Source organism: Mycobacterium sp. 155 (genome assembly GCF_000373905.1).
In the GTDB taxonomy this organism is placed as follows: Bacteria; Actinomycetota; Actinomycetes; order Mycobacteriales; family Mycobacteriaceae; genus Mycobacterium.
On sequence record NZ_KB892705.1, the window covers coordinates 806,337 to 862,434 of the forward strand.

The 56,098-nt window shown below is 62.0% G+C and carries 57 protein-coding genes and 3 pseudogenes (2 of these 60 only partly in view); 29 read left to right on the forward strand and 31 right to left on the reverse strand.

What is annotated here, in order from left to right; genetic code table 11:
* Positions 1 to 280, forward strand: the final stretch of a protein-coding gene (locus tag B133_RS24220) for a hypothetical protein (protein WP_157625774.1). 665 nt of this gene lie to the left of the window's left edge; only the last 280 of its 945 coding nucleotides appear in the window; its start codon lies beyond the left edge, outside the window; the stop codon is at positions 278 to 280.
* Between the two features lie 1,975 nt (positions 281 to 2,255).
* Here the strand turns inward: B133_RS24220 and B133_RS23505 are convergent.
* The 4 genes and pseudogenes from B133_RS23505 to B133_RS0103715 all read right to left on the reverse strand — a co-directional run bounded on the left by B133_RS23505 (position 2,256) and on the right by B133_RS0103715 (position 7,096).
* Positions 2,256 to 3,359: pseudogene (locus B133_RS23505) on the reverse strand (IS630 family transposase).
* 328 nt (positions 3,360 to 3,687) lie between these two features.
* A complete protein-coding gene (locus B133_RS0103705) occupies positions 3,688 to 5,892 on the reverse strand; it encodes a sensor histidine kinase (protein ID WP_081618170.1) in 2,205 nt (734 codons plus the stop codon).
* A gap of 24 nt (positions 5,893 to 5,916) precedes the next feature.
* Positions 5,917 to 6,744 (reverse strand): hypothetical protein, encoded by an 828-nt coding sequence (locus B133_RS0103710; protein ID WP_018599366.1) that lies wholly within the window; start codon positions 6,742 to 6,744, stop codon positions 5,917 to 5,919.
* A 1-nt stretch (position 6,745) separates the two neighbouring features.
* Positions 6,746 to 7,096, reverse strand: a complete 351-nt coding sequence (locus B133_RS0103715; RefSeq protein ID WP_018599367.1) for an S-adenosylmethionine decarboxylase — start codon at positions 7,094 to 7,096, stop codon at positions 6,746 to 6,748.
* Positions 7,097 to 7,366: 270 nt separating this feature from the next.
* On the opposite strand from B133_RS0103715, the gene B133_RS0103720 reads away from it, so the two are divergent.
* Positions 7,367 to 7,612 (forward strand): helix-turn-helix domain-containing protein, encoded by a 246-nt coding sequence (locus tag B133_RS0103720; RefSeq protein ID WP_018599368.1) that lies wholly within the window; start codon positions 7,367 to 7,369, stop codon positions 7,610 to 7,612.
* Here B133_RS0103720 and B133_RS24815 read toward each other — a convergent pair.
* Positions 7,598 to 7,840: pseudogene (locus B133_RS24815) on the reverse strand (DNA/RNA non-specific endonuclease); the annotation flags it as partial. The gene B133_RS0103720 and the pseudogene B133_RS24815 sit on opposite strands and share 15 nt — an antisense overlap.
* A gap of 513 nt (positions 7,841 to 8,353) precedes the next feature.
* On the opposite strand from B133_RS24815, the gene B133_RS23515 reads away from it, so the two are divergent.
* A complete protein-coding gene (locus B133_RS23515; protein WP_232423249.1) occupies positions 8,354 to 8,710 on the forward strand; it encodes a hypothetical protein in 357 nt (118 codons plus the stop codon).
* On the forward strand, positions 8,667 to 9,590 hold the full coding sequence (locus tag B133_RS0103730) for a hypothetical protein (RefSeq protein ID WP_018599370.1): 924 nt from the start codon (positions 8,667 to 8,669) through the stop codon (positions 9,588 to 9,590). Before B133_RS23515 ends, B133_RS0103730 begins: the two co-directional genes overlap by 44 nt.
* Positions 9,591 to 9,624: 34 nt before the next feature.
* Here B133_RS0103730 and B133_RS0103735 read toward each other — a convergent pair whose 3' ends face one another.
* Entirely contained in the window at positions 9,625 to 9,972 is a 348-nt protein-coding gene (locus tag B133_RS0103735; protein WP_026255931.1) for a hypothetical protein, read from the reverse strand.
* A gap of 300 nt (positions 9,973 to 10,272) precedes the next feature.
* Here B133_RS0103735 and B133_RS24820 point away from each other — a divergent pair, with 300 nt between their 5' ends.
* Positions 10,273 to 10,443 carry a hypothetical protein gene (locus B133_RS24820; protein ID WP_018599372.1) on the forward strand — a complete coding sequence of 57 codons (171 nt, stop codon included), beginning with the start codon at positions 10,273 to 10,275 and terminating at the stop codon, positions 10,441 to 10,443.
* Between the two features lie 195 nt (positions 10,444 to 10,638).
* Here the strand turns inward: B133_RS24820 and B133_RS23245 are convergent, their stop codons facing one another.
* Both B133_RS23245 and B133_RS23520 read right to left on the reverse strand, forming a co-directional pair.
* Positions 10,639 to 10,839, reverse strand: coding sequence for a hypothetical protein (locus B133_RS23245; RefSeq protein WP_018599373.1), 201 nt, complete (start codon positions 10,837 to 10,839; stop codon positions 10,639 to 10,641).
* A 117-nt stretch (positions 10,840 to 10,956) separates the two neighbouring features.
* The gene (locus tag B133_RS23520; RefSeq protein WP_232423250.1) at positions 10,957 to 11,505 is read right to left on the reverse strand and encodes a uracil-DNA glycosylase family protein; all 549 of its coding nucleotides are present in this window, start codon (positions 11,503 to 11,505) and stop codon (positions 10,957 to 10,959) included.
* A gap of 416 nt (positions 11,506 to 11,921) precedes the next feature.
* Between B133_RS23520 and B133_RS0103750 the strand changes: the two genes are divergently transcribed.
* From B133_RS0103750 to B133_RS25255, 4 genes are all read left to right on the forward strand, one after another.
* On the forward strand, positions 11,922 to 13,100 hold the full coding sequence (locus B133_RS0103750) for a hypothetical protein (protein ID WP_018599374.1): 1,179 nt from the start codon (positions 11,922 to 11,924) through the stop codon (positions 13,098 to 13,100).
* Between the two features lie 159 nt (positions 13,101 to 13,259).
* Complete coding sequence (locus tag B133_RS0103755; RefSeq protein ID WP_018599375.1) at positions 13,260 to 14,708, forward strand: hypothetical protein; 1,449 nt, start codon at positions 13,260 to 13,262, stop codon at positions 14,706 to 14,708.
* A gap of 78 nt (positions 14,709 to 14,786) precedes the next feature.
* Positions 14,787 to 14,918, forward strand: coding sequence for a hypothetical protein (locus B133_RS25250; RefSeq protein WP_369751439.1), 132 nt, complete (start codon positions 14,787 to 14,789; stop codon positions 14,916 to 14,918).
* Positions 14,915 to 15,085: a hypothetical protein gene (locus tag B133_RS25255; RefSeq protein ID WP_018599377.1), complete on the forward strand. Its 171-nt coding sequence runs from the start codon at positions 14,915 to 14,917 to the stop codon at positions 15,083 to 15,085. Before B133_RS25250 ends, B133_RS25255 begins: the two co-directional genes overlap by 4 nt.
* A 12-nt stretch (positions 15,086 to 15,097) precedes the next feature.
* Here the strand turns inward: B133_RS25255 and B133_RS24230 are convergent, their stop codons facing one another.
* Complete coding sequence (locus B133_RS24230) at positions 15,098 to 15,340, reverse strand: hypothetical protein (RefSeq protein ID WP_157625776.1); 243 nt, start codon at positions 15,338 to 15,340, stop codon at positions 15,098 to 15,100.
* Between the two features lie 286 nt (positions 15,341 to 15,626).
* Between B133_RS24230 and B133_RS0103775 the strand changes: the two genes are divergently transcribed.
* The 6 genes from B133_RS0103775 (at position 15,627) to B133_RS23525 (ending at position 26,123) form a co-directional block, all read left to right on the forward strand.
* Entirely contained in the window at positions 15,627 to 15,944 is a 318-nt protein-coding gene (locus B133_RS0103775; RefSeq protein WP_018599379.1) for a hypothetical protein, read from the forward strand.
* Between the two features lie 160 nt (positions 15,945 to 16,104).
* Positions 16,105 to 17,271, forward strand: coding sequence for a DNA cytosine methyltransferase (locus B133_RS22340; protein WP_051088025.1), 1,167 nt, complete (start codon positions 16,105 to 16,107; stop codon positions 17,269 to 17,271).
* Positions 17,268 to 19,142, forward strand: a complete 1,875-nt coding sequence (locus B133_RS22345) for a hypothetical protein (RefSeq protein WP_036418387.1) — start codon at positions 17,268 to 17,270, stop codon at positions 19,140 to 19,142. The genes B133_RS22340 and B133_RS22345 overlap by 4 nt, the downstream gene beginning before the upstream one ends.
* Positions 19,143 to 19,156: 14 nt before the next feature.
* Positions 19,157 to 20,698 carry a hypothetical protein gene (locus B133_RS0103790; protein ID WP_232423251.1) on the forward strand — a complete coding sequence of 514 codons (1,542 nt, stop codon included), beginning with the start codon at positions 19,157 to 19,159 and terminating at the stop codon, positions 20,696 to 20,698.
* A complete protein-coding gene (locus tag B133_RS0103795) occupies positions 20,695 to 25,599 on the forward strand; it encodes an ATP-binding protein (protein ID WP_026255933.1) in 4,905 nt (1,634 codons plus the stop codon). Before B133_RS0103790 ends, B133_RS0103795 begins: the two co-directional genes overlap by 4 nt.
* A gap of 14 nt (positions 25,600 to 25,613) precedes the next feature.
* Positions 25,614 to 26,123, forward strand: coding sequence for a very short patch repair endonuclease (locus B133_RS23525; RefSeq protein WP_081618171.1), 510 nt, complete (start codon positions 25,614 to 25,616; stop codon positions 26,121 to 26,123).
* A 340-nt stretch (positions 26,124 to 26,463) separates the two neighbouring features.
* Here B133_RS23525 and B133_RS23250 read toward each other — a convergent pair whose 3' ends face one another.
* Positions 26,464 to 26,763, reverse strand: a complete 300-nt coding sequence (locus B133_RS23250; RefSeq protein WP_157625777.1) for a hypothetical protein — start codon at positions 26,761 to 26,763, stop codon at positions 26,464 to 26,466.
* Positions 26,764 to 27,047: 284 nt separating this feature from the next.
* Between B133_RS23250 and B133_RS24235 the strand changes: the two genes are divergently transcribed.
* Both B133_RS24235 and B133_RS25135 read left to right on the forward strand, forming a co-directional pair.
* The gene (locus B133_RS24235) at positions 27,048 to 27,206 is read left to right on the forward strand and encodes a hypothetical protein (RefSeq protein WP_018599389.1); all 159 of its coding nucleotides are present in this window, start codon (positions 27,048 to 27,050) and stop codon (positions 27,204 to 27,206) included.
* A 250-nt stretch (positions 27,207 to 27,456) separates the two neighbouring features.
* Positions 27,457 to 27,984 (forward strand): DUF4145 domain-containing protein, encoded by a 528-nt coding sequence (locus B133_RS25135; protein ID WP_081618271.1) that lies wholly within the window; start codon positions 27,457 to 27,459, stop codon positions 27,982 to 27,984.
* Positions 27,985 to 28,108: 124 nt separating this feature from the next.
* On the opposite strand, the gene B133_RS25260 is transcribed toward B133_RS25135, so the two are convergent.
* From B133_RS25260 to B133_RS0103835, 7 genes and pseudogenes are all read right to left on the reverse strand, one after another.
* Positions 28,109 to 28,336 carry an integrase core domain-containing protein gene (locus tag B133_RS25260; protein WP_157625778.1) on the reverse strand — a complete coding sequence of 76 codons (228 nt, stop codon included), beginning with the start codon at positions 28,334 to 28,336 and terminating at the stop codon, positions 28,109 to 28,111.
* 24 nt (positions 28,337 to 28,360) lie between these two features.
* Positions 28,361 to 28,654: a DDE-type integrase/transposase/recombinase gene (locus tag B133_RS24245; RefSeq protein WP_157625779.1), complete on the reverse strand. Its 294-nt coding sequence runs from the start codon at positions 28,652 to 28,654 to the stop codon at positions 28,361 to 28,363.
* Between the two features lie 49 nt (positions 28,655 to 28,703).
* Positions 28,704 to 28,850, reverse strand: a pseudogene (locus B133_RS25265) (IS3 family transposase); the annotation flags it as partial.
* The gene (locus tag B133_RS24250) at positions 28,790 to 28,990 is read right to left on the reverse strand and encodes a hypothetical protein (protein WP_157625780.1); all 201 of its coding nucleotides are present in this window, start codon (positions 28,988 to 28,990) and stop codon (positions 28,790 to 28,792) included. The pseudogene B133_RS25265 and the gene B133_RS24250, both read right to left, overlap by 61 nt.
* 114 nt (positions 28,991 to 29,104) lie before the next feature.
* On the reverse strand, positions 29,105 to 29,305 hold the full coding sequence (locus B133_RS23530) for a transposase (RefSeq protein WP_081618172.1): 201 nt from the start codon (positions 29,303 to 29,305) through the stop codon (positions 29,105 to 29,107).
* 189 nt (positions 29,306 to 29,494) lie between these two features.
* Positions 29,495 to 30,214, reverse strand: coding sequence for a hypothetical protein (locus B133_RS0103830; protein ID WP_018599392.1), 720 nt, complete (start codon positions 30,212 to 30,214; stop codon positions 29,495 to 29,497).
* A gap of 131 nt (positions 30,215 to 30,345) precedes the next feature.
* Positions 30,346 to 31,032, reverse strand: coding sequence for a hypothetical protein (locus B133_RS0103835; RefSeq protein WP_018599393.1), 687 nt, complete (start codon positions 31,030 to 31,032; stop codon positions 30,346 to 30,348).
* Positions 31,033 to 31,793: 761 nt separating this feature from the next.
* On the opposite strand from B133_RS0103835, the gene B133_RS0103840 reads away from it, so the two are divergent.
* Positions 31,794 to 32,426, forward strand: coding sequence for a nucleotidyltransferase domain-containing protein (locus B133_RS0103840; RefSeq protein ID WP_018599394.1), 633 nt, complete (start codon positions 31,794 to 31,796; stop codon positions 32,424 to 32,426).
* 214 nt (positions 32,427 to 32,640) lie between these two features.
* Here B133_RS0103840 and B133_RS22365 read toward each other — a convergent pair whose 3' ends face one another.
* Positions 32,641 to 32,901 (reverse strand): hypothetical protein, encoded by a 261-nt coding sequence (locus tag B133_RS22365; protein ID WP_085974237.1) that lies wholly within the window; start codon positions 32,899 to 32,901, stop codon positions 32,641 to 32,643.
* Positions 32,902 to 33,077: 176 nt separating this feature from the next.
* Between B133_RS22365 and B133_RS25270 the strand changes: the two genes are divergently transcribed.
* Together B133_RS25270 and B133_RS0103855 are read left to right on the forward strand one after the other, a co-directional pair.
* Positions 33,078 to 33,536, forward strand: a complete 459-nt coding sequence (locus tag B133_RS25270; protein WP_157625781.1) for a LysR substrate-binding domain-containing protein — start codon at positions 33,078 to 33,080, stop codon at positions 33,534 to 33,536.
* Positions 33,537 to 33,702: 166 nt separating this feature from the next.
* Entirely contained in the window at positions 33,703 to 34,413 is a 711-nt protein-coding gene (locus B133_RS0103855; RefSeq protein ID WP_018599397.1) for a sensor domain-containing protein, read from the forward strand.
* Positions 34,414 to 34,432: 19 nt separating this feature from the next.
* Here B133_RS0103855 and B133_RS24025 read toward each other — a convergent pair whose 3' ends face one another.
* The 3 genes from B133_RS24025 to B133_RS0103870 all read right to left on the reverse strand — a co-directional run bounded on the left by B133_RS24025 (position 34,433) and on the right by B133_RS0103870 (position 36,176).
* A complete protein-coding gene (locus B133_RS24025; RefSeq protein ID WP_018599398.1) occupies positions 34,433 to 34,588 on the reverse strand; it encodes a hypothetical protein in 156 nt (51 codons plus the stop codon).
* A 147-nt stretch (positions 34,589 to 34,735) separates the two neighbouring features.
* Positions 34,736 to 35,206, reverse strand: coding sequence for a hypothetical protein (locus tag B133_RS0103865; protein ID WP_018599399.1), 471 nt, complete (start codon positions 35,204 to 35,206; stop codon positions 34,736 to 34,738).
* Between the two features lie 97 nt (positions 35,207 to 35,303).
* The gene (locus B133_RS0103870) at positions 35,304 to 36,176 is read right to left on the reverse strand and encodes a cutinase family protein (protein WP_018599400.1); all 873 of its coding nucleotides are present in this window, start codon (positions 36,174 to 36,176) and stop codon (positions 35,304 to 35,306) included.
* A 364-nt stretch (positions 36,177 to 36,540) separates the two neighbouring features.
* Between B133_RS0103870 and B133_RS0103875 the strand changes: the two genes are divergently transcribed.
* From B133_RS0103875 to B133_RS0103885, 3 genes are all read left to right on the forward strand, one after another.
* Entirely contained in the window at positions 36,541 to 37,974 is a 1,434-nt protein-coding gene (locus B133_RS0103875; protein ID WP_232423254.1) for a DUF4185 domain-containing protein, read from the forward strand.
* Positions 37,975 to 38,382: 408 nt separating this feature from the next.
* On the forward strand, positions 38,383 to 38,523 hold the full coding sequence (locus B133_RS24255; RefSeq protein ID WP_157625782.1) for a hypothetical protein: 141 nt from the start codon (positions 38,383 to 38,385) through the stop codon (positions 38,521 to 38,523).
* Between the two features lie 25 nt (positions 38,524 to 38,548).
* Complete coding sequence (locus B133_RS0103885; protein WP_018599403.1) at positions 38,549 to 38,971, forward strand: nitroreductase family deazaflavin-dependent oxidoreductase; 423 nt, start codon at positions 38,549 to 38,551, stop codon at positions 38,969 to 38,971.
* A gap of 82 nt (positions 38,972 to 39,053) precedes the next feature.
* Here B133_RS0103885 and B133_RS23540 read toward each other — a convergent pair whose 3' ends face one another.
* The gene (locus B133_RS23540) at positions 39,054 to 40,043 is read right to left on the reverse strand and encodes a hypothetical protein (protein WP_018599404.1); all 990 of its coding nucleotides are present in this window, start codon (positions 40,041 to 40,043) and stop codon (positions 39,054 to 39,056) included.
* Positions 40,044 to 40,112: 69 nt separating this feature from the next.
* Complete coding sequence (locus tag B133_RS0103895) at positions 40,113 to 42,968, reverse strand: RND family transporter (RefSeq protein WP_018599405.1); 2,856 nt, start codon at positions 42,966 to 42,968, stop codon at positions 40,113 to 40,115.
* A 326-nt stretch (positions 42,969 to 43,294) separates the two neighbouring features.
* Between B133_RS0103895 and B133_RS0103900 the strand changes: the two genes are divergently transcribed.
* Complete coding sequence (locus B133_RS0103900) at positions 43,295 to 44,782, forward strand: serine/threonine-protein kinase (protein ID WP_018599406.1); 1,488 nt, start codon at positions 43,295 to 43,297, stop codon at positions 44,780 to 44,782.
* A gap of 9 nt (positions 44,783 to 44,791) precedes the next feature.
* Here B133_RS0103900 and B133_RS0103905 read toward each other — a convergent pair whose 3' ends face one another.
* Complete coding sequence (locus B133_RS0103905) at positions 44,792 to 46,300, reverse strand: adenylate/guanylate cyclase domain-containing protein (protein ID WP_018599407.1); 1,509 nt, start codon at positions 46,298 to 46,300, stop codon at positions 44,792 to 44,794.
* A 283-nt stretch (positions 46,301 to 46,583) separates the two neighbouring features.
* Here B133_RS0103905 and B133_RS0103910 point away from each other — a divergent pair, with 283 nt between their 5' ends.
* The 3 genes from B133_RS0103910 (at position 46,584) to B133_RS0103920 (ending at position 49,603) form a co-directional block, all read left to right on the forward strand.
* Positions 46,584 to 47,945 carry a PE-PPE domain-containing protein gene (locus tag B133_RS0103910; RefSeq protein ID WP_018599408.1) on the forward strand — a complete coding sequence of 454 codons (1,362 nt, stop codon included), beginning with the start codon at positions 46,584 to 46,586 and terminating at the stop codon, positions 47,943 to 47,945.
* A 75-nt stretch (positions 47,946 to 48,020) separates the two neighbouring features.
* Positions 48,021 to 49,274 carry a sensor histidine kinase gene (locus B133_RS0103915; protein ID WP_018599409.1) on the forward strand — a complete coding sequence of 418 codons (1,254 nt, stop codon included), beginning with the start codon at positions 48,021 to 48,023 and terminating at the stop codon, positions 49,272 to 49,274.
* A 155-nt stretch (positions 49,275 to 49,429) separates the two neighbouring features.
* Positions 49,430 to 49,603, forward strand: coding sequence for a CsbD family protein (locus tag B133_RS0103920; protein ID WP_018599410.1), 174 nt, complete (start codon positions 49,430 to 49,432; stop codon positions 49,601 to 49,603).
* Positions 49,604 to 49,653: 50 nt separating this feature from the next.
* Here the strand turns inward: B133_RS0103920 and B133_RS0103925 are convergent, their stop codons facing one another.
* The 4 genes from B133_RS0103925 to B133_RS24260 form a co-directional block, all read right to left on the reverse strand.
* Positions 49,654 to 50,595 (reverse strand): 1-acyl-sn-glycerol-3-phosphate acyltransferase, encoded by a 942-nt coding sequence (locus B133_RS0103925; RefSeq protein ID WP_018599411.1) that lies wholly within the window; start codon positions 50,593 to 50,595, stop codon positions 49,654 to 49,656.
* Positions 50,592 to 51,419, reverse strand: coding sequence for a patatin-like phospholipase family protein (locus tag B133_RS0103930; protein WP_018599412.1), 828 nt, complete (start codon positions 51,417 to 51,419; stop codon positions 50,592 to 50,594). The genes B133_RS0103925 and B133_RS0103930 overlap by 4 nt, the downstream gene beginning before the upstream one ends.
* Before the next feature lie 55 nt (positions 51,420 to 51,474).
* Positions 51,475 to 51,723 (reverse strand): DUF1918 domain-containing protein, encoded by a 249-nt coding sequence (locus tag B133_RS0103935; RefSeq protein WP_018599413.1) that lies wholly within the window; start codon positions 51,721 to 51,723, stop codon positions 51,475 to 51,477.
* A 70-nt stretch (positions 51,724 to 51,793) separates the two neighbouring features.
* Positions 51,794 to 51,943 carry a hypothetical protein gene (locus B133_RS24260; RefSeq protein ID WP_018599414.1) on the reverse strand — a complete coding sequence of 50 codons (150 nt, stop codon included), beginning with the start codon at positions 51,941 to 51,943 and terminating at the stop codon, positions 51,794 to 51,796.
* Between the two features lie 42 nt (positions 51,944 to 51,985).
* On the opposite strand from B133_RS24260, the gene B133_RS25140 reads away from it, so the two are divergent.
* A complete protein-coding gene (locus tag B133_RS25140; RefSeq protein ID WP_018599415.1) occupies positions 51,986 to 52,120 on the forward strand; it encodes a hypothetical protein in 135 nt (44 codons plus the stop codon).
* A gap of 56 nt (positions 52,121 to 52,176) precedes the next feature.
* A complete protein-coding gene (locus B133_RS0103950) occupies positions 52,177 to 53,238 on the forward strand; it encodes a DUF4185 domain-containing protein (RefSeq protein ID WP_036418938.1) in 1,062 nt (353 codons plus the stop codon).
* Here the strand turns inward: B133_RS0103950 and B133_RS0103955 are convergent.
* The 3 genes from B133_RS0103955 to B133_RS0103965 all read right to left on the reverse strand — a co-directional run.
* Positions 53,235 to 54,311: a hypothetical protein gene (locus B133_RS0103955; RefSeq protein WP_018599417.1), complete on the reverse strand. Its 1,077-nt coding sequence runs from the start codon at positions 54,309 to 54,311 to the stop codon at positions 53,235 to 53,237. The two genes, B133_RS0103950 and B133_RS0103955, sit on opposite strands and share 4 nt — an antisense overlap.
* A gap of 153 nt (positions 54,312 to 54,464) precedes the next feature.
* Positions 54,465 to 55,088 carry an MBL fold metallo-hydrolase gene (locus B133_RS0103960; protein WP_018599418.1) on the reverse strand — a complete coding sequence of 208 codons (624 nt, stop codon included), beginning with the start codon at positions 55,086 to 55,088 and terminating at the stop codon, positions 54,465 to 54,467.
* On the reverse strand, positions 55,085 to 56,098 hold the 3' portion of the coding sequence (locus B133_RS0103965) for an S-(hydroxymethyl)mycothiol dehydrogenase (protein ID WP_026255937.1). Its footprint extends 72 nt past the window's final position; 1,014 of the gene's 1,086 nt are visible here — the last part of the coding sequence; its start codon lies beyond the right edge, outside the window; the stop codon is at positions 55,085 to 55,087. Before B133_RS0103965 ends, B133_RS0103960 begins: the two co-directional genes overlap by 4 nt.

Sequence of the window (56,098 nt, forward strand, 5' to 3'; positions counted from 1 at the left end):
CCTTGTAGCCGAAATACCTGACACTGATTCACTTGACCTCGAGTTCTTGTCCGGTGCGTGGTCGGATCGTGTACGGGTTGAACACACTCTGTCCGAGGGGCTAGGCCAAAGACGCGTGAGTCTAGGTAACTACTTACCGAAAGAAAGCGGATTTATCACAGTTACATGGCGCATCGAGGACGTGCTCTGCGGAGAGACCGTGCCCCTTGATGCGAATATCAGTGGGTCGAAAATTCAGCAGATAACGCGCACGGTTTGGTTATACGGCGAATGCGACTGAAATCCCGGCGAGACAAGCTAGTCTCGGCAGCAGCCGCGCTATCGTTGGCGAGTATGGCGACCGGTGCGCTGGCATATAAGAAATTGGCAGGACGTTCAGTTGAATTTATACCAAGTCCATTTCCGTCCGTATGGACCTCCAGCCGCGTACATGTGTCTCCGAAGGCCGGAATCTGGCTGCCTGTTCTTGGCATACTGATAACTGCGGCTGCGGCTGCGCTGGCGGCCGGTGTGTCAACGTCCATTGACCGAAACGGTACGCACCGGGAATGGGTGAGTAATTGTACGTCGGCAATCCGAAATCTCCGCAGCGATAACAGCATCCTTCAAGAAATTCAGAGAAGGCCGCAAGCGAATACTGAACTACGCGCGAAATGGCATGTCTTAGACACTGACGTGCGTCTGATCGTATCTTCCTGCGGAAAAGTCTTTCAGAATGCTGATCTTGCCGAAGAAATAGAAGATTATATACATATTGTAGGAATACTAGGGCGCCAGCTTCAGGAGAGTATTAGCCCAGAGTACACTTTCTACACTGACTCGAATGACTTTTGTGATCGGCTAAATACTGCGGCCGAGAGTGTCCCAGGCCCACGCGGATTTCTGAAGACTATTCTTTGGCGTTCGTAGCAAGTGGGAGTGCAATATGTGAAGATGGGCGTTCTGGTGATCGAGCCTAGCGGTAACACGGTCGTGGTGGACACCGATAGTAGCTTTAGATACGGGCAATCACCGCACTTGTACGATGAGGTTCTTCTACCAACGGGCGCGAGGCGAGAGATCTGATGACTGTACGGTTCGGCGGCAGGATTGCCGGGATCGTCTGGGGGTTGTGTGGGTTGAGCTGTGGTTTAGCTTCAGCTCAGCCCGCGCAGATCCCAGGTGACGGGGCTTTCCGCGTCGGCGATTACGTCGTACCCGGTACGTATGCGACGGCTGGACCACGAGAAGCCGCTGTTACCTGCATCTGGAGCACTCGCACAGAACTCGGAGGGGGCGAGATGTTGGACGGCGGCAGTTCGCGGGGCCCAACGTACGCGCAAGTAGCGGCAAGCGCAGTTTCCTTCGAAACTTCCGGCTGTTTACCTTGGACCCTTATTTCCTGAACTAGCCTGTTAAATTTGATATTAGTTGACTTAGAGTTTTATGCTCGGTCTGGTCAACATCAATGGGTTGTAAATTACCGCCAATTATGACACACTATTGATGCGCCACTTGGCCGATGGAAGCGTAATGGTTATCCGCCTCCCGGTTGGTTTTGGTTACCTACGGTATTTCGAGTCCTTACCAATTCGCACGATTGCATCGCACATCCTGGCGAGGGCTTGAACAAGGAGTAGGGCCCCTGCTCCCGGAGGGCGAATGAAAGTGGCAAGAACATTACTTAAGATGGCAGTGGTTCGATGGGCCCAGATATGCGTCTTTATCGTCGTACTTAGCCTGCTTTTCGCGACGGTTGGGATGCTCGGCGTCATGATTGTCACACCGTTACTGTGGGCACAATCAGTAAATAGTGTTAGTGGGTACATATGCTTAGGTTTCTGGTATATGTTTATTTGCGGCCTGCTCGTGCTCATTAGAGCGGACGCGACTGAAGGTTAACCGGAGATATGGACCCACGGGAAGCGTTCTGTCAGAGGTGGACACGCTAGACGAAAACGCGATTACGTCTGAGAAGATGATCGTGCTGTCATCGAACTGTGTACGCTATTTGGTTGCCCCGGTCCTTGGATCGGGGCCTTTCTTTTTTTCCTAATTTGTATTCGAGCGCCGAGCAATCGAATCCGTCGATGGGCCAGTGCACCGCCCGCTGAAGATCGCTGTCCGCTGCCGGATCCGTACTGCCCCCCCTCAACGGGTCGCTCCACCTCCTCAACGTCTCGGCCAGCTACGCCGATCTGGAACCCCATATGAACGTACGGCCCGCATCGACGGTAGGTGAAACTCGACGCCACAGTGTCCGTTCGATCGCGCCTTCAGGAATAGTTCCGAGAAGTTTGCCCGGGGCGCCCGTGGGCGTGGCGCGTGTTTGAAGTTGGTTGACGGTTGGCTTTTTTGAGGATTTCGTCGGCGGTTTTGGGCCACGCGAACGGGTGGGCGCGTGTGTTCCAGCCGGTGATGTAGGTGCGGATGGCTTGGATTAGATCGCGGACGCTGCCGAAGGTGCCGCGGTGGATGGCTTGGCGTTCGATGATGCCGAACCAGACCTCGACGAGGTTGAGCCACGATGCCGAGGTCGGGGTGAAATGCACGCGGATGCGCGGGTTTTCGGTCAGCCAGTCGCGGATCTCGACGCGTTTGTGGGCGGCGTAGTTGTCCATCACCAGGTGCAGGTCCTGGTCGGGGTAGGCGCGGGCGACGTGCTTGAGGAACCGCAGGAACTCCTGGTGGCGATGCCGGTCCTGGCACAGGCCGATGACCTGGCCGGTGGCGACCTCCAGGGCGGCGAACAACGTGGTGGTGCCGTGGCGGAGGTAGTCATGGGTGCGGCGCTCGGGCGAGCAGGGTTGCATCGGCAGTATCGGCTGGGTGCGGTCCAGGGCCTGAATCCGGCTCTTCTCATCGACGCACAACACGATCGCGTTCGCGGGCGGATCCAGGTGCAACCCGACGACATCGGTGACCTTGGCGACCAGTTCGGGATCGGTGGAGAACTTGAACGTCTCAGCCCGCTAGGGCTGCACCCCGTATTCCCGCCAGGCCTTGGCCACCGCCGAGAAGCTGATCCCCAGCTGCTTGGCCAACAGCCGCGAACTCCAATGCGTGACACCGAGTTTGGCCGGCGGTGGCAGTAAGGTGGCCGACACGATCTCGCTGTGATCCAGCTCCCGCGGCCGCCCCGACCGGGGCAGATCGACCAGGCCGGCCATTCCCGACTCGTCGTAGCGGGCCCGCCATCCGATCACTGTCGGGCGCGACACCCCCGTGAGCGTGGCGATCTCGGTGTTGGAGACCCCGTCGGCGGCCAACAGCACGATCCTCGCCCGCTGCGCCGCCCCCGCGGTCACCGTCGAGGACCGCGTCAACGACACCAACTTGTCCCGATCACCCTCGCGCAATGCCAGCGGCGCAATTCGCATGCACGATTATCCCAAACCACACCGTAAAACTACTTCAGACACGCGACACTAGTTCCGGCAAACGGCTTGTTGCAGCGGGTATCGGTCTCCGTGTGTTGTCGATTGCCTCGTCATGGTGGCCGTGTCGCTCTCCACGGTGGTCATAGCTTCCAAGATTCGGCCTCAGGGGATACGGACGAGTCTTTTCCGATGTGTTTAACGTGCCGGGCGGGCGTGATCATGAAGTGACTGACACGATCGGTTAGATCACGGCAAGGGGCTGCGGCAAGGGCCACCGGTTTTGGTGTTAGCAGCCCATTCTCCCGTGGAGTGGAAGACGTTGGGCTGACTATTTTTGAACCGGAACTAGTGGTTTGCGGTGCCCCATTGCTCGAACCGGCAGCGTGAAGCCGAAAGTACTTCCCTTACCTTCGATCGAGCTGAAGATCAGCGTTCCATGGTGGCCTGAGATGACCTTCTGTGCCAGAAACAGTCCGACACCTGTACCGTCCGGACGCTGGGTCCGGGCGTTCTTGGCCCGGAAGAACTTTTTGAACAGCTGGGCTTGCTGATCCAGAGGTACACCGATGCCAGTGTCTACGACAGTCAGCGCCACCTCGCTCTTCTCGCTGACCAGGTTGATCGTGATGGTGCTATCGGGGTGTGAGTAATAGATGGCGTTGTCGATGAAGTTCATGATGACCTGGCGCAACTTGGACTGGTCGGCGGTGACGGTGAAGTCGCGTCCTTCGGCCTTGAGCTGCAGCTTCATGTGGTGATCGGCGGCAATCGGCTGCAGGCTGTCGACCTCTTGTTGAGTTACAGCGCGCAGGTCGAACGGCGCCCTCTCGATCACAAATTTGCCTGTCTGGATGCGCGATACGTTCAGGAAGTCGGCGACCAGGCCCACCATGCGGTTACTGGCGGTGAACGCGTCTTGCAATGCCCGGTGCTGCTTTGGCCGCACTGGCCCCAGATCACCGTCGAGCACCATGCTCAGGTTGCCCTTGACGCCGGCCAACGGCGTCCGTAGTTGGTGGCTGGCCATGCTCATGAACTCGTCTTTGACTTCGTCCAGATGCTTGAGCTTGGCATTGGACGCCCGCAGTTCCTTGGTTGCAACGTTAATCCGTTGTTGCAGCGTGTCATTCAGGTCTTTCACTTCGTGGAGCGACAGCGCGTTCCGGATGGCGATGACAAGTTCATTGCTCGTGCCGGTGAGCGTGTCGACATCCCGTTTGGTGTAGCTGCCACTGCGGCGGTCGCCCAGCGCGACGTATCCGAAGACCTCTCCTTGATGCCGCAGTGTCATGACGACGGCGATCCGATGACGTTGCAGCATGCGCCGAACGGCGCTGTGGTTGTCGTCGAGCACCTCGGTCAGGATGACGGTGGGCCGGGCCGTGGTCGCATACTCGTCAAGCAGCTCGACATCGTGGGGTGACAGCGCGGCATGCCTGGTGGTCCCCGCTGACACGGGAGAATCCAATACCCCGTCCAACCGACTGAGCAGGAAGAACGCCTGTTCGACCTTGAAGACCGATGCCAGTTCCTCGGCCGTCCGTTCCAGTAGCAGGTCGAGGTCGCCGGCTGACGTCAGCAGCTCGCCTAGCCTGGCGAAGAGGTCCTCGACCTTGTAGCTGTCGCGATAGAAGATGTCGTCAGTCACCTTGTCGAAGAAGCGTTTGACAGGAAGAAACAAGAACGCCAGCCCGAATGCCAGCATCAGGATGACGTTGACCGGACTGACGTTCAGCGCGCTTGCCAGGTCGGCACCGAGCACCGTGGTCGAAATCAGATAGGCAGCCAAGTAGTAGGCCACCGACAGCGTCACCAGGCTCGCCGCATAGCTGAGCGTTCTGATGGTCGCCAGCCGGATATCGAACAGGGCGCGGCGGACGATCAGATACGTCATCGAGCTGACCAAGATAACCGTGGCGAGCGGACCAAACCGGGTGGTGTGCCAATCGGCAGCGACCAAGGGGAGGATGACGTTCAACGCAAGCCCGATCAGGGCGGAGGCTGCGAATGCGAACAACACGAAATGGGCCTGCCGTCGTCGGGCTGCTCCGCCCGGCCGGGGAGTGAACAGTAAGTTGTGAGTGGCGTACCCGACGACAGTCAGGAAGCCCAGAACATACAGCCACAGGCCGGGCCCTATCGAAAAGTTCAGATTTCCGAACCCGTCGCGCGTGACCTCGCCGCTGATCCATGTCGTCAAAGACAAGCCGGACAGAACGATGCAGGCTGTTGCCAGCCCGATGGCCTCGGCCGTCTGCGGCCGGCGTCTGGAGGGAAAGTAGAACGTAAACAGCAGTCCGGAGAACACCAGGATCATCGCGAACACGAATGCCAAGCGGTTCGCTATATCAGCGGCCACAAGGCTATTACCGAACGGATGATTCGTACAGTAATTGGCGATAATCCACAGGCAGATCGAACCCGTGAGCAGGACAAACGAGCGTTGCATACCCCCGCGGTAATTTTGCGCTATGACAATAGACCCAAGTGCCAGGTTGATAGTGCAGGTTAAACCGAGGATGAATGCATCCATTAAACCAATAGTACGATAATCGAATTAGTTTTTGTAGTCGTTATTGAATATGAGTACGTGATCGGCGGTGCCGTCACGTAGCTGCCGGAGCGCCCGCACGCCGTCCGGGTCGTCTTTGATTTCTTCCAACCGCCGGCTCACCTCGGGCTTGAAACTGGGTATATGGCCGTAAACGGCGCGGCTTTCCGGCGATCCAAGATAGGAAAAGTAGCCGGTACCGCAGAGCGGCACGATGGGAATCGCCAAGTAGCCCGTGGCGGCGAGGAACGGGAGTTTGTCGAAAATGGCGATCAGGTGATCTATTCCCTCTTCCAAGGCAGTGCGGTACAAGCCGCGATAGAGCTGCAGACTGGCGCTCAGGCCGCTGCGGCGGTACTGGCTCAAGATCGCGAACGTACCGACGTCCCAGACGTTGTCGAAGGTGTCGATCTGGTGCTGATGTTGGACTTGGGCCGCGGTGAGCTGCACTGGCGCCTCGGGTCGCGCCAGGTCGTTGAGTGTCTTGAGCCCGGCCGCTGACTGGCGGATGATGCGCAGGACGCCGATCGGCATGTCGGCGTCCCGATCGATCGCGATGAAGAAGAAGCTTGCGTGCTCGTAGGGGCCGTACTCGCGGGTCATGAAAGCGGCGTCGTTGCCGGGAAATGCGTCACGAAACACCTCGTGTTCGACCGCACGTCCGAGGTTGGAAAATTCACTGCGCCCCGACACGCGGAAACACACCACTCGGTCGTCGGTGGCATAGACCGTGGTGGCAAGTAGCTGCTTGGCGAGGATGGTGATGTCGTCGCCGGACAGATCGTAGCGACAGCGGAATGCTTCAGATGCCTCAGTGCTATCTGGATGCTGCATTTCAAAATTCCTTCGCTGCGACGTCGGACGCTTCGAAGAAACGCTGCGTGAACGCAATGGCGGCACTCGCACTGAAAGCCTTGCAGGTGTAGATGTCAACGCTGAAAAAGAGCAGCGGCTGTTCCCACGCGTAGAAATGTGCGCCAGAGGTTTCCCAGTGAATCCAGCCGGCCCAGCCGTAGGTAGCACTGCGGTGCGTGACCGGTTCGATGAGTTTTGTCATTGCGAGTTCATTGGATAGGCGCGACAGAAAGTGCTTGATGTCGTCATCGGTAATCGGTGCGCGCGGATAGCCTTCGATGACCAGGCGCTGCCGGTGAATGCTCGGCGCTAAGTCCCGGTAGTCGGTCATTGGGCGTCGATGAGAGCTGACGTGATGCGAAGTTTGGCCAGGCAGGCGCTTGTCGGCAGCGTCCGGGACGGTTCGCCGAATCTGACGCTGAATCGCGATGATCACTCCTCGGGCACGTGGCGGTCCGTTTGCTGTAGTGGCGAAACGTCGGGGTGGCGCGGTACCACAACCCGCGCGGTCTGCACACCGTACGAGGAAATTTACCAGGATTCAAGGTATTGGGATTCATTGTCTCTGGATTGATAGTCATGCTGCCTATGGGGTTGGGCTATGCCCGCACCCTCACAGTCGCCGATCTCACCGGCGACCCGCGAGTTTGGTCAACGGGTAGCAGCGAGGCGGCACGAACTCGGGTTGAGCCAGGAGAAAGCCGCCGAGATCATCGGCGTGCATTGGACCTACCTCGGTCAGGTAGAGCGCGGACGGCGCAACGTCACGTTGCATAACATCCTCAAGATTGCCGGTGGTCTCGGCATTGATGCGGGGGAACTGTTGAGCGGGTTAGCGATTCCGTGATCGGCCATCGCTCGGTACGGGTTCAAATGGCCGCCTGGCGTCCGCGTAGGTCCGCCATTGCTGCTCGAGGTTGTAGTAGTCCCGCTCACCGACAGCATTCAGGATGTCGCGCATCGCGGTGATATTGATTCCCTCGCCCGGGCCTCCGAACTGCGTGCCGAAGATGTGCCCACCGTGGCCACCGGGAAGTCGGTCGTCACAGCCTGTGATCCGCTGCTGATACGTGTTGCGATCACCGGGTTTCGTGGGCGTGGTCGCAGGTCATCTCGGCGTGGTTCACGCGGCCGCCGTGTCGCTGAACCTGTCGTCCACGGTGGGGTGCATGAGTGGCGCCCGGTGGTTCAGATCCTGATTCCATGCGCCGGGGCCGCATCGATTCGAAGCTGCCATGTACGAGTGCGTATCTCCAGTGGCCGGGTATGGGGCCGGACTGGAGCAGCCGGGAATTGGTGGCCCGGCATCCGGAGATGCCTTGGCCAGGCGCTGCGTTGGGGGATGGGGGCAACCAGCGTTGCATGTCGACGTTTGTGGCAGCTTGACTCAAGGGAATAAGTTAGCTGGCTTCGGGCTTACGATTAGGTAATCTATTTTAGTACGAGGATATTTAGAAGTACGCCTATCGATATAGATGATTGCCACACGGCCTTGTCGGCCGCCTGCATAGGACCGTACGATTGCTGTCTCCGTTGCGGTTCGGGTGTTCATTCGGACGCATGCGGATTCTCTTCCCGGTTTCTGATTATGGAATGGTTGACGATAATGCCTCGACGCACTCCCATCCGCCACGGCGAAATCTTGCTGCTTCCGGTCGTTGAAATACCCTCAGGCGGCCAATCTGAGCGACTCAGGAGTTGCATTGTCGGCCATAGTGAGTCGGGCCATCACCATGTCCTTGAGAGCGATGAAGAGTTCGAGCAGATCATCGCAACGAACGGCGACCTGTTCGTTAACCTCGTGACCGATACGCCGCTCCGTCACCACAAGACGCATCAACAGCACCGTGAGCTTGTGGTGGCTGCCGGCGCTTGGCGCGTGATCCGCAAGACCGAGTTCGATGTTCGTTCTTCTGTTGCGCCGCAGCGTGTCGTCGCAGACTGACGTGGCCTTCAACCGAGCGCGCGTCATCGAGCTGGTCGCGGACTTCTACCGCGCCAACGACGCAAAAGTCGGAACGCGGTTCGTGGTAGCCGATAATCTCGAAAGGGCCCTTTACCGCGCATCGCTTGACGGGTTACATGACGATCGCCTGTCAGCCATTGGTATTCGAGAACTACCCGGCCATCGCGGTATTCACGAAATCATCTTCGACCATGTCCTTGAACACATGCCAGGGGGACCGTCGGCGTGGTTCGGCCGAGTGGCCGTGGTGTCTGCTGGCTCGGCCTCCTCACTGTCGAGCCAGCTCGGTGATGCGAGTCGCCACGGGTTGGGATGGCTGATTGCTGCCCGCGGAGCGGCAATTATCGTTCCGATGCCTGTGGTGCGGCTCGCCGAGGGGCGGTCTGATGTCCTCCACGACGACACGGGCCGCAAGGCGATCATCTGGTCAGATGGCCACGGCTACTACTTTCTCCACGGCAGCGAATTCGATAAACGCCTGTACTACCAAATCATTGACCACCAGCTGTTGATCCAGGACATTGCGGCTCTGGATAACGCCGATCACCGTGCAATCGCCTTGCAGTACTTGACCTTTGAACAACTAGTGGTGGATTCGGACGCCGAACTGATCGACCGCGGAGTGCGAGGGACGGCGCTCTACCGGTTACCCCTACCGTCTCGCCTGGCCCGTGATCGCGTGGCCGGCTATGGCGACTACGACTACTTCATCCACATGCGTGACGCCAGCAACCCCGAACGCCAGTTCATCGAATGGGTCGACCCTTGGATCGGCCAGCAGCGCGATGCCGAACTCTGCCAGGCTTATGCGTTCGGCATCAGTCTCGCGGAATGGCTGTCGATTCAAGAGGAAGGGTGACCAACTGGATCGGCGCGTCTGATCGAGCGTGTTCCTACGCGGCCAGTGTGAGCCCAGAATGATCGGCCAGCTGCTTTATCTGCTGACCATGCTGTTCGTGCAGATTGTCGCTCTCATCGAACCGTTGACCTATAGCGTTGAGGATTTCGTTCTGTGAATCGACGATTTCATCCAGGCGTTCTTCGACCCTACCCATTCTCGAATCGATCTTATCGATTCGAGCCGTGAGCCGTTCTTCTACGTGGTCGACCTTCGCATCCAACTCGTTCACTTTACCGGTGAGCAGTTCCAGCCGCGACCGCATTTCTGTGTTCTGTGCATGAACAGCCTCGAACCCGGATTGCATATACTTGAACATCTCTGCGTATTGTTTATCGTTCATATCTGCCTTGATTATATTGCGATGGTTATATTCGTGCAATAGCGAGCGACGATTTTGATTTGACTGAGCTGAGGAACGGATTATTTCCCGGGGTCGTTAGCGTGCTGGCCAGGGGTCGGACTGCGGGCGGATGGCAGTGGTCTGGCCCGACGGGCACGGCTACTACTTCCTGCACGGAATGGAGTTCGACAAGCGGCTGTACTTCCAGGTAATCGACCACCAATTGCTCATCCAGGACATCGCCGGGCTCAACAACGCCGATCGGGGGGCGATCGCTCTGCAGTACCTGACGAGCAGTTGGTGCTGGATTCGGATGCCGAACTGCTTGACCGTGGTGTGCGGGGGACTGCGCTGTACCGGCTGGCGTTGCCGCTGCGGTTGGCGCGCGACCGCAGACGCGGCCACGGCGGCTACGACTACTTCATCCACATGCGTGATGCCAGCCATCCCGAGCGAGAGTTCATCGAGTGAGTCGATCCCAGAATGGCTGCCAACGCGACGCCGAACTCTGCCAGGCCCACGCGTTCGGCATCAGCCTCGACGAGTGGCTCTCGATCGAGCAGGAAGGCTGAAGCGGTGCACGGAAGCCTGGGCGTGGTCACCGCGTGATCGCGACCTGGTCCAGATCGACGCGCCCTGACGCGACGTGACGGGCGCGCAAGCTGTTCACGACGTCGTGGACCCAATCGGGATTCGGCGATTGCGCGCGAGGACGCGGGTGTTCAAGCCGGCGTAGCGGCCTGGCCCGATGATCGCTTCCGCAGCCTGACTGATGACCGCTGCGAACTCGCCGCCCGCCACCTGATCGTAAAACTCCGGCGGCACCTCCAGCGTGGCCTCGTACTGCCCGCCGTCCCAGTTGTCCACATGATCAGGCCGGTAGACAGACAAGGCGCCGATTGCCGCCGCGTGCGCCTCACCGCGGGCTTGTAGCAGCCGAGCGATTGCGTGACGGTCCGCCTCGAACGGATCGCGATCGGTGGGTCATGCAGACATCCGCAGTTCCTCTTCCCTTGGTGGCCACGCCAGCATGACACCGACGCCCGACAGGTTCTTGTCCGCGACAACGTTGGCGAAGGAGAAATTGAACTCAGCTAGCGGACCTATCGCGGAAGCCCCATCGCAGGGCATTGCCGAGACTCTCAACGTACGCGTCGCGCCCGTCCGCCGGCTGGTACTTGATCCACGACGGGTGAGGGACTGCAAGTAGATCGGGGATCTTCGAGTTTCGGCGTCGACCGCGCGGCGGCGTGAAGGGCATGGCAACTCGCGTGCTTCGGAGAAGATCCCTCGCAGCGCAGCGGACGCATCTTTCCCAAGTCCGATCACGAGGTGTGGCTGAATGATCGCCAACTCGCGCAGCAGGTATGGCCTGCAGTTCTCAATTTCGTGGGGGAGCGACGCTCGATTGCCGGGTGGATGGCAGTGCACGGCGTTCGTCGTGAAGACGTCGCTCTTGGCGAGTCCAGCGCGTTTGAGGCCGAGGTTGAGAAATCGGCCGCTGCCGCCGGTGAACGGGATCTGGGCTCGCATGCAGGGTTTTGCCGCCTAGGCTCTGCCCGACGACTACCACCGGGGACTGCGGTGATCCGTTACCCGGCAATGCCTGTGTTTGGTCGAGGACGTTCATTCCGTCGCATCGACGGCAGCTCCGGATGCGCTCACTGATGATGGCCGTCTGGCGCTCGCGCACGTTGCTCACCGGTTCATGGTCCCTGTTCGTTCGCAGTTCGACGTGGCGTTTGCGGACACGATGACAGGACAAGTCGGATGTTGGCGCCGATCGTTAGAATCCAGCCTGTAGCGCGATTCGTTGATCCAGGTAGAAGCCGTGTCAAGGTCGACGCGCTCGTCGATGCCACGCTCGCTCCGTCGGGAAGGTGGGCGCTCCGCGTTCGCATGCGGAGGACCGCGAGGTTTGTCGGAGGGTGTGCATAAGCTCGCGGATCATGTCAGAGAACACCAGTTCAAAGAAGAAGTGGGAGGAGCCCGACGACCACGGCAGGCTTCTGGATCCACGTCAGTTCCCTGAGCTGAACGCGATGTTCTACAACGCTGACCCTTCTGAGTTCATCAAGATGCGCTTCCGGGTTCTTTCGCTGATGGCGGTGCCCGATCCGTTCCTCGCGCCGGCCTTCGCGGTTGATCGCCAGATCGCTTCCATTCGGTTCGGCGGCGGAGAGGTGCCTCCAGCCGACGTGAGAATGCGGTACCTGAGAACTGAGACGGTAGCCATTGTGCACCATGCGTCAGAGGCGTTGTTGCGCTTATATTTTGCGCATATTGATCATCCTGAGTGCCCATGGCTGGGCATGTCGACTTCGACAGACTTTGTGAAGTTCAAGGTTCGAGTGTACGACGCTCTCAAGGAGGGCTTCGACCATGCGACTATCGCCGAGTTGTTTCTTGGTGGAGCGAGGTCCGAAGATTCGAAGATTGATGTACCGCAGGAGGAGTTCGACGGCACACTGGAGGCTCTCGCATTCCTTCTCCAGGATTGCGCGTGTCGCTTTCTCGGCGATGCTTTTCTCTACAACGCGGTGAAGCATGGACTCACTGCGATCGATCTGGATGACGATTCAGCCAAGATGGTCTTGACAGGCCACGACGGCGAATCCGTTCCAATGCACACTGGACCTGCACACGTTTACCTTCACCAGAAGCTTCATCCGACTGCGAAGACATCGGAGGGGCAGTGGTTCGTCAGCATCGACGATCCCAACCCAGAACGAGATCTCACGGTCACGTACCTCATCACCCTCGCGATTGACTCGCTATGGAACGTTGCACGTCGCCGACACATAGGAAGGCCTGGCACGGTCTGGTGTATCGCAATGGGATCCGTCGAGATGGCGGTCTATGGTCCGGTGCAAAGGGCCGCAAACCTCATGCGCCGTATGTCATCTGAACTCATCAAGACAAAGCCTGACGGTGACGTTGATGGGACCAACCATCACATCTCGATCTATAACATTCCTGACGACTGGAACCCTGCAGACGAAGAACATCAGCCAGCCATGCGGGAGGTCGAGCTACCGCTCCGGCCACAGGATATCCACACGCCGACCACCGGCAGCACGTCGTATTTACCGTTCGTTCCCAAGGGATTTCAGCAGGGTCACGACTAGCGCCGTCTGTGCTATTCGTGACGGCCGCATGAGGTTGATTCCTGCCTGGTCGCCTCACCGAGGCACTGCGGAATCGGTGGAGTCGTTTTGCGCATGGCTACGGGATCTCATGGAATCGGCAGCCCTGCAGGAACCTGCCGATCTTGATCCAATAGTCATGTGGCACTCGACGCTCCGCTCAATGCACGCCAGGTCGACGTTCTCCGCTGGATATACGACGATTGCCCGGACGGCCGCTGGACTGATTTTACCTTCAAGACGACGGCCAACGCACTTGCTTCGCGTCGCCTGGTGACGGTATCCAAGCGCGGCGGCCAGTGGAGCGCGGCGATCCTGCCCGCAGGCGAGCACTACCTCACTAATGACACGTATCCCCACGGTCATTGGGCCAAGCGAAGGCATACGGTTCGAGTCGAACTTGACACGCCGACCTGCCCCGCTGCGATTGCCCATCGACCTGTTGCGGCAAATCCGACCGGTGCAGCTGCGCGCCCCAAGCAACAACCGCCAGCCGATGGCCTGACCCCGACGCGCAAGCTGGTCCAGGACATCGTCGACGCCGGCGGAATCCTGGAGATCAACACCAAGGACGATGACACCAGCTACCGCAGCCTGGTCGGCATCATCAACCGGCGCGGCATGGCCCCGGACGGCCAGGAAGTGCTCATGGTGCGCGGCAAGACCTACCACCATGTCGTGTTCCGGCTGTCGTCTGTGTCTGACTGGCAGACCACGCCGCTGGCGGAGACCCTGTCGATTGAACGTATCGGGCGATGGCATCCAGCCGTCGCGAAACTGCGCGAGGAGAAGCGTCTCGACTCCATTGGAAAAGAACTGCGCGGGAGGGCGTTTCGTCTCCTTCATGCGCTCGCGAAAGAGGCGGAGGCCCGCGGACACTCAGTGCGCGTGCCGACCCGCGACCGCCACGGCGATCGCCAAGACAGCAGCAATCTCAACGGTGACCTGATTGTCAAAGTCGGCGACATCGAGTGCTCGGTCGACATTTGGCAGCCGAAAGACCGAGTGGATCACGTGCCGACACGGGAGGAGATCGAGCGCGAGAAGAAGTACGGTTGGGGTCCCAGGCGCTATGACTATGTGCCGTCCAACCGCTTGAGCGTCGCCCTCGACACCAACAGCCGGTTCTCGTCCAAGTTGTCGTGGACTGAGACAAAGACAATCTCTCTCGCAACTCGGCTACCCGACGTGATCATGACCTTCGACCGCTGGGCTGTTATCGATGCCGAGGGCAAGGAAGCTGAACGCCGCGCTGAAATCGAAAAGCGGGATCGCGAGGCACGCGAGGATGCGCTTGCCCGTGATGCGTACATGCAGCATGCGTTGGGGGAGCGGCTGACAGCAGACCTCGGCGACTGGGAATTGGCGAACCGATTGCGCGCATACCTCGCCGCGCAGCGCGATCGAGTCACGGCGATGGCTTCCTCGGAGGAGCGCACTGCCGCCGAGGAGTGGCTGCAATGGTGTGACCGCTATGTCCACAAGCTCGACCCGGTTGCGCGGCCAATCCGTCAGCCCGAGGTCAAGTCGCCCGACTACAACGACCTCAGGGAGTTTCGCCAGCAGCTCGGCTTCGGGATGCGGTGGTGAGGGGTATCTGCCCTTCCGTTGATGTAAGCGCGGTGCGTCACCAGATTTTGTCGGTGCTACGTGTCACGCTTGTTCGAGGTGCTCGTTCACACGGCAACAGATGTGGACGCCCTCATGGCACAGGGCAAGGTTCGCGTTCACGAGTTGGCCGAATTCGGCGTCGCGGCGAAAGACATACTTGTCCTCCTGGAGCGGCTGGGGCGTTCGTGAAGTCAGCGAGCAGCACGGTCGAGGCGCCGCTCGCGCGACGGGTGCGCGAGCACTACGCCGCCCGGCCGATCGCTGCTCGCGATTACGGCGTCTCGGCCGGACCTAGCCGCCTCGTGTCGGGCGACGACAGTGGTTTCGGGGCGGCGTTGGAGAAGGCGCGTCGGTAGAGTCGGCGGACTTCACCGGGTAGTCACAATCCGGGTGAGATCGAGACAGCCCTCTACCGTTGCGTCATAGACCCGACGCGCACCAGGCGTGGCGGCTACACGCCCGAGGAGTGGGACCGGGTAGAGCGGCTGTTGCAGCGGTGGCTCGAAACCTGGCTGGACGATATGGCCGACACCATCGATCTCTTCGCCGTCTACAATCTGCCGTCCGTATTTCAAGAAGTAGATGACGACGTTGGAATCCCAAGCCACCACCAGGGGACCGTGGTCGGCCGATCGGTCGGGCTTAACGACGAGTTGACCGCCCTCGGAATGTTGGTCAACTGGTGGTCCGTGCGGGACATCCGTTTCGTCGTTGTGCCGGCTCTCCTCGATGACGAGAAACGGCCTGCGAGTTCTGTAGATCGGTCGCGACGGCACTGCGCTATCGACGCAATCGCCGACGCACTTACCTTTCAGACTGAGCGATGGGGGACAGCCTGACCTCCGGGATCTGCTCCAAGCAGAGGTTGACAGATTGCACAAACTTCCGAGCGATCCGATGAAGGATCTTCTGGCTGCGTTCCCAGCGATGATTCGCGATCGCGACATCATGAGCGACGCCGTTCTCTGTGGTGCCGACGTGCTTTTGACCTGCGACCGAAAGTTCATCAGATGTGGTAACACGATGCCAACTCCGATGACGAAAGTTATGCCGCCCACAGACCTGATGGACCGCCTTCTTGCGTTCGGGATACACCAGTTCTGGTCCGGCGGGATCCTTGACCATCCGGGCTGTCCGTTCGCGTCGGCCGATGTGATTGCCGGTGATCTTGGCAAGATCTCGCTGCTCCTGGCGGCTATTGGGGACGATGACTAGAAGACACTCTGGGCTCGGCGCGCCAATCCAAGAATCTGTCGGACCCTCTATATAGCGTTGCTCGCATGTTGACCATGCCATCTATCCGCATCCGACCCGGAGTTCTCCGTGCGCTAGGTTGCTATACCCAGGTAGCCAGTGGCGGGAGGGGACGGCTCTGATGGCGCCAACACCGAAGCGTTACGCCGCGGTATCGCTCTTCTCGGGCTGTGGTGGCATGGACCTTGGCGCTGAGATGTCGGACAGGGCGAGAGTCGTCTGGGCTATCGACAACGAACACTGGGCCGTCGAGACGTACAAGCGCAACCTCGGCGAACACATCGTCGAGGGTGACATCACAGCGACGCCAGTTCCGGATGTCCCTTGCGACATCCTGCTGGCAGGGCCACCGTGCCAGGATTACTCCACGCTCTGGAATCACGACGGCCTCATTACTGCTCGCGGGAACTTATTTCGGCAAGTTGCGCGATTCCTCGATCAACTTCGACCCGCCGCATTCGTACTCGAAAATGTGCCCGGCCTCCTCTCGGCGAACCGTGGAGCGGCGTGGACTCTTGTGCGGCATGCACTCAAATCGCCGAGCAGCTTCGCGGGCCGCTCGACGAGGAAAAAGGCCATAGCGGGTGTCCACTACGACGTCAGCGCCCAGGTTGTCGACATGGCGGATCTGGGAGTCGCTCAACATCGCGAACGACTAATCGTCATCGGCGTCCGCCGGGACATCGGAATTCGCCCGCCAATAGTTCCGACACCGTTTGCAGGTGCGCCGCTCACGGTTCGCCAGGTGCTTGATGACGTGCCATTGCCGGCGAATTCGCCGAATCATGAGCTGGGGATGGATTCGCGTGATGTCGTGGAGCGCTTGAAGTTGATACCACCAGGCGGCAATTACGAGGCGGTGCCTGAGGGGCACAGACTTGCGGTGAAGGGTCTCATCAGCCACGTCTACCGAAGGCTCGACCCCGACAAGCCCTCGTACACGATTATCGCCGGTGGTGGCGGAGGCACGCACGGCTACCATCACGTCGAGCCTCGGCGACTGACTAATCGCGAGAAGGCACGTCTCCAAGGCTTCCCAGACGACTTCGTGTTCCAGTTCGGGGACGGCCCACGCGACCTACGTTCGGCATACCCGCGAGTTCGGCGCCAGATCGGCAACGCGGTGCCGCCACCATCGGCGGAGGTTATTGTCGGAGCCGTTGCAGAGTCATTGCTTGCGGGCGGTGTGCGACCCCGCACCGGGCGTGAGTTACTGGCAGCGAGACGTGGTGAACCGATGCTGAAAAGTGTGCCTGTGGGGGGCAATCGAAAGGCCGCAAGTCAGTGACTGTCGGAGCAGCTGTCGATGAGAACGCGGAACTGCCTGTCGTCGCCGCATTACGGTCCCTGTCAGTCTTTAGCGCAGACCAGGCAGGTGCATACCGCGAGCATTTCGCCATGCTCGGAGAGACGCTTGGCTCTGACATTGATACGAAGCTGGGCAGATATATAACGGAATGGGCGTTATCCGGTGTCGCAGGAACCGTTGTACTCACCGGCAATGCCGGTACCGGAAAGACTGCGGTCGCCGAAGCGTATTGCCGGGCTGTAGATAGCGACCTGCCTAGCGACGATGCCCTTCTAGAGGTCGCGAAAGGCCGCTGGGTCGTCAAGGACCTGTCAGGTCTGCCTGCATCCCGTGAACGCGCAGAAGTGGTCGGCAAATCCCTCGATTCGGACCATCAAACGCTTATCTGCGCAAACGAGGGGGTGTTGCGAGACGCTCTGGAAGACATCGGGGACGCAGGTGCCGCTAATACGCTGGAGGAGGCGTTGCGTCAAGGCGCGGCAGCTCGTCCGGGCTTAACGGTGATAAATGTGAATCGCCAACGCCCGACCGGTGACCGCCTATGGAAACAGTTGCTCGACTACGTCACTCGTGAAGAACTATGGACGGGGTGCAACGACTGCCCGTTCGATGCAGGTAATTGCCCTATGCGCACAAATGCCGAGCGCCTTCGCGATCCACGAGTGCGCGAACAATTGCGCACGTTGGTGCGGCTGGGCACCGGGGAGGCAGTACCAACGCTCCGCGAGGTGCTCGCAATCCTGTCGTGGGCAATTGTCGGTAACCAAACCTGCGCATCGGTCAAACGCGGAAATCGAGACCTTGGCAGCAGCGCGTTCGTTGCTACCGATAGCTACTACAGCCGGGTACTCGGAGGCGGGCTCGGGGTCGGAACGGCCGAACGGTCTCCACTATTGACCGGCATGAGGCGCGCCGGTCTTGGCGATGTCAGCGATCTGGAGGTCGACGGCTGGTTGCGGGACGCGAGCGGCGCGCCAAACAGGGTTCGGCAGATCGCCGGAGACCCCAGCGTCACCCGTCCCGACCTAGTGACGCCCGGTCGGTTGCCAGCGCTTACTGGGTCGCTATCGGCGCTCGACCGCGTACGAACGAATCAAGGCGTGATGACTTTCTATGCGCTGGGAGAGATGGTCAGCACCGACGAAGATCCGACGCGAGTGGACGACGGCCTAGGTGCGCTGGTGCTTGGCGACGGCGTCTCCAACGCTCCGGCGGAGACGCTGTGGCGGCAACGCGTTTACTTCGAAGCTTCAGACGAAACAGGCGGGCCAGTCGCCGCCGCCCGCCGTCTCCTCGATTACAGGTATATTGCAGATCTTATCGAGCTCGCCAGGAAGACGGCGGCTAACGCGGACACCGTCATTGAGCTCAAGAATCTGGTTCGCGGGCTTAACTTCCTCGTCACCGGTTTTTCCAGCCCGAATGAGGGGCTTATTATTCCCGACCCAGCCTGTCTGTTCGCCCGCGACCCCGGGTCGTTCCGACCTGCCCGACCCTCGCTGGTCCATAGCCAGGTTCAGCTGGAAAATCTGTCGCTTCGTGTGCCAGACCGAGGTTTGGTCGAAGACTTGCTCGACGTCGACCACATCGAGGTCGAAATGCTCGCCGAAGGGAACAACGACCTTGCCCTTCGCATCACCCCTCGGATGTATGAGGCAATACGGGAGGCGGCGGATTTTCAAGGGCCAGTCGGTCAGGGCGTTGCCGAGATGAACGATCTTCGCGGCTTCTATGGGAGTCTCGCGGCTCACCTCGCGTCGGACTCGGCCTTGAGAGTTGCGGATCCAGACTCGAACCCGCCAGCCTTGGTGACGATATCGATGCCATACTTCGTCGGGCGAGGTCTTTGATGCCGGGGAGGAATTTGTACCGGCTCAGCCCTGGGCCGATTGCTGAGCAACTGTACTGTCTCGCGCCGGATCGTGATGAGCGCGCGCCGCAGCTATGTGCAGAAACACTGCTCACTCTGGTGCAGAACGACTACCAACGCCCAGATTCACCTGAACAATTGAAAACCCCAAAGCGGCAGCGGTTTGCGCTGCGCAGCCTCGCGCTCGGGGAGAACTTCTTGGGTGGCCGTGACCAGGGTCGAGCGGGCGACGATGACACCACACCCGAGGAGTACGGCGCGATGTTGGCGACCGGGTCTCAGGTGAGGGGTTCGGCCAATCTGCAGCTGGCGCAACTGACTCTGCAGGGCTTGATTGATCCGGAAACAGAGCGGGGACAGGCTGGTGCATCATTGCTCCGCCCTTTCCACGAATCGCTGCTGTGGTACGACGCCCGCAAACCAAGCCCTCGCAGCAACGAGTACACGGTTCGCAAGGTCTACATGAGGGGTGGCGGCATAACACTCGCGCGATTGCTAGCTGACCCGCCGCAGGCTGACGATGCAATCCTCGGGCGTGCGGCGGTTGTGGCGATTAGAGAAGCGCTGACAGTAGACAGCCCGCTTGCTCAGATCGGAACTGTCCTAGAAAGCGCATTGCCGAATAACGAGACGTGGAGCAACAAGGTACTTCTGCTTGAGGACGACGAGGTGCTGGCATGGGAGCGGGGCGCCGACCCGCGTCTCACGGAACTGACCGGCCACCTCTGTCGTCATGCAGAGGGTGTCATGCTGCAGGAGCACGCAAGCGGTCCCGCGCGGCTGTGGCAGTTGCGCAGCGTCCTCGCTCTGGACCTTGCCCTCCACCTCTTGCGGGCCGCGTGGGATAGAAGTTCGACACCTGAAGCAGACCGCTATTTGCTGCTGAGCTTCAGCGATGCGCCCCGCGCCCAGGATCCGGTCAGGCAGCGATCCGAAGATTCGTATCGGCACGCGCGTATCCGCTTGAATGAGGCGACTGTTCGAACACTCGCTCAACGTATGCGCGAGCTGAAGGAGACCGAGAATGTGACGGTCTTCTCCGGTGAGTTCCGCGACCGTGCGCTCGCTGACAGCGATCCGTCCAGTGTCAGCAGCCAGCTTGCGAGTCTTGCTGACGGTTCGGGTGATGACGAGTACTTGAGACTCGCGCGCCTGGCCGTTGAGACGGCCAACTACAGCCGTAGCTCAGAGGACGGCTTTCGAGTACTGCTGGAGTCAGTCGGCATGCTGGTTGGAACTGGAAGCTACCGCTATCTCACCGCCAGCCCCGACTTGCTGGCGGCCATGGTTGGCGCGCTCTCGGCGCAGATGCCGATGTCCAGTCGCGACTTCATCGCCGCATTGCGGCGGGAATGGGGCGTTGTAATCAATCAGGAGTCGGCAGCGGAGACGGCGCTGGCAAATCAGCTAGACGGTGCCGCGCTCGCGCAGAATGCCAGAAGGGCCGAACGGCTCATGAGTGACGCGGGCTTGGCAGTGGGACTTTCCGATCGCACGACGATGGTGGGCGAACAAGCATCGAGGCGTCGATCATGAGCCGCCGACTCGGTCTGGCCCTCGCCGAACACCTGCGACGCACTTTGCCGCCGGGTGATCGTAGCTTCGTATTGATCGAGGGTGTTCCGACGTCCGTCGCTGAGGGTTTAAGCCAGGCATGGGATGACGCGCTGCCGCAACTCTCCATCGTCTCGTCGTCACCGGCGTTATTTCCAACACACGCAATGCTTGACGCCTCTGGCACACAGTTGCGAAACAAGCAAGGCACCCGCGGTGTCGTGCTTGTGCTATGCGATGGCGAGCAAGTGCCCGATCGCCAGTCACTGAACATGTTTGAGTCGGTATCGCCGAGCGTGTTGTTGGAGACCGCGGAGGGCATGGGGATTCTGTCCCAACAGGCGCCCCCGGTCGGTCTAGACGGGCCAGCCCGTGCCGTCCGTGAAGCAATCAATCAAGCAGACGTTGTAACCCGGCCAAGCGCTGCGTCGGTGGCCGACTATCTTGATCGCCTCGCCACTGGTGATGATCCCCTCGATGCTCTGCCGGTGCTGGGTGCGTTCGTTGATCACGCAGGGCCCGGTGAGCGGGTCGATGCCGCACGTATCGCAGATAACCTCGCTCTGGCGGCTCGCCGAACAGCCGACGATTTTCTTCGACCCGCTGCCTATGCGGACCTTCGCAAGCGGGCTGAAGCCGTGCTTCGGCGCAGACCGGGCGTCGGCAATGCGGGCGCTCCCGCGGCAGCCGACGAAGTAATGACTCAGCTGCACGCCGGAAGCCCTGACCTTCTCCGGACTCTTCGGTTTGATGAAGCCCGCGAAATCATGGAGCAGCGCCCACAAGATCTCGCGGAGACTGTGCGGCGGGAGATGAGCCAATTCCGCGCCAACCTCCCTGCTGGAAGCCAGGCGGAGGGGTTACCGTGGCACACATACGAACAGCGAGCCGACCAGCTGCGGCGCGGGCCTCAACAGCGGCATGCTGCGCGTGATTTGTGTGATCTCGATGACGCGCAGCAGAAGCAAGTTTTCACTCGCGCCACACGAACGAAGCTTGAGCGTCTACTGCGAGACAGGTCGGTCAACGGAAGCAGCCCCTCCTGCCCCGAAGCTGCGATTGTCCAGGCTGCACAACAACTTGGTGGCCTCATTGAGCGTGTACAGGTATTGTCGCCACCAATACCGTCCGCGGCATTGGCGACGAACAGAACGGGCGCAGGTCGAATCCTGACTTTGGCGTGCGCGCGTCTCCGACTCGGCACACTCATGCATAAATGGGCTAGCACCGGTGGTGATGTCGACGGGCTCCTGTTGCGAGCGGCCGACGATGCCGACCTGGGCGACGTTCTTGCTGCTTTTGGAGATGCGGGTCTCGGAACTGGCGCGCAATTGCCTTTGCTGCAGCTTCGCCTGCACAGCGGGGACGGCAGTACGGTGCAGGTCGATTGGAGGCCCGATCTCGACGATGCCGCCACACTGCGTGCGACACTTCTGTTTTCGGAGGCTCCAGCTCTGACTCTGGCTCTCCAGGGCGAGCCCACGCTGCATGCTTTCTGCGGCTCCGACAATGCCGTTGCGCAGCCCGTGCCAGACGTATTGCTCCCGCTCGCAAGGCAACTGCAAACCTTGGCGCGACGTTCACTGGATACCGGATTGGATCCCAAGGCGCTGAAGAACTGGTCGACGCGTTGGACTGCAGCCTGTGTGGCCCGCGAAGCGGCTGATGACGCGAGTTGTGCTGAGGCACTGGCACTTTCGGGTGCGATCCGAAGTGGCGGTACGGCGGCTGCGCTTTCCGCCTTGGCGCCAATGAAGGCGGAGTGGTTGGCGCAGTACTTGGAGGCTCTTTGGAGTCTCGTCCGTGGCGCCGAGGAGCCACGCGGTGACGCGGAACCAACCGACGCCGTCGCGACCGCTAACGGTATCGCTCGGACTACCGCTGCGCATCACCCGGCCCACCTCCGCGTCGCAACCCAGGACCGCGCGTTGCTTCCCACTAGTGAGGGGCGCATCTGGAGTCTCTATGGCGGTTCGTCGACGCGAGACGAGAGCGGCTTCGCCGGCAACGCGCTCGGCGCCGTGGTCATTCAACTGCTCAAGTTGCAGCCCGAAGCCGCAGGCCATTTACGCTGTTTGGCATGGGGGCCAGGAGCAGCCGACCTGTTGGTGAGCGAGGCGGTCAATCTCATCGGGCGTAGCGCAGGCAACGCGCTGATTAGACGCATCGAGATTTTCTGTGTAGGAACCGGCGACGCTGACAAGCCCGATCCCGAGACCCTCGCAAACGCCGACGACCAGCTGCGAAATGGTCGGGACGTCTTGGAGCTTAGGTACCTGGATGACCTCGATCAGGCGCGCGAGATCTTGCGCCCTGGCGTCGACGCTCCCGCCGTGCATCTTGCATTGGTGACCGGTTTGACTGAGGGCGGCAACCGCCTGCAGGTCGAGTCACGTGAAGTTAGTCCTCCGGCCGAGGACGCAGAAGTTCTTTTCGCGCCACGGGTTTGGCAGCGTCCGCGGCAGGACCGCCGGACTTTGCTGATGCCGCCCGCCGCTTCGCCCACCGGCCAGATGTGGCTGCGCCTCCAGAACGCCGTGGAAGACGCGTGGCTTGAACCGGACCAGCCGCTGCAGGTACCCGAGGTGAGAACCGGTGCACTGGACATCGCATCTAAGCTGCAACAAGTTCACGATCTCGCTCTGTGGGTAGCCACTCTCGACCGCTATGCAACCCGGGACAGCTTGGAACAGGCGCTCGGCGCTGATCACATTGCGATATTGCATCAGGAGCGGCGATTGGGCGGGGATAGCCCGCTTTCACTTGTGATAAGCCAGAAATCGGGAGGACCCGCCGACCGAGCCATCGGCCGGAGTCTCCGCGCCGCCGGCATCATCGAGGAACCGGACGTCGCGCTTTCTATCGGAACACAGCTGCGCCAGGTTGCGAGTCAGGGATATGGCATCCTTGCCCTCCAGGCTGCGACAAGCGGTGCAGGCATCAACGAGCTGGTCGGGCACGTCGTTGCATTCAGTCTTCTCGCGACCACTACGACGCCGTGGCCACTTCCGCCTGGTTGCCGCGTGCTTTTGATAAGCCTGGATGAATACCGACATTGGTTTCCTGGCAAGAGAGCCGACCTGTTGGCTATCGCGTTGGACACCCAGGACGAAGGTGTTCACGTGGCCACCATCGAAGTCAAGGCGAGGCGAAGTGACGAGAATGACGCCGCGGCGGGGGCACTCGATCAACTGAACCAGACGCTGGCCGCCACGAAGTGGGCGGCGTACCCCGCAGCTAACACAGTTCACAGTCGGTTGTGGCTCAACCGCATTGCCGAGGCTGCCTATGCTGTTGCACGCGAGTCCCGTTTCAAACTTGACGCGGCAGAACTGCGGGCACTCGAAGCCTTTCGCCTTGGCCGGGGCAGTCTTGAGTGGGCAGGTGTTGGACTTGTGTTTGGGCCGAGAGTCGACCCGATACACCGGACATATCGCGCCAACCTTGCCAACGACATTGTGCCAGTAGTGCTTCGCAGCATCAGACTCACTGAGGATTTACTGCGCAACGCTACTAGTACGGACTTGACGAGGCTGAGAACTGTTCAGACCGACGCGTTGCCTCTGCAAAGCACACGGACCAAGCGCCGACCCGAATCGGGGACAAACGGTGGTCCGCCAACGCCGAAGCCGGGTCTAGATGCGGGCTCGAAGAACTCCGCTGCGGAGTCGAACGGGGTAGAACCACCATCACCTGCGGATCAACCCATCACGCAAGCGGAACCGTCATCTGCCAAGGATGCCCCGACGGTCGACGCAAGCACACCCGGCGGGCCTGCATCGGAGGTTGAGACCGTTGCCACGGCAGTGGAAGCGTTCCATGCGCCATTACTCGGTTGGGACGCCTCGACAGGCGAGGAGATCCGTTGGCATCCTGCCGGGCCGGGACAACAGGTTCTGCAGAACGGGCACACCGAAATCTGGGGATCCTCCGGCATGGGCAAGACGCAGTTCGCGATGAGCCTTCTCGGGCAGCTGTCCAAGCAGAGCGGAAGCCGGTTCGGGATCGCTGACTTCAAGAATGACTACAGCGACGAAACTGGGTTCCCAGCATTCGCTGACGCGGAGTTCATTGATCTTTGGAACGGTGGCGCGCCCTACAACCCGCTGGCTCTCGACGACGACAACGGTCGGGCTATTCAGAGTGCCGTCATTGAACTGCGGGACACCGTGGACGAGGCAGTCAAATCGGTCAGTGCCCGGCTCGGTGTTCGGCAACGCGCCAAACTTGAAAAAGCGTTGCAGAGTGCCTACGCGACCGCGCGGTCAGAGAGTCGGTGGCCAACACTGAGGACGCTGGACGACCAACTGGATGACGACTTGGCCGGAGTTATCGGCGACTTGACGCACAACGACTTATTCAAGTCAGGCGAGCCGCTTGGGAATGTCATCGACCGGAACGTGGTGTTTGGGCTCTCCAAGATCCCAGGCAACGGACAGACAACGGTTCTGGCTGCAGGTTTCATCTTCTCTGCTCTGTTGCTGCGTGTGCAGAATCTCCCACCGGTACCTAACACAATTCGCTACGTCATGGTCGTCGACGAGGCACACCGAGTCGCGCCGTTCCGCGCAGTTCAGACGATGATCCGCGAAGGACGTTCCAAAGGACTGGCGGTCATACTGGCCACACAGGGGCCACTCGACCTGCCTGACGTTGTCGCAGCTAACGCCCAGACCAAGATTTGCTTTGGTCTACCCGACGCGACGGTAGCGACAATGGCCGCTCGAAAACTGGAGCCCGACAATCCGCGGCTACCAGAGCAGATTCGCACGCTCGGTAAAGGCGAAGCATTTGTGAGCTTCGCTGGTGACGCACCGCGCCTCGTCCGCATGACGCAGGCTTACCGCGACGCAGGAGCGCTGGGACTCCCGCCACTGGGCTAGGCAAGAATGGCTTCATGGTCCGTAAACGCGACGGACGGCCACTATCGTCGACGCGGAATCCCCGCCCGGAGTTGCTGCCGTCATGGGCGAGCTCCCCAGACGTTCGCAAACGCATGCAAAGACAGCAGACGCGGGATACCGCCCCAGAGATTGCCGTGCGTCGGCTCATCCATGCCGCGGGAATCCGTTACAGAGTGGACGTCGCACCTCTGCCGAATTTGCGTCGTCGTGCCGACGTTGTGTTCGGTCCGGCTCGGGTGGCGCTGTTTATCGATGGATGCTTCTGGCACGGCTGTCCTGACCACGGGTCCCGTCGTACTACCGCCAACACCGAATATTGGTCGGCAAAGATCGAGCGCAACCAAGCGCGGGATCGCGACACCGACGAGCGCCTTCGAGAGGCTGGCTGGCTATCGCTGCGTGTATGGGAGCACGAGGACCCGATCGTAGTAGCGGACAGGGCTGTGGCAATTGTTCGTGACCGTCGTCCGGTTCGGGATTCTCGGGGTCCGACACGGAGTTGATGTACGGGGCTCTACCGCCGTCGCGAGCAGATGAGTGCCGCCGAAATCCACTCACCAGTACTTCCGCCCTTGCGGCCGGACCATCACACCGGCTGCCTTCAAGCTGTTCAGCACAGTCGTCCGGCCGAGGCTGAAGTCCTCTGCGACCTCCCGGCTGGTCTGCCCAGCCTGATACGCCTTAACCACCTCGGCTCGCAGCCGGTCGGTGATCCGTTGCCATTGTCGCGGGGGAGACGCGGACGACCGGGGTCGTTCAACCTCAGCAACACCATCTTGCGCATCTGTCAACAATGTGTTCGAACTGAACCGTCCCAGGGCTCCCGGTTATCGATCGAGTTAGCTAGTGACCTCTGCCCTTTTCGCTTCCACCCCTTCGTCGCATGACGATGCCGGTCGCAATCAAGGCCCGCCGCACGGCGTTTGGAGACACCGAGAACCGTTCGCCAAGCTGGGCCAACGTGGCCCCGTGTCGGTACAGCTCGGCCGCTGTCACGACGTCATCGTTGGTGAGTCCCTGGTTCCGCATCGCCACGCCGTGTGCATGCAGGATCTTCACGACGCTGCCCTGGCTCAAGTCGTACCGCTGTCGCAGTTGGGTAGTCGACGCACCATCTCGGTAATCCTGGACGAGGGAAGTCATCGTCTCGACAGAAAGCCGACGGTCGATCCGCTGCATCTGTGGCAGGGGGGACGCCGCTCTGACCTGCGTTTTCGCGAGATTCTCGACCAATTGAACGGTTTTGTGGATGCGCGACCCCTGGTACGCGGGTTTCGAGTAACGTCCCGCCAGCTCCACTCAAAAGTCCAGTTCAGGGGCTATTTGATGGCTCGATGGCCTAACCGCCGAGCACCTGATAACCCGCCGCGTCAACGCCGCGTCAACGTTTCTCCGTGTCGAGGTAGTCGCGCACTACACTTTGACTCGTGCAGCAATGGGGTGGCGAAGTCAGCGAAGAGCAACTCGAGCCAGAAGATCTGCTGATTCGCGAGTGCGTGATGGGGCTCATCGAAGATGGCCGTTGCGACGCCAATGTCGCGGTGACTGTCGTACGCGAGTTAGTCACCGGGTTGAAGAGCCTGTAGCCCACGTCTCCGCAGGGGCGCGTTGCGACAAGTGACGTCATCTCTGGTCGATACGGCCCGCTTAGCGTGGTGCGTCTTAATTGACGGGGTGTACAGCTAGGTTGGCCGCATGCCTAACCACGTTTGTTGGCTTTGTAAATCCAACACAGGACACACGCTGAGTGAGGGACCGACCATCTTGGGCCCGGAGGCGGTGCGCCTCGACGTATACAGCGAGGAGCATCCGGTCTGCGCCAGTATGACCTGCTCTATGTGTGGAGGCCAGTCCATTGCCATTGGGCGTACCGACGAACGGGGAGCACGGGGCATCGCCGGGTACTTTGAGAGCGCTCGCGGTAAGGACCTTCTGTGGCGTCCATCGGCCACCGATACAAAGGACTACCCCCACGTCCCTGTGCACATTGGGGAGGCCGCCACTGAGGCCTACGAGTGCCACAGCAGTGAGCACTACCGGGGAGCAATCATGCTCGCGCGGGCAGTGATCGAAGCGACCGCCAAGAACAAGGGCATCACGTCCGGCACCCTCTTCAGCAAGATCGAATCTCTCGCCAGCGCAGGGCTCATACGCGGGGTGATCAAGGACGCAGCGCATGGAGTGCGTGAATTGGGCAACGAGATGGCACATGGAGACTTCGTGGACCCCATCACGGCAGAGGAATCCGAACTCGTCATACAACTCATGGGGGAAATCTTGAACGACGTCTATCAATCACCTGCGGTGATAGCGCAGGCTCAACAGGCGGCGCAGACCCGTCAACAAGGCGGCGGTCAGCAGTAACCTTGAACGGCTTGAATTTTGGTCGGTTGTCTTGTGGTTCTTTCGCCGGTCTCCGGCGGACCAAGGCGACGAGCCCTCGAAGATGGTGAACAGATGTGAGGTTCCCCAGAAAAAGTGGACACGGTTAGCTTGATTGCTGACGTACTCGGGTGGCGATCTCGAAGTCGATGGATGAGACCATCCCGAGCGAGCTGTGTCGCCTATCATGGTTGTAGAATCTGATGTAATTGTCAAGTCCCGCAGTAAGATTCGCGTATGCGGTGAAGGCATGACGCTTGTAGTACTCGTGCTTGACCTTCGACCACAATGACTCGGCGCCCGCGTTGTCCCAGCAGACTCCGGTCGCGCCCATGGAGCGTAGCAAGCCATGCCGAGATCAGGCCTGGGCCATGTCATGGCTGGTGAATTGACTGCCCCGATCCGCGTGCAAAATCGTGCCAGCTACCGTGCCGCCACCGGTGAACACCGCGGCGTCAACGGCCGTCTCGACCAGCTCGGTGCGCATGTGATCGGCCAGCGACCAGCCCAATACTCGCCGGGAGTGTTCGTCACGGATCGCGCACAGGTAGGCATGCCCTTCGCCGCAGGTCAGGTACATGATGTCCGACGTCCAGACCGCGTCCGTGCGGCCCTGGTCGAAGTGGTGCCCGACCCGATCCGGCGGGAACACGCCGTCGGGTCGACCCGGTGGTCTTGACTTTGAACGTGCGTGGGCTGATGCCCTCGATGCCCATCTCGGTCATGACCGCCGCGACGGTGTTCTCTGACACCCGCATGCCTTCGGCGTGCAGGTCCGCGGTGACCCTTACGTGCGCTGGGATGCCTGCCAGTGCGCCAGGATCCTCACCTGCAGATCCCGGCGCCACTGTTGACGCGGCGACAGTTCGGTGCGGCGTCGCCGCCTCGCCCAGGCGTAAAAGCCGGACCGAGAAACATCGAGCAGCGCAACGAGGTTCGATACATCGTGATCGGCGCACTCTGCCGCGATGAGTTCGAACCGACTCACCTGTGTTGCTGTGCCGCAAAGTACGCCGATACTTTTTTCAGGAACGCGATATATCACGATCCTTCTCGGCGATCTCCGCGCGCAACCGGATCAACTCGGCACGCTCGACCGCGGTCAGGTCCCCATCCGGTGGCACCCGACGCGCATCGGTGGCCGCCCTTCCCGGATCCGTTCAGCGGCAACCCATTTACGCAACAGGTTCTCATGAACATTGAGCTCCCGACCGACCTCGGCGACCGGACGGCCACCATCGATCACCCGCCGAGCGGCCTCTACTTTGAACTCCGCCGTAAACGACCGACGAGTCCGGGACATACCCACATCCTCCCAGCAGAACCCATGGCCCCGCTATCTCGGGTGTCCACTGAAACTGGGGAGGCTCAGACTACATCCGCGAGGACGACACCGCCGCGCCCAACTTCACGCGGCCCGTAGCCGAGCGCGCGAGAACAGTAGTGCCCCTAGAACACGGACGCAGTGCTACAGCGTAGCTTTCGTATACACCTAGGCCGCGAGATGCAGGTCGTTCTTGACCCAGTCGGCCACCGCTTTGGTGACGGTTTCTGGCTTGTCGAGATCTACTGCCTTGTAAATCATGCCGACAAGATCAGTCGGCATCGACTGAATCGAAGTGTCCTTTAGTAGTAGACACCTGCGACCGGTGATCACCATGCCGCCGACTTCAATCGTGAGGTTGTAGTTCAAGCCGCGCCCACGCCTGTCCTCAAATATGGCGATTCCATAGCGACTTGCCCACATGTGCGCGGCGACGTTGGTCCAAAGGTCATCGGACATAGCGCGATCGGAGGCCAGGTGGAAGCTGAGGCCGTGCCTTTCAAGTTCAGTTCGTGCGGCCGAGAGCGCCGTATCGACAGGGTCGTCGCCGGAATCGTCGGGGAATCGCGTCATACCGAATACGTTGAGGTCGAACGGGTACGTTTCGGTAAAGCGCGTAACCGGTGCGACGATTGCAGGTGGCGCAAGGGTAGGCGGCACCAGCGTGTGCATCACGGCACCGAGCAGCGCGCCACCGTAGCTCTGCGTCTCGGCCAACAGTTCATGCAGTTCCGACTCGGTTACAACGCTATTGGAGTGATGGCGGCCGAGCGGAGTAATCCGCCAGAGCCCTTGTGCGCTGCCTTTTGCGATGTAGCCTGCCCGCGACAGCGTCGTGAACGCATTCCCGATTTTCGATGGTCCAGGCAGTCCGAGGTTCTCGAACATCGCTGCTACGTCGCGCGGACGGATGATTCCGCCGTTGCTACGTGCCTCAACGATTCGAGCAAGGGCCAGGGTTTGATCTGAGATGCCTAGGAGCTGGACCCTAACAGCGACAGACTTGGTGTTCAGTCTAGTCACTCGTCGACATCCAGATCCTGAAAGCCATTGTCAGCGGTACTGGAGTCTCCGCTGTCAGTCTTTGACGTTGTTTTCCGCCGTCGCGGTGGCGCTGCCCTACGAGTTGATTTGTCGAATTTGGAAGCAATCGCGGTTTTGCCGGTCTTCGTGACGAAGTACTGACCCTTCTCGTTTGGGTCCTCTGCGATCCAACGCTGTGTGATCGCGTCATTGAAGTCGCGAGAGTAGTTGCCGGGCTGAGCCTCACCTGCCGGTCTGAACTGGCTCTTCACTTCTTCCCTGGTAAATGAGGATTGTCCTAACCTCAGTTCGAGAAAGTTGCCGATCGCAGTGATCTTGGCGGAGAACTGGGTGGCGCCGCACTCGTCGATGTACTCGCCGATCGTTGTATGAGGGTCTAGACCTTCGCTTGCCGCTGCGTCGTAGCCCGCTTTGCGCTGTGTCTCTACTGAAGGGGCTGCCACCGTAGATTGTGGGACGTAGGTTGTGGCTCCAGCAGCCGCGGGTGCGGCTGCCCCACCACCGAGTACGGTCGCAATCACGTGTAGGGCGGTGACCTGATCGACCGTCCTCGTCAGCTCGACTCCGGTGCCTTTCACAGATATCTGGAACAGGTCGGGCTGAATGTCGTCGATCTCGACAGGGTCTGCAGATGGTGGGATCTTTGTATATTCTTCCGACATGTAGCCCTCCGTGTGTAGTTCGTACTACGAAACTACATGAGATCCTACGCGATTCCGAGCATGTATCGACGTAGTGCAATGCGACGTATGTCGTGACGTGTCGCGGATTCAGACGCCCCCTGGGGGCGGCGCGTGGTGCGCCGGTCTTCGGCTAGGCCCCGGAAAGGTGCTGCGCGTCGACACTGCGTCAACACCTGGGGCGAAATTCTCTGACATGCGGCGTTGCCAGTGCGTACTGTGTTTGGCCTGGTTCCTAATATCGCGAGTAGGAAGACATGGGGTTTTGCGGCAAAACTGGATCGCTGGCGGATTCAATCGGGTTCGCTACGACGCTAGACCTACGGACTCATAATCCATTGGTCGCGGGTTCGAGCCCCGCCCGCCCCACTCGACAGCCTGTATTACCTCGGGTGATGCTTGACGTTTCGTCTTCGGGTGATGGGCGACAGCGTTTCGGCTGATGGTCTATACCTGCGTCGGTTGATCCTTGACACTCCTTCGATTAGGGATTTGCGATTTTGGGTGCCGACGAGTTCCGGACGATTACTTGTTTACGCTGGTAGACAAGGGTTTTCGCGTCCTAGTGATGCCGTCTCAGACCGACCGAATCCGGACGGATTTTTGGTCATAATCGCCGAATAAACGGCAACGCGATTCGAGGGGTTTTGAACCGCATATGGTTTAGCGCCTTTGCCCATCTGCAGGCCCGTACTATAGTACGGGTAGATCAACTATAGTTGGATATCCAGGGGAGGTGCGCCGTGGAACTGAACCGTCCGTTCGCGACGGTCACCCCAACTCTGGATGGTGATGTTTTGGCAGTGCTGGCGGCGAACGATGCCACGTTCACGACCGGTCAGATTCACCGGGTGCTGAATTCCTACTCCGAGGAAGGCATTCGGAAGGTTCTTGCCAGACTCGTCTCGCAGGGCGTTGTGCTCTCAGAACGCATCGGCAATGCGTTTGCCTACCGGTTGAACGCAGCACACCTCGCGGCAAAGCCGATCCTGGAGTTGGCGAAACTCTTCGATACGTTTCTCAAGCGGCTCGAAGATGAACTCGGCGGGTGGCAGTACCCACCGGTGTACGCCGCGGTGTTTGGCTCAGCTGCGCGCGGCACGATGACGCCGGAAAGCGACGTGGACCTGTTTCTGGTCAGTGCGGCTGGGACGCCTGATGCCGTTTGGGCGCGGCAGGTGAATGAGCTTGCCTCGGCTGCCACGGCCTGGACGGGTAATGACGCACGTGTTGTGGAGTACACCGAGGTCGAGGTCAGGAGCGCGAGAACCGAACCGATGGTGCAAGAGGTCCTGGAGCATGGGCTCACCGTGGCCGGGTCGCGCGCGTGGCTTCTCAAGCAAGCGAAACCCGGCCGCACGGGAAAGGGGGGGTGATGGATGAGTGAACGCACACGGCCCAGCACCGAGACGATCCGACGCGGCCAGCTCAAAAAGGCAGTCGAGTTCCTCGACGGTGCGGTTCTCATCGAGGACGAGATGCCGGATGCCGCTGTCTCCCTGTCGGTCAACGCGGGCGTCGCAGCTGCCGATGTCATATGTGGTGTGCGCCTTGGCATATACGCCGCCGGTGAGAATCACAACGAGGCCGTTACTTTACTCGCCAAAGCCGACGCGCGTGGGCGGTGGCCAGCGCTGACACCCAGTCGAGCTGGCTGGCGTCGGCGACCTGTGTCTGAAAGGCGAGCATGCCCTGCAACGCATTTTCATAGGCTTCCAACGCCACTCGCCCAGCGCTCTTGGACGACTCGATCAGCCGCTCATTCATCTCCCGGATACGGCTTACTGCTTCCGCGACGGCTGCGGGATCGTACTGGGGAAGAGAGCCAAACGATGTGGAACTGTCGGTCATAGGGTTCTCCTTTTCGGTGTGTAGAAATGCGGGAATCTGCATGTGCACCAGTGACTCTGATTACGGCACCTTACTTGAGAGATTCGCGGGTCTTCTCTGGGCTAGGCGAGCAGGTCGACGTTGTCAGTTCCGGTCGCGGGGCATATTGCGGTGACGCACTCGGCAGCGCAGAACTCATGCGGTGCACCGTCTGCGAGTCCTATCGATACCTGCCCGACGAACTTCCCCTTGTGTCGCGCGTGCGCGAGAACGAGCTCGGAAGGGAACGACTGCCCGTTGTGCGCACGGTCGACGCACCAGAGCAATTGCCGTGGGTGGCCGGCGCCTCGCATATGCCCAGTCGTCGTTTGCTCGAACACTGGGCAGCATCGACGGGCTCCCTGCTCGACATCCGGTATGAGGTCGAAGGACCACAGGGTGTACTGGCACTGGCGGCGCACGGACTGTGCCAGGGAATAGTCCCGATCTCGATCGTCCACTCGCACTCAGGGCCGGCGGTTGCCACGGAGGATCTGAAGATTTCTGGAGTCCCGCCCCACCGGACAGTCGTAGCGTTGACACGCCAACGCTACGAGCACCCTCTTTCCACCGCTATCTGTAGTGAGATAGCCAGGATCCTGGCCGCTTTCGGCTGAACCGATCCCCAGGGTGATGTTGTTTCGGTAACGGTTTCGAAAAGTCTTCAAACACAGCGCGAGATGTCCCGCGGCGAAGACAATCTAATTGTTCTCCTGGATTTGTCCAGGGTAGGCAAAGATCACCGCGACTCAGATGTGCTGGCGCAGAAATAGGGGATGACAGATGCGCATTGTGGCAACCGCGATCACCATCACGGCGGCTTGCATCTTCGCGGCGGGCTGCGGCCAATCAACCGAACAATCGGCCGAGACGACACCGACCACGCCGATGATCACGTCGTTTGCCCCGCTGCCGCTCACCCAAAAAATATTGCCCAGCCTGCTGCTGTCGCCCGAAGAAATCAACGCGGCGATGGCGGCAGGGGAGATGGTTGTCACGGCCACTAATACCGAAATGTCTGACGACAGCTCGACTATGGAGCCGCGAGACTGCCTCGCTGTCGATGGTGCGGTGCAGGCGCCCGTCTATGCCGACAGTGGTTTCACCGACGAGCTTGATGTGACCCTGCGAGAGCCTGACACCTTCGTCCATTACGCCCATCAGGCGGTGGTTCTCTTCGGCAGCGCCGACCAAGCCAAGGCGTTCTACGACACCTCGGCACAACAGTGGCCGGCTTGCACGCATTACACCCACACGCAGTCCGGCACGGAGTGGGACGTGGCGCCCATTTCCGACAAAGACGGCATGCTGAGCACCATCGCCACCCAGTCGAATGCTCAAGCCGGCGGTTGGGCCTGTGGCCGGGCTCTTACCGCGAACAACAACGTTGTCGTCGACGTCAATACCTGCAGCGCCAATCCCGCGGACTCCGCGGTCAAGATCGCCCAGCAGATAGCCGCACGGGTCGCCAAGCCGCCATGGCAAAAACCGTAGACCGGCGACCTGGCGTCGCTTAGAACCAGACTCTGCGCCCGCCCACCGGACGCCCGACGGCGCCGAGGATCCACAGGATGACACCGATCACGACGAGGATGCCTCCGATGGTGTAGAGGATCGACAGTCCGGTGAAGTAGCCGATCAACAGAAGGATGATGCCGAGCACGATCATGGTCAGTCCGATCCTCTAGGTAGCAACGGAAAAGCTGTCGCGAAGAGGAATTGCCAGTTTCGTCAGTTCCAAACCTGTTGGGCGCAAGCAACGCTCGCAACGGTGTGTGGCCGGCAGTGGGACCGGTATGGAAGATGGGCGCGGCGATTACCGCTCGCTACGGTTGCAATTCGGGTTCGCCGGCTTCGATGGCCATGTGCAGACGTCGATGAAGGTGCTGGTATTGAATCCACCGCCGTCGAAAACACCGTATGCGTCGCCATGAATTCCGGTGTATGTGGCACCGCCACCCGAACTGCCGCCGGCCGAGGTCACGATGGTTGTCACTTGCCAGCCCTTGCCTTCGAGCGCCGACTTGTACGCGTCGAGTACGTCGTTGGGTGCGCCGTTGACTTGGTAGAACATGTGGATGCCGTTGTCGGCGATCTGATTAGGGCCCTTGGTCTGCTGTGTGTCTGCCGGCGTGGGCAGCAGCGACTGCAGGTCCGTGCCTGCCGTCGCCGTGTCATGCGTCGTCGTCTGGGCGGCCGGTTCCGACGAACCGCTGCATGCGGAGGACGTGAGACCGACGGCGATTGCGACGGCTGCCAACGCGCAGGTATTACGGGTGACGCGCATAAGTCATTTCCTCTCGTATGACCGCACCGTACCAACGTGCATGGATTTGCTGGGGCAAACCTGTAAAACACTGGCAAATGGCAGGCATTGACAGCGGTTAGGCGAGTGGCCCGACCGGTGCTGGGGTAGGTGTCGTCGTCGGACCGGGCGGGGCCCCTGCGGGGGACGGCAGGTGGGGCGACGGGCCGGGCGCAGCCTGCAGTGGCGTCAGGGTCGGGGGTGCGGCCGGCGCCGGGACCGGGCCTGGCGCCGGCCCGACGACGGGTGGATTCATGATGGCGTCGGCGGCCCAACTGGCTTCAAGTTGGTTGGCGACGAATGTCGCACCGCGGTCAATCATGCCGGCTTCTTCGTACTGGTTGTGCGCGGAGAAGCTTCTGCCGTTGGACGCGCAAACGAGGTCATTGTCGACGCACAGGTCGATGGTCTTCGCCGTGTACAGCGGACCGATGGTGATCGGGGGCTCGCTGATGGCTTTCATGAACCTCGTCGATGGTTTTCCGAAGAGGGCCACCGCGGCTACGTGATCGGAGATGGCGGGTGGCAGCGGCGTCGGTACGTCTGCGGCATGAACTCCGTCGGGAATCACACTGGCCGTGACGAAGCCGACGATCGCGGCGCCCTGGGAGAACCCACCGAGCACCATCTTGGTGCGTGGACAGTTCGTCGCAGTGGTCAGAATGTGGGCGCGTGCGTCCGAGATACCGTCGATAGCGGTGGGGAAGTCCATCGTGGCGGGGTAGTCAACCGCGTACGCTCCAACAGATTTCCCACTGACGCGGGACCGTACGGAGTTCACGAACGCCTCGCCCGTCGGACCGAGGCCTGGTGCTTCCGTGGTGCCGCGGGCGAAGATCACCTCGGCGTCGGGACATTCCGCTGCTTGCGCGGATAACGTTGGCACGCCCAGCAATATCATCGGCACCGCTGTCGCGGCACCGATCAGTAGAGCAATGTGGCGTGCCCCCACGCACTCATGCTGACACACAACAATGGGATATGCGCACCAGTTGAACGACATTCCATAGGTATTCATCTGTGAACACGCCACGGGCTTGCGGCTACCGAATACTGAAACTACTTGGCGTGCAGTCCAATACAGATGATCGATGCGATTTCGTCACGACCCCCGAGGTTGGGCGAATTAGCACACCGAAGAGCTCGGGCCCCGCCTCCGACTGTTGCGACACGATCACGGAACGATACCTATCGATGCATCACTGGCCGCAACCTTCACTTGGGTCACTATCGTCACATCGGTCAGCTAATGACGTCAATGGGACGTCGTGCCCTCCGGAAGGGGTGAGATGTCGCCGCGTCCTCGAATCGCATCGATGTCGGTGGCGTCGGCGGCCGCTGTGGGGCTCGTCGTTGCGATCGGCGTCGCTCCCCAGGCGGCCGCCGAACCGTGCACCGGTGCCGCCGCCGCTGCTCGACCTCCTGCCAATGCCGTGGCCACCCCGGCACTGCCCGGGATCGACCGCCCGCCAACAGGTCACCGACCGGCCGGCGCGAATGACAGTGCGCCGCTGCCGAGATTGGGCCAGCTGCCCAAGATGCTCCTCAACGCGCTCTCACCGTTGGCGCCGCGCTCTGCGCCGGTGCGCCAGCAAGCGGCGGTCGAGCCGCCGCCACGGCCGGTCGTCCCGAACAACCCGGCTCCGCCGAATGTCGCCCAGCCCGTTCCGAACGCCGCTCCGGCCCCTGCGCCGGAGCCCGCGCCCGCTGCGCCGCCGGGAACATCGTTGGTCGGCTGGGTTACCGGGCCGGACAGCCCGAACAACACCATTCAGCGGTTCGCCATCTCCGGAACCGACCTCGGGATCATGTGGGACAACGGCGATCCGGGCGCTCATCAGGTGCTGATGGCGTTCGGGGACACCTACGGTTACTGCAGTGTCCGTGGACAGCAGTGGCGCTACAACACGCTGTTCCGCACTCAGGATGGCTCGCTCTCGAAAACCATCGCCGTGCCCGACGGCGTCAAAGCCAACCGGTATTCGGGTTCGCCGGTGTGGGGGCCGGGACTTTCCAAGCAGATCATCAACAGCATCAAGTGGGCGCCAACCGAGGTCGGGGTCATCCCGACGTCCGGGATCTCCGTCGGCAGAAACCAATACCTGAACTTCATGTCCATCAAACGCTGGGGCGACAACGGCCAGTGGGACACCAACTTCTCGGGTATCGCGGTATCCCAGGACAACGGCGAGAACTGGGGGGTCTATCCCAGCAGCATTCGCGCCGTCGGAAACTCCGTACCGAAACTTGCCTCTGTGCCGGGCAACGAAAACTTCCAGCAGGGCGCATTTCTGAAACCGGGGCCGGGTGACCCGTACCTCTACACATTCGGAACACCGTCCGGGCGTAGCGGATCGGCCTATATCGCCCGGGTTCCTCAGGGCTCCGTGCCGGATCAGCGGCGATACGAGTACTGGAACGGCGACAGCAATTCCTGGGTGCCCGGCAATCCGGGTGCTGCCACTCCGGTGATCCCCGGGCCGGTCGGGGAGATGTCGGCCCAGTACAACACCTACCTCAAGCAGTATCTGGTGCTGTATTGCAATGGAGCCAACGACGTCGTGGCGCGCACCGCGCCTGCACCACAAGGACCGTGGAGTCCGGAGCAGATGCTGGTGTCCTCGATGGAATTCCCCGGTGGTATCTACGCCCCGTTCCTGCATCCGTGGTCGACGGGTAAGGAGCTCTACTTCAACCTGTCGCTGTGGTCGGCCTACAACGTGATGCTGATGAAGACGGTGCTTCCGTAACGCCTTTGGCTGCAGCCCATCTCGGATCATCGACCGCTGCGGTGTGATGTCGATTGGGCAAAACGATTGCGACGGTGTCGGATTCGCATCTCGTCCTCAACCCGAGTTGTCCCGCGCGTTGTTCGAATTAGGCAGCGAGCTCGGGACTTTCTCACAGCTGCTTGCTGGAGGAGACCAAGCCACGCCATAGAGTGCGAGTTGTGATTGAGTCGTGGTCTAAAAGTGACAAAAGAAGACCAGTGTTTCCAGAGTGATCGGTGAGCACGACATGGCCGCACACGCCACAACCGGACGGCACGGATACACCGCGCTGGCGGTCGGATCGCGTGGTGTTTCCCGCGCTCGCCGATACGTTTCCGACACTTCCCAGGCTGGGGTGAACCCGATCAGAGGAATGGAGTGAAAGCCGTGAACATGAGCCGAACGTTCGACACGCGAACCGCGCGGATTGCCCTTCAGCTGATCCGCCGTCCCATCATGAGCCGACGCTATCCTGCCGAGCAGGAGCGTCTGATCACCCCGCAGGAACTTGCCGCTCTCGGCCGGTAGCCACGTAACGTGTCACGATGAACGCATGACGGATCAGAGCGAACGTGACTTCAACGAACGCAACATCGAGGAGTTTCGCGCCAACGACGGCAAAGTCGGTGGCCAGTTCGAGGGATTCCCGCTGCTGCTGCTCACCTCGACCGGCGCCAAGAGCGGTGCGCAGCGGGTCAATCCGGTGGCGTACTTCGACATCGACGGGGCCATCTACATCGCCGGATCGTCGGCCGGCCGGGACCGGGACCCCGCGTGGGCCTTCAACATTCGCGTGAATCCCGACGCCTGGGTCGAGATCGGCACCGACGGCCCAAGCGCGGTTACCGCGCGTGAACTACCGCGCGAGGAACGTAACCGCGTCTACGAGATCATCAAGCAGCGAGCACCGGGCTTCGCCGACTACGAGGCCCGCACCGACCGAGTCATTCCCGTCTTTGAGTTGATCCGGAAGTAGTGGCTCATGCGCCGGCCACGGCGGTCTCGGCCACGTGCCGAGCGTCATAAGTGTTGATCGCAACGCTGTCGAGAATGGTCGGTCAGGTTCCGTCGTCGTCGGGGGAACTGGACACCAGCAGCCATACCAGGGTGATCAATCCGATGGAGATGCCCTGCGCGGTGATGACGAACGTCAAGAACTCGTGCCAGTCGGACAGCATGTCGTTGCAGCCCTGACCGTCGAACGGCAACGTCGACAGCGCGAAGACCAGCGCTGCGGACAGCACGGTGACAGTGGCGGCCGTGGTCGCGCGTTGCGCGGGGTCGCGCAGATTGCGCCGGAAGAAGTTGAACTCCACGCCGAGCGTCAGCAGCAACAACGGAATCACCGCGACGACATTGTTGAAGTACGCCGAGCCGACCGCGCTCTCACATGCGATCTCCAGTGTGCCAAGACGTTCCGCGAGTGGGAGCGCGGCGATTTGCGCTGCCACATCGGACGGCAGGGTTCGGACGCTGTCGACATCGAGCGAGCGGTTGTAGGCGATAGCTGCCAGATAGCAGGCGAACGTTCCCAGCACCAACGGCACGACCGCGCGTGCTCGCCGCCAGTCCGTGGGATGCGCTGCGCGTCGGTCGGCGCTGAAAAGCACACGGGGATCGGCATTGAGCGATGTGGCCATCATGGTGCCCATGGTGGCCGCGATGACGACCGACGCAGCCAAAAGGACCCACACCGAGGGCCGGAACGGCAATTCGGAGAGCACGAGGTCCAAGATGATCAGCACGCCGAATCCGGTCCACCACAACGGCCAGAGGCGTGGGCCCGTGCCGTCGATGCGGCCGATCGCCCGTTTCTTCAGCCCCACGACCAGCAGTACGACGATCTCGATGGCGACCACCAACATTCGCCAGCCGAAGTTGGTCCGCCAGCTGTTGTGGGCACCGGTGCTGACGAGGTCGAACAGCAGCCCGATGATTTCCTCGCTGTAAGAGAACACGAAAAGCAACAGGAATACGACCCACAGCATCGCCCGTGCGGATGCCCGGGTATCTGCGGTAGAAGCGTTGTCGACCTGCGGTCCCGTCATCCCCGCTCCTCCACAGGTGTCGCCGCTGGGGGAGACTCAGGATAACGGGCTGACCTGGCCCTTGTAGGCTTAAGCGCCCGAGCGGTCCAATGCCCGCGCCACCACACCCCGTGCCGGGCGTCGACGCACCACCTGTGGCCACCAGAACCAGGGGCCCATCAACGCTGCGATCGACGGCGTCATGAACGACCGGATCACGAGGGTGTCGAACAGCAGGCCCAGCCCGATCGTCGAACCGACCTGCGCCACCACGGTCATCTCGCTGACCACCATCGACATCATGGTGAACGCGAACACCAGGCCGGCGGCGGTCACCACCGATCCACTGCCGCCCATCGCACGGATGATGCCGGTGTTGATGCCTGCCGGTAGCTCTTCCTTGAGTCGCGCCACGAGCAACAGGTTGTAGTCGGCACCGACTGCCAACAGCACGATCACGGCCATCGCCATCACCATGAAGTGCAGTTCGATCCCGAGCAGGTGCTGCCACACCAGGACTGACAATCCGAACGACGTGCCCAGCGAGACCAGCACCGTGCCCACGATCACCGCCGCGGCCACCAGACTGCGAGTGATCAGCAGCATGATGATGAAAATCAGGGACAGAGCCGAGATCCCGGCGATGATCAGGTCGTAGTTGTTGCCTTCCTGCATGTCCTTGAATGCCGCTGCGGTCCCGCCCAGGTAGATTTTGGACCCCTCGAACGGCGTGTTCTTCATGGCTTCCTTGGCAGCCAGCTTGATCCCGTCGATCAGCTTGATGCCGTCGGCCGTCAACGGGTCGCCTTCGTGAGAGATCATGAACCGCACGGCTTTTCCGTCGGGGGAGATGAAGCTCTTCATCCCGCGCTTGAAGTCGCTGTTGTTGAATGTCTCCGGTGGCAGGTAGAAGGTGTCATCGTTCTTGGAATCGTTGAACGCATCACCCATCGCGGACTGGCCGTCCTGCATGGCCGCCATCTGATCCTGCAGACCCTTCTGGGTCTGGTACATCGTGAGCATCATCGTCTTGGTGCTTCTCATGGTCTCGATCTGCGGCTGCATCATGGCCGCCATCTGCGGCATGAGAGCGTCGAGTCGGTCCATGTCAGGCAGCAGCTCCTGGAAGCTCGCGGTCATCGTGTCGACGCCGTCGAGCCCGTCGAACACCGATCGCATCGACCAGCAGATCGGGATGTCGTAGCAGTGCGGCTCCCAGTACAGGTAGTTGCGCAGCGGTCGCAGGAAGTCGTCGAAATCGGAAATGCTGTCCCGCAATTCGGCGACGTCAGTGACCATGTCGTGGGTCTTGCCCACCATGCTGTGCGTCGTCGCGCTCATCTCCTCCATGAGCGTGATCATCCGGTCCATGATGTCGATGGTCTTCTGCATGTCATCGGCCTGCAGCAGCATGTCGTCGGCACGGTCGGTCAGGTATTTGCGGTTCATGGTCTGCATGACGCCGCCCAAGCTCATCTGAGCTGGAATCGTGCTGAATTTCAGTGGCTTGCCGTCCGGACGGGTGATCGCCTGAACGCTACCGATCCCGGGTACCTGGAAGATGGCCTTGGCGATCTTGTCGATCACCAGGAAATCGGCCGAGTTGCGAACGTCGTGGTCGGTTTCGATGAGCAGCAGCTCGGGGTTCATCTTGGCTGGTGAGAAGTGGCGTTCGGCGGCCGCGTACCCGGCGTTGGCGGGCAGATCGGCGGGCAGGTAGTTGCGGTCGTTGTAGTTGGTCCGATAACCGGGCAGTGTCAGCAGCCCCACCAGCGACAGCAGGATGGTGCCGAGCAGAACCGGACCCGGCCACCGCACGACGACAGTTGCCAACCGTCGCCAACCCCGGATCCGCATGGCCCGCCGGGGTTCCAGCGTGCGCCCGAACCGGCTCGCCACCGTGATGACTGCAGGCCCGAGGGTGAGCGCCGCGATCACTGCGACCATCATGCCGACCGCCATCGGAATGCCCAGCGACTGGAAGTAGGGCAACCGGGTGAAGTGCAGGCAGAACGTTGCCCCAGCGATCGTCATGCCCGAGCCCAGCACCACATGGGCGGTGCCGTGGAACATCGTGTAGTAGGCCTGTTCCCGGTCCTCGCCGTTGCCGCGCGCCTCCTGGTAACGCCCGATGAGGAAGATCGCGTAGTCGGTGGCGGCGGCGATCGCCAGAGTGACCAAAAGCTGGGTGGCAAAAGGTGTCAGCCCGATCAGGTTGTGATAGCCCAGGAACGCAACCACTCCGCGCGCCGCCGACAACTCCATGACCACCATGGCCAGCACGATGATCACGGTGACGACAGATCGGTAGACCAGGAGCAGCATCGTGACGATCACGACGAAGGTGACCATTTCGATCATCTGGATGCTGCGGTCGGCGGAGATCTGCTGATCGGCGGCCAGTGCCGTCGGGCCCGTCACGTACACCTTGACCCCAGGCGGCGGGGACAGCCCGTTGACCAGCTTCTGGACCGACTCCACCGACTCGTTGGCCAGAGTCTCACCCATGTTGCCGACGAGGTAGACCTGCACGTAGGAGGCTCTTAGGTCGTTGCTCTGTGCCCCTGCTTTTGTCAGCGGATCACCCCAGAAGTCCTGGACGTGTTCGACGTGCTTGGTGTCCGCCCTCAACTTGGCGACCATGTCGTTGTAGAAGTAGTGCGCGTCGTCGCCGAGCGGCTTGTCACCCTCCAACACGATCATCGCCGAGCTGTCGGAATGGAACTCGTCGAACACCACACCGACACGTTTCATCGCGATCACCGACGGAGCCTCTCCTGGGCTCATCGACACCGACCGCGTCTTGGCGACGACCTCGAGCTGGGGCACCGTCGTATTGAGCACGGCTACCAGGCCGATCCACCCCAGGATGATCGGAATGGCGAGTCGGCGAATCCAACGGGCGATCCCGGTGTGGGTCGTCGTGGATGCACTGGCGTCGGCCATCTGAAAACCTTGGGTGGTCGATTTGGGCTGGGATGCTCCGGCCGACCCTATCCCGTTGAACGGTCGTTTGGTGGAGCCCGTGCGCGCACGCTTTGTCACGCTGGAGTGGCTGTCGAGGCCGACTGCCACTCCAGCGTGACAATGGGGCGCGGGGGCGTGCTTCGCACCGCCGCTATCCTCGTTTCCGAGACCACCGCGTCCGCGCCCAGGGCTTGGTGAAGCCGCGTCGCGAGACCCTCCGCCTGGATACCGCGACACCTTGCCCGTCGGCGCATGCCCGGACGGTGGTCACCGACCGAGTCCAGCTGGGCCGAAAGGATCGTGGAATGGCATCCCCCCACGACGCTTCGCGCGTCGGCACCCGGTTCGGGCCGTACGAACTGAGGTCGCTGATAGGGGTCGGGGGAATGGGAGAGGTATACCGGGCGTACGACACGGTGAAAGACCGGATGGTCGCGGTCAAGCTGCTGCGGACCGAGGTGGCCGCGGACCGTAGTTACCAGGCACGGTTTCGACGCGAGTCGCGCGCTGCGGCCCGACTGCAAGAACCCCATGTCATCCCGGTGCACGACTTCGGCGATATCGACGGCGTCCTCTATATAGATATGCGGCTGGTCGAGGGTGTCAGTGTGAAAGAAGCGCTGCGGATGAACGGGCCGCTCGATCCTGGACGTGCCGTGTCCATCGCCACACAGGTGGCGTCGGCGCTCGACGCCGCGCACGCCGGCGGCCTCGTGCATCGGGACATCAAACCTGAGAACGTCCTGCTCACCGGTGACGATTTCGCGTACCTGGTCGATTTCGGCATCGCCCACGTGGGCGGCGAGGCCACCGTGACGATGACGGGCGTGGTGATCGGCTCGAGCGCCTATATGGCACCTGAGCGGTTCTCCGGTGCCGCCGTGGGGCCACCGGCCGATGTCTACGCGCTGACCTGCCTGCTCTACGAATGCCTCATCGGTCGTCCACCGTTCGAGACTGGTGACCTTCGGCAGCTCATGAGCGCCCACATGTTCTCCGCGCCGCCGCGGCCGAGCATCATGCGACGCGGCATGCCGCGCGCGTTCGACGACGTCATCGCCCGGGGCATGGCCAAGGATCCGACCCACCGTTACGCATCGGCGGGTGAACTGGCCAGGGCCGCCCGGGCGGCCATCTCCGGCAACCCTGCGGTCGGCGTGGCGCCGCCGGTACCGGAACCGGAAGCCGTGTCCCGCCCCACTCCGCCGCCGGCCCTGGTGCACGCCCCCGAGGGCCCGGTCAGACGATCCCGCTGGACCCGTAGCCAGGTGCGACTAGTGATCGCGACGGTGCTGCTGCTCGGTGTCGCCGCCGTGCTGGCAGCGGTCCTGGTGCTCAGCGGTAATGGCGACGGCTCGACGCCCAAGACTGCCGTGGCGGTGTCGCCCTCGGCGACCGGTGCGAGCGCACCCACCGAATCGTCAACCGAACCGTCGGCGACGACATCCACGACGCGATCCGCGGCGGCCCCGATGACCGGTACAGACACCCAGGGCTTCGTCGGGCATACGGCCCGCTGCGACTCGGGCAGCACCCCGGCGGCGATGATCAAGACGGCGTCGTCGATCGCGGTGATCTGCCAGAGCGGGCCGGACAGTTACTACTACCGCGGCGAACGGCTCAGCGACGGTGCCCACCTGGAAATCGCCCAGGCCGAACGGTCCGGTGACGGGTTCAACGCCACCAACCCGGCCGACGGTGCACTGTATGAGATCCGTCCGGACAGCCTCACCATCATCAGCAACGGCCACGTCGATTCTGACGAACCGGCACAACAGTATTCGTCGGGATAGGCCACCGGGTCACGCAGGCGCGTAGATCTGCACCGGCGTGGTCTTGCCCTTGAGGGTCAGGCCCGGACGTTCGGAGAACGTGACGCGGTGGTCGGTGAGGAGCTCGAGCGTATCGGCCGTGAGTAGGACCGCATCGCCGGTTTGCCGGGTGGCTGCCTCGACGCGGGCGGCCACGTTGACCGTGTCGCCGATAACCGAGAACTCGAAACGTCCTGCGCCACCGACATTTCCGGCTACTACCGGACCCGAGTTGAGCCCGACACCCACCGACAGCCGACCGCCGAACTCGACGTGCACCGCATCGGCGATCTGCAGCGCGGCCGCGAGCGCCTCGTCGGCGTGACGAGCCCGGTGCCGGGGTGCACCGAAGACCGCCATGAGACCGTCACCGGCGTACTTGTCGACGTGCCCGTGGTGTTGATGGACGAGCGGAACGATCCGCTCGAACAGGCGGTTGAGCGTGGCGACCACATCGGCAGGCGGGAGCTGCTCGGCGAATGTCGTGAAACCGCGGACATCGACGAACATCAGCGTGACGTCCACCTCCTGGCCCTGCAAGGTTCCGCCTGCGCACAGGATATGTTCGGCCACATCGCGATCCACGTAAGTGCCGAACGTGGCCCGAATGCATTCGCGTTCGGCTAAACCCGCTGCCATGGTGTTGAAACCGGCTTGCAGTCGGCCGATTTCGCTGGCGTCGTCGACCTCGACTCGCGCATCGAAATCCCCGTTCTGTACTCGTGCCAGTGCGTGGCGCAGCGCGCGCACCCGTTCGGCCACCGAGCGTACGGCCACCAGAATCGCGAAGAGCCCCACCACAAATGCCACCGTGACGAGCACCAGGATGGCCGCGATGGTGCGCTGGGTTCGGTAATCGGAGTCGGCGAGATAGCCGAGTGCCAGCATCGCGACGCCGAGTAGTGGCACACCGGTGGCGAGGGTCCAGGCCATGGTGAGCCTGCGCTGGATGGTCGGTCCGACGCGGCGTTCGGGCGTACCGCCGCTGAGCGCCTGGGCTGAGATCGGCCGCATGACGCGCTCGACGATCAGGTACCACACTGCGCTGGTGGACATTCCGCCCAGCGTCACCACGCTGAAGATGTAGAGCGCGGTGGACAGTGCGTCGGGTACGGCCAGTGAGCCGAAGACCACCGCCCCGACACCCCACACGATGACCGACATCCGCACCGCCTCACCCGGTGCGCCCAGGGTCATCCGCTGTTCGGCAGCGGTTGGTAGGCGGTTTTCCCGCAGCCAAGCGGTGCTCGCGGCGAACCGGTGCCGCCGCACCCGCAGCATCACCGGGATGGCGACGACGAGGAACACGACGAGCGTGGTTCCGCCGCGAACAAGTAACCGTTCGGTGGCCGTCGGACTCAGCACGATCGGTGCGGCGAATGCCAGGAAAGCCCCGACGATCCCGCCGCCGGCGATACTCACGGCGGCCGCACCCCACACCCACCGCTTGAACGTGGTGCAGCGGAGCGCCTCACCGGCATCCGCAGCGATCAGGTCCATACCGAAAGCCTGCTAAATATCGCCGGGGGCCGACTAGCGTAGTGCGCTACTCGATCGCCGCAAAGCCTCGATCTGGATGCCGTCGGCCGTTCGGACGATTTCACTGAAATTTTGCTTCGAACCCGGTTATCCCGGCTGACCGGGCATGCTAGCTTTTGCCAAATTCGAGGTTTTGTGCGCATCGTCGGGACGGAGGCGCACGCGTGACAGGAGCGGAGGCCGCGCGTGTGGGGCATTTCGGCCGGCCTGTCAGACCCGATGACACCATCACGGAAGGGCCCTCATGTCCGGTAAGCATCGCCAGCCGTCGCGCATCCGATCCGCAGCTCGCTGGGTCCCCGGGCTGACCGCAGCCGCGGTGAGCGCTACGGGACTGTCCACCGCGGTGATGACGGGAACGACGACGACTTTTGCCGCGCCCGCGGTGGCGCTGGTCGCGGCGATCACCCCGGCGAACTCGACGGCGCAGATCTTCGCCGGCTCCACCTACTACGGCACGGACTACGCGCAGACGAATCCGCCGCAGCAGGTGGTGCCGTTCTTCCTGGGGCCGCAGGGAATCGCCGACGCGATCGACCAGAACAGCACTGATCCTGACTTGGTGGTGGTGTCATCGGGTTGGGGTGCCGGCCAGACCGGACTCGCGCTGGCGAGCATGCAAGCCAACAACGACTCGGCCCTGAACAACGTCAAACTGGTCATCCTCGACAACAACACCAACCGGGCCGGCGGCGGATTCTGGACCACCTACTGGATGTTCGCGCCACTGCTGGGGACGTCGGCAGCTCCGGAGCCCAGCGACGTGTCGGTTCCGGTGGTCGACACCGCCTACGAATACAACATCAACTCCGACGCCCCGACCTACCCGCTCAACGTGGTTGCCGACGCAAATGCGCTTGCGGCGTACGCCTATGGCTATGGCGCGCAGTCGAGTGCGCCGATGCCAGCCGAAGCGCTCGCTGCTCAGCCTACCGATCCGGTGCACTACCACTACGTCGTCGCGCCGGACGGTACGTATACCAAATACGAGGTGTCCGGCAATGTCACGTACGTGACCTTCACGACCGACAGGCTGCCGCTGGTGCGGCCGCTGTTGTTGCTACCCGGCGGGGACATCGTCGCCGACGCTGTCGAGCCTGCGCTTACCGACATCGTCAACGCGGGCTACCAGGACAACCAGCCGATCCCGCAGGATCCCACCAAGACCCGGCCGGTCGGTCTGCTGCCGCCGGCATCCGATATGACGGGCACCCTCGGCGCTTTGCCCGGCGATGTCCAGGCCGGCGTGACGAAGGCTGCGGCCACCGCTGAAGAGGACCTGTCCGCGCCGGCCACGTTGGTGACGAGACCGCTCGCCGAAGCCTCGAGCACGGCCAAGATCTTCACTGGCAACCTGACCACATCGTCGTTGTCGACTACCGGTCTGCCCGGATTGTCCGGTGTGTCAGCGTTGTCCTCGCCCAACAAGCCGTTGTCCTCGGCCAACAGGTCGGTTCCGAATCCGATGAAATCGAGTAAGCCGGCTGGTCGCGCCAATCCCGTGCAGAAGGTGGCGGGCAGCGTCAACTCGACCGTGAGCGGCGTGGCGAAAGGTGTGCAGAACGCCGTGAAGAAGGTCGTGTCCGGCGACAAGCCGTCGTCGTGACCCGCTGAGGAGCATCCGGCGACATCGGTTGCCGCCCTATACTTTGTCCACGCATTTGCGGGGACAGGAGCCTTGATGGCCGGAGACGATGAGCGCGCGGCGAACGTTCGTGTGCTGCAGATCCTTCCTGACTCGTCGGGGCGTCCGGTCTTCTACGGCATTCTCCTGCAGTGGGCGCTGCGGGTGGTGTTGGTGGGCTACATCGCCGTCACGTTGCTGTTGCAGCCCCCGCAGCGCGACCTGTGGGTCTGCGTCCTGGCGGTGGCTGTGTACGTGGCCGTACTGGCCGCGTGGAGCTGGTGGGTGTTGCGTACGGGGCCCTCGTCGGAAGACATCACCAGTCGGCCGCCGGCACTGTTCATGCTCGCCGCCGACGTCGCGCTGGTGTCCATCCTCTCGGTGCTCACCGGCTTGCACTCGCCGGAGGAATGGACGTCGAATGTGTTGCGTACCGGGCTGTTCCTGATTCCGGTGATCGCCGCGGCGCAGCTGGATCCGTTCCTCAGTGCCGTCACGGCGATTCCGACGATCACGGCATACATCGTGGTCAGTTGGATCAGCCAGGCCGGCAACGAAGAGCCGTGGTCGTCGATTCTGTTGAACACCATCGTGTTATCGGGGCTGGCGGCCGGTTCGGTCGCGTTGTCCCGGATTCAGCGGTCGAAGGTCGAGACAATCGAGGAGCTGGCCCGACAGCGAACCCAACTGCTCGACGATGTGCTGGGTTTGGAGAAGCGTGAACGCCAAGCTCTCTCGGAGCGACTACACGACGGGCCGCTGCAGTACGTGCTCGTTGCGCGAGGCGATCTCGAGGATGTCCGGGCCGGGTCGGGCCCCGCGCTGGACCTGGTGGAAACGGCACTCAAGGAATGTTCGGCGCTGCTGCGCGACGCTGTCCGTGAGCTGCACCCCGAGATCCTCAACCGCGCCGGCCTCAAAGCCGCGATCGAGGCACTGGCCGACAGCATCGCCGCCCGTGACGATCTCGCGGTCGACATCGACTCCTCGACCTGGCCCGCGGACTTTCGCACCGACGCCGATCATCTGCTGTACAGCGCGGCGCGTGAATTCACCACCAACGTCATCAAACATGCCCACGCTCAGACCTTGCGCATCGAGCTGAGCTGCGAGGCCGGCGAGGCGCGGTTGCGGATCATCGACGACGGGGTCGGTATCTCCGATGCGCGGTTGGCGAAAAGCATTGCCGAAGGCCACATCGGCATGGCATCGATCCGCACCAAGGTCCTCGCATCGTGCGGCCAGTTCGATGCCCACGCGACAACCGCAGGCACCGAGGTCGCGATCGTTCTACCGCTGCCGCGTGACTGACCGTCGCGCAGGCCCTTCATAACTCGGGATCTGCTGAGGGCCACCACGACCCATGGTGCATGGTGGACGCCGAGTTTCGATTACCGGTTCGTGAGGTATCCAAGGGCTGGGACGGTCGGCCACGCGGGTCGCCTCCGCGAAAGAGGAGAAGAACTGTGAGCGCAATCGACAAAGCGAAGAACAAGGGTCAGGAACTGGGCGGTAAGGCCAAGGAAGCTATCGGCAAGATCACCGGCGACAAGAGCACCGAAAACGAAGGCAAGGGCGACCAAGTGAAGTCACATTTGAAGGACGCCGGCGAGAAGGTCAAGGACGCGTTCAAGGATTAGGGTTCTCCTGAGCAGCCCAGTGGTAGCGCCGGCCGCCACCACTGGGCTGCTCAGGGGTGATCGGCCTGCTCGGCGACCCAGGAGTCGATCCGAGCCCACGTCTGTTCGAGCCAAGCGCTGATTTCATCGGGCCGCGGACGCTGGTCTGCCCGAAACAGTTCGGTGTGGACCAGGAGCTGTCGGTGAATCGGCAGCTGCCACCAGGGGCGTGCTCGCCCGTCAGGACAGAAGCCGGTATGGCTCAGCACAAGGACGCTCGCGCTCGGCGCGCCGGACACCGCGGCGATCGCACCGCCTGCACGTGGCGGCAGCGTATGGGACTGGCGGAACGCCCGTGCGGCTGCGCGAATCCGGCCCGTCGAGCGGAGCTCGGCGATAGTGGCGCGCCACCGCGACACACTGAAGTTCGCGCCTTCGGGAAACAGAAGTAGTGCTTGTCCACTGGACAGCGATGCAGCCAGATCTCGGATCTGGGCACGGGCGCGGTCGCCGTGACTCACAAAGCACACACACCCCAGCTGACCCGCGACGTCGAAAACAGGTTCCAGCCGGAGAGCTGCCCTGGCGACAACCCGGACCTGTAGGCGGTATTCGGTCATCAGCAGCCAGGCGATCAGAATGCTGTCCCCGGGGCCGCAGTGCCGTGACAGCACGATGACAGGCGCGCCGTCGGGAATCTCTTCGGAGGTCACTGAGCCCGGACCTATCGCGACCTCGACGTCGAGAAGCCGGCGGACAGCGTCGTGGGCCATGCTGCCGAAGTCGAACATCAGCCGATCGCAGTCGCGGTCACCACCCAGAAGCTTGGCCAATGTGCGCAATTCGATCAGTGCGTACGCCATCACCAAAGCCACGGACCGCAGCGGACGGCTTGACCGAGTCGTCAGGCTGACCAGGCCGGCGACGACCAAATAGATTGGCCCCGTGAGCAATATGAAGAGCATGAGGGTCGCGATGACCGGTATGGTCGCAGCCCGGTGCAGGGCCGTCATGACAGCGCCTCAAGATATTCTCGCGTGGCGTCGTACGCCAGTTCAGCACGTCGCGCTATGCGCCGGGTATCGCGGTAGCGCAGATTCGACCACGTGGCGGCCGGCCGCTGGGGCAGACCAGATGGCAGCACATGCACAGCGACGTCGGAACCCACGTGCTCCAGATCGCGGAGAAAGCGGTGTCGGCGCGAGATCTCAAAGGCCACGAAGCCGACCTCCCACAGGAACTGCGGTGGGGTGAGTTCTTCTTCCAGCCGGCCGACATGCAGCACCCAAACGGTATCGGCGCCGAGGGTCACCGCGCGATTCAGTGGGATGCTGTTCACCAGGCCACCGTCGTAGAAGTGCTCATCGCCGATTCGCACCGGGGGAAACACCCCGGGCAGTGCACACGAGGCCAGCACCGGCTCGATCAGGTCGCCGGTGTTGAACCAGTGCTCACGGCTGCGTTCGATGCTGGCGGCGACGCATTCGAAGGGTACCGGGAGATCTTCGAAGGTTTTGATGGGCAAGTGCTCACGCAACAGCTCACGGAGTTGATGGTTGTCGTGCAACGCTGTCTTGCTGCGCACGACCTCGGCGACCTGCCGCAGCGGGGAGCCGTCGAAGATTCCGTCTCCGGAAAGCGCGTCCCAAATCGTCAATAGGCGCGTCACACCTCCCAGGGTGGGGTCCACCGCGATCGCCGCGCCGTTGATCGCCCCGATCGATGTGCCGCATACCAGATCGGGGTGAACTCCCGCCTCCAGGAGGGCGCGGGCCATGCCGACCTCGGCCGCGCCCAGCACTCCGCCGCCGCCCAAGACAAACGCATCGCAGCCCACGTGACAGCTATACCCACAGTGGTGGCGCTTATATCGGCCGAGCGTCGCTCCTGGCCTAGTGTTCGGCGCCGGGGCGGCCGGTCCGTTCGGCCACTCGCTCGGCGGCCCGCGAGTGTTCCGCGGCCGAGACCACCACGGCGTCCGTTCCGGGGTACATCACCGCTTCGCGGCCGGTGACCAACCACCGCACCTCGTACGGGGGAGAGCCGTCCTCGGCGCGAACCCCGATGATCTCGGCGTGCTGCTCATGCTGGTCGGTGGTTGTGCCCTTCACAACCAGAAAATCGCCGACGTGCGCTTTCATCGTCCATCCTCCCTTCGCCTACTCGGCGAACACTTCCATCGTGCGCTCAGCGGCGGCGACGGGGAAGGCCCTATCCGGTGCACACCGCCAGGTCGTGCGCGATGAACAGGTCCAGCACCCGCGACTTTGTCGAAACATCAAGGGAGGCCGTCGATTCGTCGAGGATCAGCAGGTAGCCGGACGCCGCGCCGCCGGGCCCGACCGAAACGTCGGTAGGCAATACCGGTGACGACGCTGATGAAGACTGCGATACTCACCCATTGTGACCTTCAAGCGCACGGCTGCCGCGGCCGCCCTGTCCTTGATCCTCGGAAGCGGACTCGTTGTGGGGTTTGCCGGCTCGGCGCAGGTCGTACGGCTGGATTGTGAGCCCGGCGGCCTGCGGTTGTGCACGTGAGCGTCGGCGGCGGCGCCGGCCGCCCGTTGCAGGGTGACCAGACTCCGAGGCTGCCGATGCTCAACGGCAAGGTCGTCGACCTGACCGGCCCGGGCCGCACCTCCCGCTTCGGTGTGACTGCCACCGACCTCGGTGCATCGGTCGTGGCGCCCAACGGCAAGCTGGTCTCGGTGTTCGGCGACACCTTCTCGGGAACGATGGTGGGGCAGGGTGATTGGCGTTCCCCGGTGGCGCTGATCGGCACCGGCGACGCCGATCATGAGATCGTCTACGAACGTGCCGCCGGGGCTGATCCCGGCTATGCGCGCCAGCTGTGGCCGTACATTCATGACGACGCATCCAGCGGATGGAGCCGCGGCGGTATCAGCACCGTGATCCCGTCAGATCTGCTCCGCGTAGATGATTCGATCTACCTGCACGCCATCGTCAACCACGGCTTCGGCAATGTGATGTGGACCGAGATCTGGCGCTCGGACGACAGCGGTGTCTCCTGGACCCATATGGGGGAGCAGGCCAAGTTCCCGGGCGATCTCCAGGGCGGCTACGCGCAGTGCTGGTCCTGGGATTACGACCCCGACGACGGCTGGGTTTATGTGGTGGCCACAGGTTTTCAGCGTGACAAGGGCGTCATCCTGATGCGGGTGCGGCCCCAACAGATCGGGCAACGCACCCAGTACAGCTGCTGGGGCTTCACCAACGGCAGCTGGGGATGGGGCCGGCGGGCCACACCGATCACCCCACCCGGAGAACGCTGGGGAGAGCTGACATTCCGTCGGGTATCCGCCCGAACATGGGTTCTGGGCGGGTTTTTGGCGTCGCAGTACGCTCTCGGCTACCGCGTCGTCGATTCGCCGGTCGCCAACACGTACACGGCGCCGTTACAGATACCGGTTGTCGGGTCGTCGTGGGCCGACGAAGACCCCGCCGACAGCAGGGTCGCCCAGCTTTATGGCGGCTATCTACTGCCGGGCTCACGCTTCGACGTGCAGGGCGGGGTCGGACTGGTGGTGTCCCAGTGGCGCACCGATACCGGATGGCCTTACCGGGCAATGCAATTCAAGGGTCAACTGAGGAACACCAGCAGGACGCCACGGCCGGCCGACCCGCGGTCGGTTTAACTCTTGGCTCGCTTGACCAGAACCACCTCGGCGAGTGGGATTCGCGTCTGTTCCGGGGCCGCGGCCAGCCGGGCTGCCACGCCGGCTTCGAGCCGGTCGAAGAACACCGGGCGCCGACCTGTTCCGTCGAGGACATCGGCCAGCGCGCCGAACACCGCGAACCGACAGAACGCGGCCCACTGGGCGCCGAAGGCCTTTGCGTCATGGTCGATGCGGTACTGGTTGAAGAATCGGTCGTCGGCATCGAACACCTCGAGGTGTTCGACGGACAGCCGTTCGAAATGCCCGGACGGCACGAAGGGGGCGGTAAAATCCGCTGCGGCGCGGCCCACGATGGGCAATGACATCCGATGCAATTCGTCGCCGCTGATGACTCCGTCGTCAGCCAGTTCACAAAGCGCGTCGTTGAGAGCGAATAGCGCTGGGCGACAGCCGAAGTCGCCATCCTCGGTCAGGGCCATCGTCAGGACCACGAGTTTGCCGCCGGGACATAGCTCGCGCCCTCGGAACGCCACGAACTCCTGCCAGTCGTGTGCGGCCTGCTGCGCGTAGGCGGCTTTGACGTGGGCCTCGGCGCTGTAGGCCACCGCGATGTGATCGCCGACCGGCATCGGCACCCGACTCAGCTGCAGAATCGACCACGCCGACCAGCCCAGGTTGATGCTGTTCGACGGCAGGATCTGGTTGTAGTAGGACCGGCCGACTGCTGAGGCGAACGTTGCTGTATCCCTGCGCAGATAGGAGTCCGGATCCTCCGAGAGAGTGCGGAACATCGTGGTGAAGTCATTGTCGGGAGTATCTGTGTGCGTCACCAGGACCGAATGTTCGGGGCGGGTGCGGCCTCGCAGCACGCTGACCGCCGTTCCGATCGCGAGCAGGCCATTGTGCCCCGTACCCGCGCCGTAGTCGGCGATGACGATCGGCTGGGGCGGGGCCGGCAGCGGTACGGTGCGGGCGGCCTCGGCGAAAAGTGTTATCGCCGAGCTCAATCCGGCCGCCTGTAACCGCGAACTCGGCGTCTGGTTGCGATCATCGTCCGGGTCCGGGCGCACCACGAGGCTGGATTCCGGCATATCTAGCTCCGCCGCCGATCGCGATCCTGCGCGACCGGTCCGGTCCACGCATACGGCGAGGTGCCGATCCCCGCTCGCTCCTCGCGGTGCATCGTCAGTGGCGGTGTTGGTTTGGCCACTTCCTCCTCCCCGCTCGTTCCTCGCGGTGCATCGTCAGTGGCCGCGCGCCACCCAGTCGTCGTAATGAATGATTTCGTCTCCGATGGTGGTGGTGTCGCCGTGGCCGGTGTAGACCACGGTCTCTCCGGGGAGGACGCCGAGCCGCTTGGAGATGGAGTCGAGGATGGTGGGAAAGTCGGAGTAGGAGCGTCCGGTGGCTCCCGGGCCGCCGTGGAACAAGGTGTCCCCGGAGATGACGGCGCTCAAGTCGGGTGCTGACCAGCAGACGGAGCCCGGGGAGTGCCCGGGGGTGTGCAGGGCGTGCAGGTCGATTCCGGCGACGGTCAGTACCTGGCGGTCGGTAACGGGGCGGAAGGCATCGTCAGGGTGGATTTCTCGCCACAGCATCTCGTCGGCGGGGTGCAGCAGCACCGGGGCGTCCAGGGCCGCCGCGAGTTGAGGCGCGACCGTGATGTGGTCGTTGTGCCCGTGGGTGCAGACCACCGCGACGACGTTGCGGCCGCCGACGGCGTCGATGATCGGTTGTGCGGTGTGGGCGGCGTCGAAGACCACCACGTCGGAGTCGTCACCGATGAGCCAGATGTTGTTGTCGACGTCCCAGGTGCCGCCGTCGAGGGAGAAGGTGCCGGAGGTGACCACCCGCTGGATCGCGCTCATAGCACGACCACCGAACGCAGCACCTCACCGGCATGCATGCGATGGAAGGACTCTTCGACGGCATTCAGGCTGATGCGTTCGGTGACGAACCTCTGCAGGGGGAGGCGGCCCTGCATGTAGAGGGATATGAGGGTGGGGAAGTCGCGTTCGGGTAAGCAGTCGCCGTACCACGAGGACTTCAATGATCCACCGCGGGAGAAGAAGTCGACCAGCGGCATCTCCAGCGTCATGCCGGGGATGGGAACGCCGACCAGCACGAGGGTGCCGGCCAGGGCCCGGGCGTAGAAGGCCTCCTTCCAGGTTTCGGGACGTCCGACCGCATCGATCACGACGTCGGCGCCGACGCCGTCGGTGAGGTCCCGGATAGTTTCGACCGGGTCGAGTTCGAGTGCGTTGATGGTGTGGGTCGCGCCGAAATCGCGGGCCCAGTTGAGCTTTGTGTTGTCGGTGTCGACGGCGATGATCTTTCTGGCGCCGACCAGGGCTGAGCCGGCGATGGCGGCGTCGCCTATGCCACCGCAGCCGATGACGGCGACGGTGTCATCGAGCGTGACCGCACCGGTGTTGACGGCGGCGCCGATGCCGGCCATGACACCGCAGCCGAGCAGCCCGGCGATGGCGGGGTCGGCAGTGGGGTCGACTTTGGTGCATTGGCCTTCGGCCACCAGGGTTTTATCAGCGAAGGCGCCGATGCCCAAGGCGGGGGTGAGTTCGGTGCCGTCGGTGAGAGTCATCTTTTGGATGGCGTTGTGGGTGTCGAAACACAGGTGGGGGCGGCCGCGTTTACAGGCGCGGCATTCCCCGCATACCGCTCGCCAGTTGAGTATCACGAAGTCGCCGGGGGCGACGTGGGTGACACCCTCACCCACCGACTCGACGAGGCCTGCGGCTTCGTGGCCGAGTAGGAAAGGGAATTCGTCGGTGATGCCACCGTCGCGGTAGGTCAGATCGGTGTGGCACACCCCGCACGCCTGGATGGACACCACTACCTCACCGGGACCCGGATCCGG

Excerpts from the sequence above, each read along its gene's own strand:
- B133_RS0103705 (WP_081618170.1), bottom strand. The coding sequence starts at position 5,892 with ATGGATGCATTCATCCTCGGTTTAACCTGCACTATCAACCTGGCACTT.
- B133_RS0103710 (WP_018599366.1), bottom strand. The coding sequence starts at position 6,744 with ATGCAGCATCCAGATAGCACTGAGGCATCTGAAGCATTCCGCTGTCGC.
- B133_RS0103715 (WP_018599367.1), bottom strand. The coding sequence starts at position 7,096 with ATGACCGACTACCGGGACTTAGCGCCGAGCATTCACCGGCAGCGCCTG.
- B133_RS0103720 (WP_018599368.1), top strand. The coding sequence starts at position 7,367 with ATGCCCGCACCCTCACAGTCGCCGATCTCACCGGCGACCCGCGAGTTT.
- B133_RS23515 (WP_232423249.1), top strand. The coding sequence starts at position 8,354 with ATGGAATGGTTGACGATAATGCCTCGACGCACTCCCATCCGCCACGGC.
- B133_RS0103730 (WP_018599370.1), top strand. The coding sequence starts at position 8,667 with ATGTTCGTTCTTCTGTTGCGCCGCAGCGTGTCGTCGCAGACTGACGTG.
- B133_RS0103735 (WP_026255931.1), bottom strand. The coding sequence starts at position 9,972 with ATGAACGATAAACAATACGCAGAGATGTTCAAGTATATGCAATCCGGG.
- B133_RS23520 (WP_232423250.1), bottom strand. The coding sequence starts at position 11,505 with ATGCGAGCCCAGATCCCGTTCACCGGCGGCAGCGGCCGATTTCTCAAC.
- B133_RS0103750 (WP_018599374.1), top strand. The coding sequence starts at position 11,922 with ATGTCAGAGAACACCAGTTCAAAGAAGAAGTGGGAGGAGCCCGACGAC.
- B133_RS0103775 (WP_018599379.1), top strand. The coding sequence starts at position 15,627 with ATGAAGGATCTTCTGGCTGCGTTCCCAGCGATGATTCGCGATCGCGAC.
- B133_RS22340 (WP_051088025.1), top strand. The coding sequence starts at position 16,105 with ATGGCGCCAACACCGAAGCGTTACGCCGCGGTATCGCTCTTCTCGGGC.
- B133_RS0103795 (WP_026255933.1), top strand. The coding sequence starts at position 20,695 with ATGAGCCGCCGACTCGGTCTGGCCCTCGCCGAACACCTGCGACGCACT.
- B133_RS23525 (WP_081618171.1), top strand. The coding sequence starts at position 25,614 with ATGGTCCGTAAACGCGACGGACGGCCACTATCGTCGACGCGGAATCCC.
- B133_RS23250 (WP_157625777.1), bottom strand. The coding sequence starts at position 26,763 with ATGACTTCCCTCGTCCAGGATTACCGAGATGGTGCGTCGACTACCCAA.
- B133_RS25135 (WP_081618271.1), top strand. The coding sequence starts at position 27,457 with ATGTGTGGAGGCCAGTCCATTGCCATTGGGCGTACCGACGAACGGGGA.
- B133_RS25260 (WP_157625778.1), bottom strand. The coding sequence starts at position 28,336 with ATGGGCGCGACCGGAGTCTGCTGGGACAACGCGGGCGCCGAGTCATTG.
- B133_RS23530 (WP_081618172.1), bottom strand. The coding sequence starts at position 29,305 with ATGTCCCGGACTCGTCGGTCGTTTACGGCGGAGTTCAAAGTAGAGGCC.
- B133_RS0103830 (WP_018599392.1), bottom strand. The coding sequence starts at position 30,214 with ATGTTCGAGAACCTCGGACTGCCTGGACCATCGAAAATCGGGAATGCG.
- B133_RS0103835 (WP_018599393.1), bottom strand. The coding sequence starts at position 31,032 with ATGTCGGAAGAATATACAAAGATCCCACCATCTGCAGACCCTGTCGAG.
- B133_RS22365 (WP_085974237.1), bottom strand. The coding sequence starts at position 32,901 with ATGACCGACAGTTCCACATCGTTTGGCTCTCTTCCCCAGTACGATCCC.
- B133_RS25270 (WP_157625781.1), top strand. The coding sequence starts at position 33,078 with ATGCGGTGCACCGTCTGCGAGTCCTATCGATACCTGCCCGACGAACTT.
- B133_RS0103855 (WP_018599397.1), top strand. The coding sequence starts at position 33,703 with ATGCGCATTGTGGCAACCGCGATCACCATCACGGCGGCTTGCATCTTC.
- B133_RS24025 (WP_018599398.1), bottom strand. The coding sequence starts at position 34,588 with ATGATCGTGCTCGGCATCATCCTTCTGTTGATCGGCTACTTCACCGGA.
- B133_RS0103865 (WP_018599399.1), bottom strand. The coding sequence starts at position 35,206 with ATGCGCGTCACCCGTAATACCTGCGCGTTGGCAGCCGTCGCAATCGCC.
- B133_RS0103875 (WP_232423254.1), top strand. The coding sequence starts at position 36,541 with ATGTCGGTGGCGTCGGCGGCCGCTGTGGGGCTCGTCGTTGCGATCGGC.
- B133_RS0103885 (WP_018599403.1), top strand. The coding sequence starts at position 38,549 with ATGACGGATCAGAGCGAACGTGACTTCAACGAACGCAACATCGAGGAG.
- B133_RS23540 (WP_018599404.1), bottom strand. The coding sequence starts at position 40,043 with ATGACGGGACCGCAGGTCGACAACGCTTCTACCGCAGATACCCGGGCA.
- B133_RS0103895 (WP_018599405.1), bottom strand. The coding sequence starts at position 42,968 with ATGGCCGACGCCAGTGCATCCACGACGACCCACACCGGGATCGCCCGT.
- B133_RS0103900 (WP_018599406.1), top strand. The coding sequence starts at position 43,295 with ATGGCATCCCCCCACGACGCTTCGCGCGTCGGCACCCGGTTCGGGCCG.
- B133_RS0103905 (WP_018599407.1), bottom strand. The coding sequence starts at position 46,300 with ATGGACCTGATCGCTGCGGATGCCGGTGAGGCGCTCCGCTGCACCACG.
- B133_RS0103910 (WP_018599408.1), top strand. The coding sequence starts at position 46,584 with ATGTCCGGTAAGCATCGCCAGCCGTCGCGCATCCGATCCGCAGCTCGC.
- B133_RS0103915 (WP_018599409.1), top strand. The coding sequence starts at position 48,021 with ATGGCCGGAGACGATGAGCGCGCGGCGAACGTTCGTGTGCTGCAGATC.
- B133_RS0103925 (WP_018599411.1), bottom strand. The coding sequence starts at position 50,595 with ATGACGGCCCTGCACCGGGCTGCGACCATACCGGTCATCGCGACCCTC.
- B133_RS0103935 (WP_018599413.1), bottom strand. The coding sequence starts at position 51,723 with ATGAAAGCGCACGTCGGCGATTTTCTGGTTGTGAAGGGCACAACCACC.
- B133_RS0103950 (WP_036418938.1), top strand. The coding sequence starts at position 52,177 with ATGCTCAACGGCAAGGTCGTCGACCTGACCGGCCCGGGCCGCACCTCC.
- B133_RS0103955 (WP_018599417.1), bottom strand. The coding sequence starts at position 54,311 with ATGCCGGAATCCAGCCTCGTGGTGCGCCCGGACCCGGACGATGATCGC.
- B133_RS0103960 (WP_018599418.1), bottom strand. The coding sequence starts at position 55,088 with ATGAGCGCGATCCAGCGGGTGGTCACCTCCGGCACCTTCTCCCTCGAC.